At 72.3% G+C, this 56,033-nt stretch carries 48 protein-coding genes; 32 read left to right on the top strand and 16 right to left on the bottom strand.

All coding sequences use genetic code 11. The annotated features are described in order from the left end of the window. Positions 1–490 (top strand): hypothetical protein (locus ACIRD3_RS37690; protein ID WP_402225901.1); only part of this gene is annotated, 490 nt, incomplete at its 5' end. Positions 491–636: 146 nt separating this feature from the next. Here ACIRD3_RS37690 and ACIRD3_RS37685 read toward each other — a convergent pair. Both ACIRD3_RS37685 and ACIRD3_RS37680 read right to left on the bottom strand, forming a co-directional pair. Next, positions 637–1,452 carry a relaxase/mobilization nuclease domain-containing protein gene (locus tag ACIRD3_RS37685; RefSeq protein WP_402225898.1) on the bottom strand — a complete coding sequence of 272 codons (816 nt, stop codon included), beginning with the start codon at positions 1,450–1,452 and terminating at the stop codon, positions 637–639. Then, entirely contained in the window at positions 1,449–1,787 is a 339-nt protein-coding gene (locus ACIRD3_RS37680) for a hypothetical protein (RefSeq protein ID WP_402225897.1), read from the bottom strand. The genes ACIRD3_RS37685 and ACIRD3_RS37680 overlap by 4 nt, the downstream gene beginning before the upstream one ends. A 935-nt stretch (positions 1,788–2,722) precedes the next feature. Between ACIRD3_RS37680 and tap the strand changes: the two genes are divergently transcribed. The 6 genes from tap to ACIRD3_RS37650 all read left to right on the top strand — a co-directional run bounded on the left by tap (position 2,723) and on the right by ACIRD3_RS37650 (position 10,815). Then, the gene (gene tap, locus ACIRD3_RS37675; RefSeq protein ID WP_402225894.1) at positions 2,723–5,155 is read left to right on the top strand and encodes a telomere-associated protein Tap; all 2,433 of its coding nucleotides are present in this window, start codon (positions 2,723–2,725) and stop codon (positions 5,153–5,155) included. 77 nt (positions 5,156–5,232) lie between these two features. Then, the gene (tpg, locus tag ACIRD3_RS37670; protein ID WP_402225891.1) at positions 5,233–5,778 is read left to right on the top strand and encodes a telomere-protecting terminal protein Tpg; all 546 of its coding nucleotides are present in this window, start codon (positions 5,233–5,235) and stop codon (positions 5,776–5,778) included. 97 nt (positions 5,779–5,875) lie between these two features. Next, the gene (locus ACIRD3_RS37665) at positions 5,876–6,088 is read left to right on the top strand and encodes a hypothetical protein (RefSeq protein WP_402225890.1); all 213 of its coding nucleotides are present in this window, start codon (positions 5,876–5,878) and stop codon (positions 6,086–6,088) included. A 201-nt stretch (positions 6,089–6,289) separates the two neighbouring features. After that, on the top strand, positions 6,290–7,735 hold the full coding sequence (locus ACIRD3_RS37660) for a zinc ribbon domain-containing protein (protein WP_402225888.1): 1,446 nt from the start codon (positions 6,290–6,292) through the stop codon (positions 7,733–7,735). Between the two features lie 98 nt (positions 7,736–7,833). Further along, on the top strand, positions 7,834–8,757 hold the full coding sequence (locus ACIRD3_RS37655; RefSeq protein ID WP_402225886.1) for a hypothetical protein: 924 nt from the start codon (positions 7,834–7,836) through the stop codon (positions 8,755–8,757). 36 nt (positions 8,758–8,793) lie between these two features. Then, positions 8,794–10,815: a hypothetical protein gene (locus tag ACIRD3_RS37650; protein WP_402225883.1), complete on the top strand. Its 2,022-nt coding sequence runs from the start codon at positions 8,794–8,796 to the stop codon at positions 10,813–10,815. Positions 10,816–10,880: 65 nt separating this feature from the next. Here the strand turns inward: ACIRD3_RS37650 and ACIRD3_RS37645 are convergent, their stop codons facing one another. Genes ACIRD3_RS37645 through ACIRD3_RS37615 form a run of 7 tightly spaced genes read right to left on the bottom strand, consistent with a single transcriptional unit; the run spans position 10,881 to position 18,594 of the window. Then, the gene (locus tag ACIRD3_RS37645; RefSeq protein ID WP_402225881.1) at positions 10,881–11,330 is read right to left on the bottom strand and encodes a DUF4913 domain-containing protein; all 450 of its coding nucleotides are present in this window, start codon (positions 11,328–11,330) and stop codon (positions 10,881–10,883) included. Beyond that, positions 11,327–13,063, bottom strand: coding sequence for a type IV secretory system conjugative DNA transfer family protein (locus tag ACIRD3_RS37640; RefSeq protein WP_402225878.1), 1,737 nt, complete (start codon positions 13,061–13,063; stop codon positions 11,327–11,329). The genes ACIRD3_RS37645 and ACIRD3_RS37640 overlap by 4 nt, the downstream gene beginning before the upstream one ends. Continuing rightward, complete coding sequence (locus tag ACIRD3_RS37635) at positions 13,060–14,529, bottom strand: ATP/GTP-binding protein (protein WP_402225877.1); 1,470 nt, start codon at positions 14,527–14,529, stop codon at positions 13,060–13,062. The genes ACIRD3_RS37640 and ACIRD3_RS37635 overlap by 4 nt, the downstream gene beginning before the upstream one ends. Then, positions 14,526–16,025 carry an SCO6880 family protein gene (locus ACIRD3_RS37630; protein WP_402225874.1) on the bottom strand — a complete coding sequence of 500 codons (1,500 nt, stop codon included), beginning with the start codon at positions 16,023–16,025 and terminating at the stop codon, positions 14,526–14,528. Before ACIRD3_RS37630 ends, ACIRD3_RS37635 begins: the two co-directional genes overlap by 4 nt. Beyond that, the gene (locus ACIRD3_RS37625; RefSeq protein WP_402225871.1) at positions 16,012–17,391 is read right to left on the bottom strand and encodes a hypothetical protein; all 1,380 of its coding nucleotides are present in this window, start codon (positions 17,389–17,391) and stop codon (positions 16,012–16,014) included. The genes ACIRD3_RS37630 and ACIRD3_RS37625 overlap by 14 nt, the downstream gene beginning before the upstream one ends. A 1-nt stretch (position 17,392) precedes the next feature. Then, complete coding sequence (locus ACIRD3_RS37620) at positions 17,393–18,217, bottom strand: hypothetical protein (protein ID WP_402225868.1); 825 nt, start codon at positions 18,215–18,217, stop codon at positions 17,393–17,395. A gap of 38 nt (positions 18,218–18,255) precedes the next feature. Continuing rightward, entirely contained in the window at positions 18,256–18,594 is a 339-nt protein-coding gene (locus ACIRD3_RS37615; RefSeq protein WP_402225866.1) for a hypothetical protein, read from the bottom strand. 419 nt (positions 18,595–19,013) lie between these two features. Between ACIRD3_RS37615 and ACIRD3_RS37610 the strand changes: the two genes are divergently transcribed. The 19 genes from ACIRD3_RS37610 (at position 19,014) to ACIRD3_RS37520 (ending at position 37,294) form a co-directional block, all read left to right on the top strand. Next, positions 19,014–19,838 carry an NlpC/P60 family protein gene (locus tag ACIRD3_RS37610; protein ID WP_402225864.1) on the top strand — a complete coding sequence of 275 codons (825 nt, stop codon included), beginning with the start codon at positions 19,014–19,016 and terminating at the stop codon, positions 19,836–19,838. Further along, entirely contained in the window at positions 19,835–20,437 is a 603-nt protein-coding gene (locus ACIRD3_RS37605; protein ID WP_402225862.1) for a hypothetical protein, read from the top strand. The genes ACIRD3_RS37610 and ACIRD3_RS37605 overlap by 4 nt, the downstream gene beginning before the upstream one ends. A 22-nt stretch (positions 20,438–20,459) precedes the next feature. Next, the gene (locus tag ACIRD3_RS37600; RefSeq protein ID WP_402225860.1) at positions 20,460–21,314 is read left to right on the top strand and encodes a hypothetical protein; all 855 of its coding nucleotides are present in this window, start codon (positions 20,460–20,462) and stop codon (positions 21,312–21,314) included. A 133-nt stretch (positions 21,315–21,447) separates the two neighbouring features. Then, positions 21,448–22,662, top strand: coding sequence for a hypothetical protein (locus ACIRD3_RS37595; RefSeq protein WP_402225857.1), 1,215 nt, complete (start codon positions 21,448–21,450; stop codon positions 22,660–22,662). A 652-nt stretch (positions 22,663–23,314) separates the two neighbouring features. Further along, the gene (locus tag ACIRD3_RS37590; protein WP_402225854.1) at positions 23,315–23,815 is read left to right on the top strand and encodes a hypothetical protein; all 501 of its coding nucleotides are present in this window, start codon (positions 23,315–23,317) and stop codon (positions 23,813–23,815) included. Further along, the gene (locus ACIRD3_RS37585; protein WP_402225852.1) at positions 23,809–24,717 is read left to right on the top strand and encodes a hypothetical protein; all 909 of its coding nucleotides are present in this window, start codon (positions 23,809–23,811) and stop codon (positions 24,715–24,717) included. The genes ACIRD3_RS37590 and ACIRD3_RS37585 overlap by 7 nt, the downstream gene beginning before the upstream one ends. 100 nt (positions 24,718–24,817) lie before the next feature. Continuing rightward, positions 24,818–25,528 (top strand): SAF domain-containing protein, encoded by a 711-nt coding sequence (locus ACIRD3_RS37580; protein ID WP_402225850.1) that lies wholly within the window; start codon positions 24,818–24,820, stop codon positions 25,526–25,528. After that, complete coding sequence (locus ACIRD3_RS37575; RefSeq protein ID WP_402225847.1) at positions 25,528–26,364, top strand: hypothetical protein; 837 nt, start codon at positions 25,528–25,530, stop codon at positions 26,362–26,364. Before ACIRD3_RS37580 ends, ACIRD3_RS37575 begins: the two co-directional genes overlap by 1 nt. Positions 26,365–26,386: 22 nt before the next feature. Then, positions 26,387–27,991, top strand: a complete 1,605-nt coding sequence (locus ACIRD3_RS37570) for a CpaF family protein (protein WP_402225845.1) — start codon at positions 26,387–26,389, stop codon at positions 27,989–27,991. Continuing rightward, entirely contained in the window at positions 27,988–28,932 is a 945-nt protein-coding gene (locus ACIRD3_RS37565) for a type II secretion system F family protein (RefSeq protein ID WP_402225842.1), read from the top strand. The genes ACIRD3_RS37570 and ACIRD3_RS37565 overlap by 4 nt, the downstream gene beginning before the upstream one ends. Continuing rightward, the gene (locus tag ACIRD3_RS37560) at positions 28,929–29,813 is read left to right on the top strand and encodes a type II secretion system F family protein (protein ID WP_402225839.1); all 885 of its coding nucleotides are present in this window, start codon (positions 28,929–28,931) and stop codon (positions 29,811–29,813) included. The genes ACIRD3_RS37565 and ACIRD3_RS37560 overlap by 4 nt, the downstream gene beginning before the upstream one ends. A gap of 52 nt (positions 29,814–29,865) precedes the next feature. Then, complete coding sequence (locus ACIRD3_RS37555) at positions 29,866–30,117, top strand: hypothetical protein (protein ID WP_402225837.1); 252 nt, start codon at positions 29,866–29,868, stop codon at positions 30,115–30,117. Further along, positions 30,114–30,566 carry a TadE/TadG family type IV pilus assembly protein gene (locus ACIRD3_RS37550; RefSeq protein ID WP_402225834.1) on the top strand — a complete coding sequence of 151 codons (453 nt, stop codon included), beginning with the start codon at positions 30,114–30,116 and terminating at the stop codon, positions 30,564–30,566. The genes ACIRD3_RS37555 and ACIRD3_RS37550 overlap by 4 nt, the downstream gene beginning before the upstream one ends. Next, entirely contained in the window at positions 30,563–30,997 is a 435-nt protein-coding gene (locus ACIRD3_RS37545; protein WP_402225832.1) for a TadE family protein, read from the top strand. Before ACIRD3_RS37550 ends, ACIRD3_RS37545 begins: the two co-directional genes overlap by 4 nt. Continuing rightward, on the top strand, positions 30,997–31,470 hold the full coding sequence (locus ACIRD3_RS37540) for a pilus assembly protein TadG-related protein (protein ID WP_402225829.1): 474 nt from the start codon (positions 30,997–30,999) through the stop codon (positions 31,468–31,470). Before ACIRD3_RS37545 ends, ACIRD3_RS37540 begins: the two co-directional genes overlap by 1 nt. Beyond that, complete coding sequence (locus ACIRD3_RS37535; protein ID WP_402225827.1) at positions 31,470–34,964, top strand: LysM peptidoglycan-binding domain-containing protein; 3,495 nt, start codon at positions 31,470–31,472, stop codon at positions 34,962–34,964. The genes ACIRD3_RS37540 and ACIRD3_RS37535 overlap by 1 nt, the downstream gene beginning before the upstream one ends. Continuing rightward, on the top strand, positions 34,961–35,560 hold the full coding sequence (locus ACIRD3_RS37530; protein WP_402225826.1) for a prepilin peptidase: 600 nt from the start codon (positions 34,961–34,963) through the stop codon (positions 35,558–35,560). The genes ACIRD3_RS37535 and ACIRD3_RS37530 overlap by 4 nt, the downstream gene beginning before the upstream one ends. Before the next feature lie 181 nt (positions 35,561–35,741). Further along, the gene (locus ACIRD3_RS37525) at positions 35,742–36,338 is read left to right on the top strand and encodes a hypothetical protein (RefSeq protein ID WP_402225824.1); all 597 of its coding nucleotides are present in this window, start codon (positions 35,742–35,744) and stop codon (positions 36,336–36,338) included. Beyond that, a complete protein-coding gene (locus ACIRD3_RS37520) occupies positions 36,332–37,294 on the top strand; it encodes an ATP/GTP-binding protein (RefSeq protein ID WP_402225822.1) in 963 nt (320 codons plus the stop codon). Before ACIRD3_RS37525 ends, ACIRD3_RS37520 begins: the two co-directional genes overlap by 7 nt. A gap of 57 nt (positions 37,295–37,351) precedes the next feature. Here the strand turns inward: ACIRD3_RS37520 and cas6e are convergent, their stop codons facing one another. The 4 genes from cas6e to casA all read right to left on the bottom strand — a co-directional run bounded on the left by cas6e (position 37,352) and on the right by casA (position 42,269). Next, entirely contained in the window at positions 37,352–38,125 is a 774-nt protein-coding gene (gene cas6e / locus ACIRD3_RS37515) for a type I-E CRISPR-associated protein Cas6/Cse3/CasE (protein ID WP_402225820.1), read from the bottom strand. A gap of 4 nt (positions 38,126–38,129) precedes the next feature. Continuing rightward, positions 38,130–38,987, bottom strand: coding sequence for a type I-E CRISPR-associated protein Cas5/CasD (cas5e, locus tag ACIRD3_RS37510; RefSeq protein WP_402225819.1), 858 nt, complete (start codon positions 38,985–38,987; stop codon positions 38,130–38,132). Continuing rightward, entirely contained in the window at positions 38,987–40,126 is a 1,140-nt protein-coding gene (gene cas7e / locus ACIRD3_RS37505) for a type I-E CRISPR-associated protein Cas7/Cse4/CasC (protein ID WP_402225816.1), read from the bottom strand. Before cas7e ends, cas5e begins: the two co-directional genes overlap by 1 nt. A 61-nt stretch (positions 40,127–40,187) precedes the next feature. Further along, on the bottom strand, positions 40,188–42,269 hold the full coding sequence (gene casA / locus ACIRD3_RS37500) for a type I-E CRISPR-associated protein Cse1/CasA (RefSeq protein ID WP_402225814.1): 2,082 nt from the start codon (positions 42,267–42,269) through the stop codon (positions 40,188–40,190). A 588-nt stretch (positions 42,270–42,857) separates the two neighbouring features. Here casA and ACIRD3_RS37495 point away from each other — a divergent pair. From ACIRD3_RS37495 to ACIRD3_RS37485, 3 genes are all read left to right on the top strand, one after another. Further along, positions 42,858–43,406, top strand: coding sequence for a hypothetical protein (locus tag ACIRD3_RS37495; protein ID WP_402225813.1), 549 nt, complete (start codon positions 42,858–42,860; stop codon positions 43,404–43,406). Positions 43,407–44,698: 1,292 nt separating this feature from the next. Then, positions 44,699–45,208 carry a MarR family transcriptional regulator gene (locus tag ACIRD3_RS37490; RefSeq protein ID WP_402225811.1) on the top strand — a complete coding sequence of 170 codons (510 nt, stop codon included), beginning with the start codon at positions 44,699–44,701 and terminating at the stop codon, positions 45,206–45,208. An 11-nt stretch (positions 45,209–45,219) separates the two neighbouring features. Beyond that, positions 45,220–45,627 (top strand): hypothetical protein, encoded by a 408-nt coding sequence (locus ACIRD3_RS37485; RefSeq protein WP_380347683.1) that lies wholly within the window; start codon positions 45,220–45,222, stop codon positions 45,625–45,627. A gap of 250 nt (positions 45,628–45,877) precedes the next feature. Here the strand turns inward: ACIRD3_RS37485 and ACIRD3_RS37480 are convergent, their stop codons facing one another. Beyond that, positions 45,878–47,104 (bottom strand): ParB/RepB/Spo0J family partition protein, encoded by a 1,227-nt coding sequence (locus tag ACIRD3_RS37480; protein ID WP_402225809.1) that lies wholly within the window; start codon positions 47,102–47,104, stop codon positions 45,878–45,880. Then, positions 47,101–48,300, bottom strand: coding sequence for a ParA family protein (locus ACIRD3_RS37475; protein WP_402225806.1), 1,200 nt, complete (start codon positions 48,298–48,300; stop codon positions 47,101–47,103). Before ACIRD3_RS37475 ends, ACIRD3_RS37480 begins: the two co-directional genes overlap by 4 nt. 1,678 nt (positions 48,301–49,978) lie before the next feature. Between ACIRD3_RS37475 and ACIRD3_RS37470 the strand changes: the two genes are divergently transcribed. From ACIRD3_RS37470 to ACIRD3_RS37460, 3 genes are all read left to right on the top strand, one after another. Further along, positions 49,979–50,566 (top strand): MarR family transcriptional regulator, encoded by a 588-nt coding sequence (locus tag ACIRD3_RS37470; protein WP_402225803.1) that lies wholly within the window; start codon positions 49,979–49,981, stop codon positions 50,564–50,566. Then, a complete protein-coding gene (locus ACIRD3_RS37465) occupies positions 50,563–50,994 on the top strand; it encodes a MarR family transcriptional regulator (protein ID WP_402225801.1) in 432 nt (143 codons plus the stop codon). Before ACIRD3_RS37470 ends, ACIRD3_RS37465 begins: the two co-directional genes overlap by 4 nt. Positions 50,995–51,528: 534 nt before the next feature. Further along, positions 51,529–52,557 (top strand): hypothetical protein, encoded by a 1,029-nt coding sequence (locus ACIRD3_RS37460; protein WP_402225799.1) that lies wholly within the window; start codon positions 51,529–51,531, stop codon positions 52,555–52,557. 313 nt (positions 52,558–52,870) lie between these two features. Here the strand turns inward: ACIRD3_RS37460 and ACIRD3_RS37455 are convergent, their stop codons facing one another. Then, entirely contained in the window at positions 52,871–55,426 is a 2,556-nt protein-coding gene (locus tag ACIRD3_RS37455) for a Helicase associated domain protein (protein WP_402225796.1), read from the bottom strand. Positions 55,427–56,033: the final 607 nt, after the last annotated feature.

Raw genomic sequence — 56,033 nt, 5'->3', positions numbered from 1 at the left:
TCGGAAGGGGGCGGCAGACCCCCGGACGACACCAGCCGAATCCCTTTCAGGAGGAAACACCATGAAGCGTTCCGCAGCCGAGAACCTGGTTGACGGCTTCAAGCTGTGCTCGATGAGCGGTCTGATCACCGGCATCTCGGAGGGCACCCGCGCGGACGGGAGCGTCTGGGTCCGCGTCGCGGTTGATGTCACCCGGTTCCTGCCGGGCTACCAGGTGACCGGGAACGTGCGGCACACCTACCTCACGGTGTGGGCGGACGACGTCACGGCCGAGGAGCTGAAGGACCTTCCGCGCAACCGGACGATGCTTCAGAAGCTCGTGCCGCTGAAGCGCATGGTCACCGTGGATGTCGCCGACATCCGGGGCGGGTCGTACGAGAACAAGGAGGGGAAGCGCATCCACACGATCGAAGTCACCCCCGTGCACCTGACCCTGAACCCGCCCGCCGAGAACTACACGGTCACCCTCGACGCCGGTACCGAGATCTGACAGCCGCCGGGGGCGGGGAACTCGCAAGAGCCCCGCCCCCGGCACACCCGCCCGAAGGGCAGGGGCCCGCCCGAAGGGCAGGGGCCCGCCCGAAGGGCAGGGGCCCGCCCGAAGGGCAGGGGCCCGCCCGAAGGGCAGGGGCCCGCCTACAACTGCCCCGCCACTTCCCGGGCGGGGGGTTCTTCCTCCAGGTCCCCCCGCAGTTCGTTCCAGCTCAGGTCCTTAGCGACCTTGGAGGCCGCCACCCAGATCTGTGCGCCCACCGCGTCCAGCCATCCGGCGACACTGAAGGAGTAGCCCCGCATCTCGCCGGCAGGGGTGGTGTGCGCCCGCCAGAGGACTCCGGCCTCCTCCAGCGCCTGCTCGAACGCGGGCCGCCCGCCAGCTGCCGCGGTGTCGCGGGCGACCCGCACCAGGTACCGGACCCGTTCGCGCTCCGGCTGCGTGCTGCCGCGCCGTTCGCTGGCGGTGCGTTCCTGCATGGTGATCTGAGGGGCGATCCGGTCGCTCCGCAGCTCCGCGTTGACGAGCCGGTGCCGGCGTTCGATGCCGCGGACGATCGGACGGGATTTCCTGTAGTCGAAGCCGTCCGGGATCAGGGTGCCGTTCCAGGCGAGCCGGCTGATGGTCAGGTGGATGTGGTCCTCACCGTGGCGTACCGCCACCCACGGGCAGCGCCCGTAGCCCATCGCCTGGACGTAGTGCTCGGCGATCCGCCCCCACTCGGCGTCGTCCATGATCCGGTCTTCGGGGGCGGTCCGAAGGGCGCATCGCCAGATGGGCTTGGCCAGGCCCTGGCGGTAGGCGGTGTGGCGGTCGATCATGTCCGCGACCTGGCTGGCCGTGCCAGGCACGTTGCCTGCCACCAGGCGGGGGTCGACGTGTTCCTCCCGCCGACCCGGACCGAAGTCGTAGCGCAGGGCCGCTGTGGCCCGGCGCCCCTTGGTGATCTTCGCGATCACTTGGCCCCCTGACGGGGCTTCCGCCCGGCAGGCTCCATGCCGCGAACCGCCATGGCGGCGTCCCCTATACCGGCGATCGCCTGCTCGATGTCCGCTCCGGCATGGCCGCCAGCACGCAGAAGCCGCATCAGCTCATTGAGCTGAGCAGCCGCCTGCACCAGTTGCTCGTACGCGGCCTCATTGACCTCCGGAACCCTGGGCACATCACCCGGGACCCCGGGGTGGCCCTGCAGGGCCTCCTCCACGACCGCCCGCGTCCACGCCCCCAGCTCCTTCCGCTCGGTCGCATCACGCGCCGCCTCCCAGCGCTTCAGTTCCTCCTCGTTGAGACGCACACTCACGCAGTGCTTGCGGGCACGACCAGGTGTCCCCCGAACCACTTCCGGTCCTTCCTCTCAGGCAAGACGGCGCCACCTCGCGCACTCGTCGGCGGCACGGGACGGCCCTGCCGCAGACGCGGCCGCCAACCAGCCTACGGACACACAGAACCGGACCACAGGTCAGAGTGAGGGACCCTCAGAAACCCATAAGCGAAGCGCATTGACATAGCTCGCTCTTTTTTGGTCGTACAGGGGGCGGGTCCGGGCGGGCCAGCCGGGGCCGGGCGGAGGTCGCCACGCACGGGCGGCCCGTATGGCCAGCGTCCGGCCTGGCAGCCGCTGGCGGGGCGTCACGGGCACCCCTGCCCATCTCCGCCGGCTCCGGGAAGCCGGGTGGCCGGTGCCAGCGGGTCTGTGCCGGTGACCGGCGCGCTCGGGCGGCTTATGCAGGAGGGCAGCCTTTCGTTTCAGACTGCGCTCCCAGACGAGCCGGCGCCCGGCAGGAGTGGGTGAGAGCGGCTTGCCCGGCCCCGGCCGACGGCCCGTCCGCAGTCCGGGCGGCGCTGAGTCCCGCGCGATTCGTGCCGTCGGGCAGCACCGAGGAACCGGCCGCTGCGGACGCTCGGACTGCTGTCCCAGGAGTCGTTCACCTTTCTCCTGTCCTGTGCCGGCCTGGCTTGTCCCGCACTCAGGCACATGCCTGGAACGGCCGCGCCGGGCCGGGTCACCGCAAGCTCTTCACGGCCCAGCTCCACGGGGAAGACCGGCCTCGAGCAGACCGCCTGGAACTCCGGCCCGGTGAGAGTGGCCCTGCCTGCCAGCGCGGCCGTCCTGCCGCGCTGGCATGGCGTCCGGCGCTGCGCCCGCCTGGGGCGACTCGGCTACACCCCTAGCGATGTGCGTTCCAGAAGTGACTTTCAGGCTAGGGTGTGTGCCGTGGAGGTGTGGTCGTGAGTGATGACCTGTTCTCGGCGATCGACGCGCTGCTGGAGCGTCCGCGGCCGGTGGAAGACCTGCCTGTGCCGGCGGAGCGGGAGCGGCTGCGCAAGCTCGGCGAGTACACGCAGGAGGAGCTGGCGGCCGCGCTGAAGACCCGCCGGGAGACGATCGTGCGCTGGGAGGCCGGGGCGACGGAGCCGCGGCCTCCCAAGCGTGAGGTCTACATCCGGTTCCTGGCGACGCTCGCGCTGCGGCACGGCACGGTGGAGCCCACCGAGTGGCTGCTGCGGGCGCAGGCCGCCGGCCTCGTCCCATCGGCCTCTGCGGCTGAGCCCACGCCCCCGTCCGCGCCGACGGCGGCCGTGCCTGTCCAGGCGGCCGTCTCCCCCGCAGTCCCGCCGGCGTTCGGCGGTCAGCAGGACCAGGCCGTTGAGCTCGACCGGACCCCCGTCGGGGACCTCGTCTCCGGGGCCCCGGAGCCGTGCGTGCGGTGCGGGCGCCCGACCCCGTACCGCGCCGGCGGCCGTCCGGTGCACATGGGCGGGTGGTGCGCGAACGCTTCGGCGCCTGCGGCGTCCTCCCCCGCTGTCTCCCAGCCCGCTCCGCCCGGCCCGGCAGCCCTGCCCGCCGGTGCGGCCCGCCAGGATGCTCCAACGGCCGCGCCGCGACCCACCGCGGCATCACCCCAGCCCGCGGCCCCACGGGCCCGTAAGGCCGCGGCGAAGAAGAGCGCCCCTGCGGCGGGCCCGGCCGACTGGGAAGCGGCGGCCGCGGCGCGCTTCCCGTCCGGGCCGCTCGCGGTCGTGGACGCCTCCCCGGACGGCCGGGGCCTGGCCGCGTACCTGGCCGACGGCAGCCCGGCGCCCACCGCGCCGGGCGGACGCACGCTCGCCGACGTGGTCGAGTGGGCGCTGGAGACCAGGCTCGGCCAGGCACGGCTGCACCGGCACGGCAAGGACGGCGACGCCCTGGTCGTGCTGACCGACGCCGCACTCGCCGAGCTCGGCCTGCCGCCGATGGGCCGGGACGAGAAGACCGAGTTCGTGCCGCGCCTGGGCCGCCTGCCCGACGCCCACAAGCAGGTCAAAGCCCTGGCGAAGGCCGGCTGGCTGCTCACCCAGCGCGGTCTGGGCCCCTGGGCCCGCGTCTACCGCGCCCCCGAGGACGGCAAGCGCGTCTGCGTCCAGCTGTGCGTCCCCGCCTGGGGCGCCCTCGCCTCCGGCGGCTGGCAGATCCCCGACGGCCTCGGCGCGCCGGACCTGGCCCGCCTGCTCGGCACCTACGCCACCCGCGTCCTCACCCCTCGCGGCTCCACCGCCGTCTGCGGCCTGGAGCTGGTCACCGCGCTACGCCCGCCCACGAAGGCGGTGCGCAGCGAGGCCGGCTGGTCGTCCGGCGCTGTGGAGGGTTCACGGCCCAGGGAGGCGTTCGACCCGGCGCCGCCGGAGGTCCCGGACGTCCATCCGCTGGCCGAAGGGCGCGAGGCCGGCGGGGAGCTCGTCACGGAGGCGTGGGACTGGCACCGCCCCCTCGGTGAGGAGGAGCGGGTGGCTCAGTTTGCGGTCGGCCTGGATGTGAACATGGCTTTCCTCGCGGCCGCGGGCCGGCTGACGCTCCCCCTCGGCGGGCCGGTGCACGAGCTCCGGCCGGTCTTCGACAAGAAGATCCCCGGCAGCTGGCTGGTCGACCTGTCGCATGTGGAGACCGATCCGCTGCTTCCGAGCCCGTTCACGCCGGACGGCTCCCGGCCGACCGCGCCCGCCTGGTACTCGACGGTGAAGGTCGCCTACGCCGTCGAGCTCGGCGCCGACGTGCGGCCCGTGGAGGGCTGGCTTCGCCGCGAGTGCGGCCCCTACCTCGACCCGTGGCACAAGCGTCTGCGGCAGGCCTATCTGGACACCATGGCCGGCCTCGGCGTCCCACTCGACCTCGCCGGGCAGGATCCGTTCGCCTTCCTGGACGCCATGGCCCGGCTCGGGCAGGGCGATGCGGCGGAGCTGGCGGTGCTCCATGCGGTCAAGCAGACCGCCAAGGGCACGATCGGCAAGTTCCGCGAACGTCCCCGCGGCCACGGCTACAAGCCCGGCCAGCGCTGGGCCGCCCTGGAGCGCCCGACCTGGGACCCCCTGATGCGGGCCCTGGTCATCGACACCGCCACCGTCAACTTCCACCGCAAGCTGCGCAAGATGGCCGCCGAGACCGGCCTGCACGCCTTCGCCGTACTCTCCGACTGCGCCGTCTTCGCCTCCTCCGGCCCGGACGCCCTGGACGTCCTCGCCCGCCCCGACGGCACCCTCACCACCGCGCTGCGCCTGGGCGTGTCGCCCGGGCACGTGAAGTTCGAGGGCTCCCGGCCGATGCCGGAAGTCCTGGAGCTGCTCGCGGACGGGGTCAATCCCGGTCGGCACATCAAGAGCGGTGGCCGGGTCTCCCACGACGAGTAGCCGGACCGGCGAGCGGGCCCGCACCATGACCATCAGCCAGCAGGAGCCGCCGCTTCGGCGGCCGGGAAGGAAGCAGCGTGAGCCGGGAGATCGACGAGGGTCTGGAGCGCGCCGAGCGGACCCGTCCGATCCCGCAGTCCGTCCAGGCCCGGATGCGGTTCCTCCTCAGAGGGGCCAAGGGCTCGACCAAGCGGCTCGCGACCGACCTGGGTGTCTCCCAGCGCACCGTGCAGCGCTGGCTCAAAGGGCAGGCGGTCCCGAAGCCGGCTGCCGCCGAGGCCATCGAGAGAAAGGTCCGGGCGGCGTGGCAGCCGCGAGTGAGGCAGCGTGTGCGGCGTGCGGCCGAGCAGCGGGGATTCATGCTGCACATCTCCGCGACGTTCGGTTTCAGCGCGGCCGGGGGCTCCACGGACGACCCCCGTCCCCGGGTGATCACGCAGCAGATGCCCGGTGAGGTGGCACGCCGTCTCTACGCGGCGCGGGATGCCGGGGCGCCGCAGGCGGAGCAGGAGGCGTTGCTCGCGGACGCCTTGCGGGAGCACTACTTCGGGGACGGCGGGCGTCGCGCCGCCGGGCTCGACGTCGAGCTGAACGACATCGCTTGGATGGACGTGGAGCTGTAGGGCTGCGGGGTCGTGTCGCGGGGCCCCGGCCGAGCGGTTCCGTCGGATGTTGGGCGGTCCGGCGGCGGACGGTGCGGGAGCTGGGAGACTGGCGGCCATGAGTTCTGGCCGGCGCCCGTTGTGGCTGCCCTCCTCCGAGCAAGCCGACGTCACGACCGTTCCGGCGGACGGCCAGGCCCGTCGGCTCGCGGTCGAACGTGCCCCGGTCATCGAGCGGCCCGTCGTCGAGCGGCCCGCCGTGCCCGCTTCGCGCCGTCGTCTCGGGCCCGGCGGTCTGGCCGCCTGGGCGGTACCGGACGACCGGGACTGACCCGTCGAACCCGTACCCGGGCGTCCGCGGGTTCGGTCTCGGTCTGTCTCCGCGCGTGCTGGGTGCGCGTCTCTTCGCGGCCGTGCCGTCCTGGACGAACTGCCGGACGAACCGCGCTCTCCGGACGGGCCGACGGTGTGTCAGGGCGGGGTCGTCAAAGCGGTCGTGGCCTGTCGGGGCAGACGGCTACGATCCCCGACCATGGAACAGAGTTTCGACTCGCGCGGAATCGGCTCCATCGGGGGAATCGACGCACGGGGCTCCGGCCCCTCAGACGCAATCGACGCGCGGGGCTCCGGCCCCTCACGCGAAATCGACGCGCGCGGAATCGACACCTCCGAGGAAAAGGACGCGCGGGCAATCGCCCCCGCCGGCCCCGGGCCGTCGTGCCCGGAGTGCGGCAGCCCGTTGCGGGCCACAGGCCCCGGCCGCCGGCCCGTCTACTGCGGCCGCTCCTGCTCTTCGAAGGCCTACCGCCGACGTCGTGCCGAAGGGCAGCGCAACGCCGTCGCGGAAGCCCTCATTTCGTCGCGCGTCGAAATTCCGGACCCGGCGGAGGCCGGCGACCGGGAGCTGCTGGGCTTGGCCGACGGCATACGGCGCAGCGTGGCCCGCTATCTGGAGCGGCTCGATGAGGCCGGCCGGGGTGGGCCGGACGCGAGTGGCGAGCGGGCGCTGGGCCTGTTGGAGAGCAGTGTCACCAGCGCGACGCAGGCCTTGGTGCGCAGGGCTCACGTGCTGCGCCACGAGATGGTGGCCGCCCGCGTGGAGGGCGCCGCCGGGGAGGACTCCGCGGGCCCGGCGGCCGGCGGTGAGGGCGCTCCGATGGAATCGACGCGCGTCGGATCGGCTGGTGTCGCGGCCCGCGGCGACGGCCTCCTGGAATCGGCTCGCGTCGATTCGAGCCGCGCTCCGGCCGCGGCCGCCCCGTCTCCCGCGCCCGCCGGAGCCGGCGAGTCGGTGCCGGAGGAGGCCGACCCCGTCTCCATCCCGGACCTCGCCGCCGCGACCAGCGTCGACGAGGTCCCACCGGAATCGACGCACGTCGATTCCGGTGGCCCCGTGGCCCGGGTTACCCCCACCCCCGCGCAGGCGGCGGGCGACGCGTCGGCACCACCGGCCTCCACTGCCCGGACGGCGCCGGCGGGTGCGTCCGGTGGGATCGCGGTAGCCCCGGGCGGCTCCGCCCCGGAATCGACGCGCGTCGGATCTGAGGTCGATTCAGGAGGCGCCTCGACCGCCGCCGACACCCCTTCCGATTCGACGCGCGTCGGATCGGCTGGAGTGTCTGTCGCGCGGACGGACACCGCCGGTTCCCCGGAGCGGCTGCGCCTGGCACTCGCCACCGAGAGGACGTCGACCGCTCCGGTCCTACGCGGCCTGGGTGCCCCGACCGCCACCTGGAGCGCGCAGAACGGCGCGTTCCTGATCGAGGGCTGGGACGACCGCACCGTGTTCGCCGTGCGCAGGCGGGACCGGCAGCTGGCCGGATGGGTCGAGACGTCCGGCGCAGGCTGGGCGTCGTTCATCGACGGCCGGGCGGTCATCGACTCCGACGACGGCCTGCCCTGGCTCGCCGAGGACGAGACCTACGCGGTCTCCTTGCTGGCGATGGCACTCGACCAGCACGGGGACCGGCCGGCTTGAGCGGAACGGGCCGTACCCACTGATGCGGCGCCCCGGAGCGGGACGCTGATGCGCCGTCACCATACGCTGGCCAGTGAGGATCACCGGAAGGAACCGTTGTGACAGATGCCAGGATCGAACCCCCGATAGACCGGCCCGGTACCGACGGGTCCGTCGCCGCCGAGGTACCGGAGGCGGTGTCCGCACCGGAGGCGGCGGACGAGCCGGGCGCCACGGACGAGCCGACCTCCGCCTTCGGCGACCTCGTCTACGACGACCTGCACAGCTCCTTCGGCGCGTTCCGGCTGTACCTCTCCGAACGCCTGTCACCCGACGCAGCCGACCTCGTGGCCCGGGAGTTCGACGCCCACATGGCTGCCCTCGCGAAGACCCGGGCCGCCCTGGGCCTCGACGACGACGTCCCGGCCCCGTCCGAGCCGTCCCAGCCGTTCCAGCCGCCGGTGCCCGAACGGACGGACCTCGCGCGGGCGGACAAGGTGTTCCCCGAACTGGCCCGCCGGTACAAGGGCGCGTTCAGCCAGGCACAGCAGCAGATGGCGCAGCACTACGCCAGGTCCGAGCCCGGGCGGGCCTGGCAGGACCTGAGGAAGGCCGTGAAGGGCCCCGACCGGATCAGGGAGGTCGTGCAGAAGGTCGCCGGGGACCACTACCCGGAGATCTCCAAGGACAGGCGCTGGCGGGAGTTCTTCGGATCCGTGCTGCGGGACACCGCCGACACGGTGTCCAGGGCGACGGATCGGCTGGCGCAGACCTTCGAAGCCGACCGGGTGACCCAGCGGCTGCTGACCAGGTTCGCGACCGCGGCCCGCGAATTCGCCGCAGGGCGTCAGGACGGCGCGGCGGAGCGGTCCGCTCCGGCCGCGGCTGCCGAGCCGGCCGCGGGCCGTGCCCAGGCCGACCTCGCCTCCGTGGGGGTGAAGCCGGTGGCCGGTGTGGCCGCGCCCGCGGCGGTGCCGCCCGATCCGGCCCGGCCCGCGCCGACGGCCGCCGGGCCCGCCCGGGGCAGCGGTGCGGAGATCTGACGCCGGCACACCGAGGGGACGAGGGAGGGGATTGACGTGATCGACCCGTACGAGCGGGTGCACAGCGGCGAGGTCGAGATGGCCGTCGCCAACAGCGCCGACGCGATGGTCAAGCTGGTCCTGACACTGGCCACCATGGCCGCCGAGAACGCCGCCCGGGCGCGCCGCGAGCGATGGGAGCGAGAGCGGGAGGCGGCCGCCGAGAAGCACTGGCGCGAGCGCGCCGCCGCGGAGCCGTGGCTGCGGGCGCCCTACGACGAACGGTTCTGGGACGAACTGGAACCGACTCCCGAGGGGATGCGCCCGCTCGGCCAGGCCTGGCAGACGGCCTACGAGTGGGGCGGCTCCGATCCGCAGGCCGCCGCCGCGCTGCACCACATGCGGGCCAGGATCCAGGAGAAGTTCGGGCTGCTCGTCCCGGACGAGATGCTGCCGGTGCAGGACCTCTCCCGCGCCATCGCCCTGTCGGACCCGAACCTGCACGAGAGGGCCCGGGCCGGCCGGGAGGAAGCCGCCGAGATCGGTCAGACCAGCTATCTGTACGTCATCGAGGACCCGGCGTCGGACACCCAGCTGGCCACCGGCGAGGTCCGCGGGCACGACTGGGAGGCTCCCGACCTCGTCGCCGCCCACGCCCACGAGCAGTGGGCCGCCGGATCGGACGCGCCGCTCGGCGACGGCGTGGTGATCCGCGTTTACGAGAACACGGGCGGTCCCGTCGGCGGCCGGGACCCGCTCGCCGTGGTGGAGGCGCGGCGGGTTCCGGAGCTCCTCGACGCCGAGAGGGAGCGCCAACGCCGGGTGGTCGCGGGCACGCAGGAGGCCGGCGCCGCGGAGGTCCTGCACGCGGTCGGCGCCGAGCACCGGCGGGCCGGTGAGCGGGCGGACAGGTGGCAGGAGGCGCGGGACCGCCTGGCGGACACGGATCCGGCCGAGCTGCCGGAGGGGGAGCACGCCCGGCAGGTCGACGCCCTCCAACGGGAGGTCGTTCGCGAGCGTCTGCACCAGGCGCGGCTGAGCCTGCACGGGCAGGCCGTGGCGGCCGAGCAGCGGGGTGAGGACCCGGACCTGGTCTACGCCGGCGCAGCGCTGCGCGCCCGGCTGGACCAGGGCTGGATGGCCGAGGCGAGCCCGGCCGAGGCCGCCGGGGTGTGGAGCGAGGTCAACGGCTGGCAGCCCGGGGCGGCCCGGGACCAGGCGCTCGACGCGGTGAACGGACAGCTCGTCAACCACTACGGCATCGAGCTGCACGGGGACGTCGACCGGGCCGAGGCGGCGCGCGCGTTGGAGAGCATGGCCGACGTCGAGGACAGGGGCGAGCCGGACCACGTGCGCCGGCAGGCGCTGGAGCTCCATCGTCGGGCACTGGAGAAGAACGAGCAGGCGCTGCGGAACGAGGACAGGATCGCGCAGATCAAGTCGGGACCGCCGCCCTTGACTCCGGAGGCCGCCGCCCGGCAGGAGGCGAGGATCGACGGCCTGGCCAAGGGTGCCGACCAGTTGCGGGCTTCGGCGGACATCGACAGCCGCGCCGCCGTCGTCGTCGAAGCCCAGGCCGACCGCCTGGCGGCGAGCGATTCGAGCGACCCGAGCGCCCTGCCACCGGGCGTGACCAGGGAACAGGTGGCCGAGGCGCACCAGAGCGCCTGGGGCGACGACCCGGTGTGGGCCGGGTACTCTACCACACCGCCGACCGCGGGCACCGCCGCCGGCGCCGGGAGCGCGCCGCCCGCCCCGGAGGGGCCGGCCACCCCCGCGCCTGCCCCCGCACCGGCTCCGGCCCAGGCGGCCCCGGTGGGCCCGGCGCAGGCCCGGGCCGCATCGGCACCCGGGCGCCGCCGGGGTTCCCAGAAGGCCCTCGAAGCCAAAGCCGGACGGGCAACACCGAAACTGTCCCCGCAGGCACGGAACGCGCTCGGTCCGACGAGCAAGGAAGCCAGAAGTCGCATCGACCAGTCCTTCGGACGGACCCCGGCGGCGTCCCCGGCTCCCCCGGGCCCCGCGGCTCCCGGGGCGCACCGCGGCACGGCCAAGGGCAAGGGCAACGGCCTCGGGTAGAGGGACGGACGGCGGCGGGTGCCGGGACCTCGTGGTCCCGGCACCCGCCGCCGTCAGAGGTGCCGTCAGTCCTCGGGGATCCGCTCGGCGGCCGCCGTGGTGCTGAAGGCCGTACCGAGCCACATCCGCGGGTCCGCCGGGTTGGTCGGCAGCGGCTGCGGCGGGTGCTCGGAGTGGCCCTCGATCGGGGAGCACGCGCTGAACGGGCCGTTGTCCGGGTCCATCAGGACATGGAGTTGCGGGTCCGCGTGGTGGATCCACCAGGTGGACATCCCGAGCGCCGGGTCCAGGCGGAGGTTCTCCCAGGCCCGCCACATCGCGTTCAGCCGGGAGATCGCCTCCGCGTGCAGCCACCAGTCCGGGCACCAGGTGAGCGTCACGCCGTTGAGGCGCCGGGCCACCATCGGGGCGAGATAGTCGACGACGAACTCCTCGACGGTCCCGAACACCGGCTCCGGCGGCGCCTCCTCGTCGGTGTCCTCGTCGTCCCACAGGTCGAAGTCGTCGTCGCTCACGGCCGCGCCCCCGGGTCGTACTTGGCCAGCGAGGCCTTGACCGCCTCGGCGTGCCTGGTCTCCCACCAGGGCACGGTCTCCACCAGCGCGGGCGGCGCGCCCGAGGCGAGGAGCAGCGCACGGCCCGGTGGCATCGCCGCGAGGTCGGAGACGTCGAGCACCCGCTCGCGCCGGGTGCTGTGGCTGGTGGAGCGGCCGCCGAACAGTCCGCCGCCCTGGTTGGCGCCGTAGGACGCGGAGTACGTGTCGACCTCGTACTCGCCGGCCAGCGTGCTGAGGTCCCCGAGGAACTTGGCGTCGGAGACGCCGCCTCCGTAGACGCGGCGGTTCGCGCTGGACCAGAGCTTGCCCATGCCCTTCTCGCCCCAGACCTCCACGCCCTGGTCCCAGGACTGGAGGATCGTCATGAGGATGATGCCGCGCGAGCCGTAGTGCGAGTACAGGTCGGGCAGGTCGGCCCACCGGCAGACGTTGGCGGCCTCGTCCAGCACTCCGACGATGGGCACGGACAGGCGCCCGCCCGGCATGGTCGTGGCGGCCTCCTCTGCCGCCTCGACGACGGCGACGGTGAGGGCGGTCACCAGCGGGCCCGCGCTGTCCTTGCCCTCGCGGGAGAGCGAGTACAGGGTGTCGGTGCTGACCGCGAAGTCCGCCGGGCTGAATTCGGGCCGGGCCGGGCCGCGCCCGGGGGTGATCCAGGGGTGGACCGCCGGGTTCACCAGGCAGGAGGCCATCTGCATGGCGGTTCCGTAGATGCCGCCGCGCTGCTTCTCCGGGGCGGTGATCACGCCGTTCAGCGAGTCGGCCGGCAGGTGGTGGCCGGCCTGACGCAGGATCCGCTCCGGGGTGTCGTCCTTGGGCCGGGTCAGCCAGGTGTAGACCTGGGTGATCGGCTTGCCGTCGACCGCGGCGGCGAGCATCAGGTACGCGAGCAGGTCCTGGCCGGCGGGGGTGAAGTAGGCGTCGGTCTTCGCGCCGGCGTCGGAGGAGCCGCTGGCGAAGTGGGCCGCCATCTTCCGCGCGTTCGCCACGGAGGTGACGTAGCTGAGGGGGTTCCACCACCAGGTGGGGCTCTCGCCCGCGCGGTTCTGCGGGTCGAACACCCAGGTGCGGCCCGTGGTCTCGCGCACGCCCCGGGTGGCGTCGACGATGTCGCGCTTGTTGGAGGTCGCCAGCACCGCGCCGGGCGCGTCGCAGATCGCGGGGATCGCGCGTCGGGTGGTCTTGCCGGTGCGAGGCCCCCAGATGTCGACGTGCATGTCCTCCCAGCTGCCGAACAACTGCTGGCCACCGGGGATCGACCGGCCGATGAAGACGCCGGGCAGGTCCGACTTGGTGCCGAGCCGGGCCGCCGTCGCGGCCGCGCCGCGGCGGTTGACGGGGGCCAGGTCGTTGCCCCGTCCCAGGTGCCGTCCGGCCCGGTCGACCTTCGGCCGCTTGCGCTGACGGGTCGCCTGCCGCAGGACGAGCACCGCGACCAGGACGACCACGGCGCCCGCTCCGGCCGCGATCGCGGTCGCGTAGCCGCCCGGCCACCGGTAGGAGCCGTCGATCAGGGCGATGACGAAGGCGAACGGGTTGGCCGGCGGGCCGGGTACGCCCGCCAGTCGCGCCCCGAGGAGGGCGGCCAGCCACGCTCCGACCGCGCTCACCACGACCAGCAGCAGGCCCCCGAGCGCGATGAACGGCCCGGCCTCGGAGACCGGGCCCCGGCGCCCTTCGGTGGCCGTCATCGCACGTCCGCCCAGCGCCGGTTGGTGTCGTTGATGGCCAGCTCCGCCTGGGTGAGCTCCACGGAGACCGGGATGCCCGGCCGACCGCCGACCTTGACCAGGAACTTCCCGCGCCCGGGAGGGGCCGCCTCGGAGTTCGTCGAGGAGTCCCAGGCCGGCGGACTGGACCAGCCCACGACCAGCTCCTGCTCGGCGCGGCTCATCCCCACCACCTGGGTCAGCTGCGGCATCTCCGCCTCCGGCAGACCACCGGTGATGACCATGCCGGCCCGTTCCACGAAGCCCTTGGCCTTCATCCGGTCCTCCTCCGTCGGCAGGGCGAGCAGGTCACTCATGGTGTGGGTGATCATCGCGGTGCCGACACCGCGCTGCCGGTTGAGGCGGGTCAGGGCGTCGACGCGGTCGACCAGGCCGCGCCCGGCGCGCAGGACCCGCCACAGCTCGTCCATGATCACGAAGTAGTGGCGCTGGGGGGCGAGGCCGGCGTCGGCCAGCGCCTGCACCGCGGAGATGGTGCCGAAGCCGTAGCTCCAGCACGTCAGCAGCGCGGCGGCCTGCAGCAGCGCCTCGCTGTCGTCGATCGCCGAGACGTCGAACACGACCGGCCGGTCGACCTCCATGGGCACGCTCGTGGGCCGCGCGAACATGTCGCCCAGCCGCCCGCCTCCCAACAGGGCGGTCAGCGACGACTCCAGGCCCTCGGTGATGTCCCGGTAGCGGCCGAGGTTGCCGCGGTCCAGCGCCAGGTGGCGCAGCGCGTCCGGGGCGTCCTTGACCACCTGGAGCAGGTCCGCGAGCACCGGCACGCCCTCGTGCCGCTCGTCGAGGACCGTGAGCGCGCCCGAGACCAGCGTCTCCTCGCGGTCCGTCGGCGGCTCGCCGCGAAGGATCGTCAGCAGCGCGGACACCGTGTTCAGCCGTCGCCCGTGGATGTCGGCCAGCACCGCGCGGCGCCGGTCACCGGTCAGTCGCTGGGCGGCCGCCTGGGCGGCGCCGGGGTCGAGCGCGTTGAGGTAGCCGCGCCCGCGCCCGAGGCTGATGACCTGGCCTCCCAGCGCCTCGATCAGGTCGACGTAGTCCGGCTTGAGGTCCCCGAAGACCATCGGGTGCGTGCCGAACGCCGCCAGGCCGAGCGCCTGGCGGCGCACGATGGTGCTCTTGCCCAGGCCGGGGCGCCCCAGGACGAACTCGCTGGGGTTGAGGATCAGGTTGGCCCGGGTGAACCAGCTGATCGGGTCGCAGCACAGCGAGGCGCCGGTGATGGTGTTGCGTCCGATCGGCACGCCGACCATCGGGGTGCCCGACCCGGCCACGAACGGCCACAGTCCGCAGACCTGCACCGTGGTGCCGCGCCATTCGGCCGGCGCTTCGACGTAGCCGACCGAGCCGGCGCCCCAGCCGGACCAGCCGCGCATCCCTGGCCGGCGGGGCCTGGGCGGTGCGGGCGTCTTCCCCTTCTTGCTCACATCGCCTCCCGGACCGCCTGCGGCACGCGCAGGTGGTTGGGCAGGACGATGCCGATCGGCAGCCCCGCCGCGAAGGCGGAGGCCTGGGAGCCGAGCGCCGGGCGCAGCCGGATGCGCGAGGGGGTGGAGAGGTTCTCCACGACCGCGTCCGCCTTGGCCAGGTCGTCGCGCTCCATGACGGTCGCGGTGACGATCATGCCGAAACGGACCAGGCCGGCACCGGTCGCCTCCTCCTGGGCGGCCTGGTCGGCGGCGCGGACCGCGACGGAGTCGCGGGCGGCGGCGACGGCCGCCTGCTGCGCCTGGAACAGCGCGTCCTTGCGGTCGTTCTCGACGATCCGCGCGGCGGACGCCGGGTCGTGGGGGCGGTACAGCAGCGTCACCCGCTTGCGCGTGACGTCGGGGTGCGGGAGCAGGAGCGAGGCGAGCACGTTGGAGAACACCTCGCCCCGGGGGGCCTCACCCATGAACCAGGTCTTCGACCAGGCGCCGTCGTGCCGGTAGTGCGACCAGAACTCCTCCGTCGCGACCGGGCCGGCGTCGTCCCAGGTGATGCCGGTGCCGCCCGCGGCCCGGCCTTCGGCGACCAGGGTCGCCACGCTCGGGTCGTAGGCGACCCGGACGGTCTCGGCGAGGTCGCCGGCGGTCATCGGGCGGGCCGCGCCGGCACCCGTCATGGCCAGGCCGGCGGTCAGGCCGGGCAGTCGCGCGCCGATCTCGTCGGCCATCTGGTCGACGTCCCGGCGCGGCGCGCTGCCGCGGGCCGCGCCCGAGAAGGTCAGCGCGATCTGCGTGGTGAGCAGCGCCGACCCGGCCGGGTAGGAGTCGACGATCTGTTCCAGCACCTGCCGGGCCAGCGGCGGGGCCTGCGGGTGGAGGTGGCCGTGGACCTCGGCGCTGAGACGGCTGCCGGGGTCGGGAGCGGCTTCCACCGTCACCGACGCGGCCACCAGGCCGGGCTCGTGGGCCAGCGAGGACAGCCACTGGCCCCAGTGCGCCACCCAGGTGTCGACCTGGTCGGAGTCGACCAGCGAGGCGCCGTCGGCGTCACAGCTGATCACCACCGAGTGGTGGTTCAGGCTCGGCAGGCTCACCATGGCGAACGGGCGGTTGTGCGCGTCCTGGAACTGCGCCAGGCTGGAGGCCGCGGCCAGCCCGGGCAGCTGGCAAGTCCCGTACGGAGTACGGCCGATGATGCCCGACCGGTAGATGCGCTTCCCGGCACTCTTCCCACGCCACCACGCCACGCGCGCAGTCCCCCTCTGCAGGCCGTTGCGGCCGAACTTGTCCTTGATCAACAGCGGTAGCAGGCTGAGCCCCACGAGGACGCCGGCTCCGATGGCCAGGAAGAAGTCGATGGCCATGAAGATGACCACGAGGATCATCCCGGCCATCATGACCATCGTTCCGGCCAGGCCCAGGCCGCCGATACCGGGGGACCTGGGCTTGCGCCAGTTGCCGTAGGTCCTGGGGCGGCCTATGTCAAGCGCTGCCACTGGGTCCCCCGTTGTTTCCCGCGTTCGCCGTGTTCTCGGTGGTCTGCTTGATGGCGGAGTGCGCCTGCTGGGCGGCCTGGGCCGCGGCGACCGCAGGGTGGGCCTTCGCCGCACCCGCCGCCCCCGCCTGCGTGGCGCCCTGCGTGGCCGCTCCCTGCGCGGCCGCGCCCTGGGAGGCCGCGCCCTGGGACGCGCCTTGCTGGGCGGCGCCCTGCTGGCCCTGGGACGCGCCTTGCTGGGCGGCGCCCTGCTGGCCCTGGGCCGCGCCCTCGGCGGCCTGCCGGGCCGCGCCCTGGGCGGGTGCCTGCGCTCCCTGGGAGGAGCCACCCTGAGCGGGAACCGGCCTGGAGCCGCTGGGGTTGGATCCGCCCCCACCCGATCCCCGCCCGGAACGGGCGGATCCGCCGCCGCCCCCGCCGGAACCGCTCCTGCTGCCGCCGACGGACTTCGCCCCGCTGGCGAGCGCCCCCATCGCGGCCGCGCCGCCACCGCCGCCGCCACCGCCGCCGGCGGCGCCGACCACCGGGGTGATGAAGCGCATGAGCGCCGGAAGGGCGACCACGGACAGGAGCATCAGCACGATGCCGGCCACCGAGGTGACCAGCCCCCCGGAGTCGGGGTCCGTCTTGAGCGAGGCGATCATGCGGAAGGCGGTCGCGTAGATGATCGCGGCGACCGGCTTGTACAGCAGGAACGCGATCAGCCAGGAGACGGTCTTCTGGAAGGTCTGGCGGCCGGACGGCGTACTCGAGGCGGCTGCGGTCAGGGGCAGCGTGCCGCACAGCAGGATGAGCATGGCCGTGCGGACGAGCATCAGCGCGACCTGGGCCAGGCAGGCCAGGGTGGCGAGCAGGGCGAGGATCAGGGCGAGGATCGGGCCGCCCTGGTTCTCCGAGGCGACGGTGAGCCAGCCCACCACGGCCCTGCCGAAGTCCTGGTCCGTGGCCTGGTTGACGATCCATGAGGAGAACTGGTCACCGGCCTCGGTGAGCATGCCGATCGCCCCGAGGGCCATGCTCGTCGTCACGGTCATGGTGAAGAGGCCCTTGGCGACGTCCACGGCCGGCTCCGCACGGCGCTGGATCGCCAGCCGGCCGGCCGCGAAGAGGATGGACATCACCGCGATCCAGGTCGTGATCCACAGGGTGTGCGCCCACACCCACTGGATCGGACCGTTGTCCTGGTTGGACTGCACGATGTTGCCGGTGGGCACCTTGATCCACCAGGTGGTGACGGCCGCGGCGACCTTTCCCGCCATGTCGATACACCAGTCGATGATGCTCTGCACGACGCTCATGCCCATGTCGCCCGCGGCGTCGCTCAGGCAGTCGCCCCAGTTCATGGGGTTGATGCAGCTTCCGGACACGTCAGTTCCCCACCGCGAACGGGACCATGTCGGTGACGGTCTTCTGCTGGCCGAACGAGGAGCTCTGCTGGCCGTTGGGCGTCATCTTCTGCTTCCAGTCGCCGCCGTCCCACACCGCGGTGAGCACGACGGTGCGGTAGGCGCCGCCCATGGGGAACTTGATCGCGAAGGTCACCACGGCAGTGTCGGCCGTGTACGAGTTGACCTGGTAGGCGGCGTACTGGCCGATGGTCGAGAACGCCGGGCTCGGCCTGGACGGGTTGACCCGGTCGGCCGTGACGAACTGCAGGTAGGACTCGCGCTCCGGCCCGGGGGCGACCTGCTGGTCGATGACGGGGCGCCAGTTGTCGGCGCTGGAGCTGCGGATCGAGGTCTGGGCCAGGGCCAGCACCGCGCCACGGGGAGTGTGGGCGTAGCAGCGGGCCACCTCGCCGGAGCGTACGGCGGGCCCGGAGGACGGCGACTCGGGCAGCTGGTAGCCGTGGAAGTCCTTCCAGGCGAGCTCGCCCGCAGCGAAGGTGTTGCCGATGTTCAGCGGAGCCTGGTTCGTATCGGAAAGCTGGGGGCAGGGGGCACCGGTGCCCGAACCCACCGTCGGGGTCCCGGCGCTCGTTCCCGGGGGGTTCCCGCCCGGTGTCCCGGCGGGAACCCCGGCAGGTGCCGTCGCGGAGCTGCCGACGGCCTTGCCGTTGTCTCCGCCGCTCAGGGCCACCCAGGTCCCCAGCAGGGCGACGGACCCGAGGAAGGCTCCGGAGGCGACGAACCATTTGTTCGTGAAGGGGCTGCGCGGGCCGTCCGGCCCGTTCAAGGAAGTCTGATCGGACATGACGGTCTCCCCGTGAGTCTGCCGGCCGTGCTGTCAGCTCAGACGAGCATCCCGACGAGGCCGGACGCCGCGCCGCCGAGGATGCAGGCGCCGAGCACCCAGGCCAGCGAGGAGGCGTGTTCGCCGCCCTGGCCGCGGCTGTGGGAGACGGCCATCTTCCCGGCGGTCAGCAGGATGCCGCAGACGCACAGGGCGAAGACGACCCAGGCGACCCACTGAAGGACGGTCTTCAGCTTGTCGGCGCCCGGCGGCTCCTTGCCGGTGCCCGGGTCGATGGAGAACTTCGGCGCCGGGGTGTTGTCCGCCAAGATGTGCCCGGCGCCGTGGGCGACGTGCTGGACGCTGTCCGCGCCGGCTTGCAGAAGGTCGAACATCATCTCGGTTCCCCCAGGGTCTCGATGGGCGGACCGGGGCACCCCCCGGTGAGCAGCGCAGAGCGCATCCGGCAGATCATATGTTGATTTCAGCCGTTCAGCCGACAGGCTTTCAGCACGCACTTCGCTGCTGACGGCCCGCTTGACGCCAGCTCACTTGATGCGCACTGGTGTCCGAATGTCCTAGGGTGGCGAATCTCCGTCATGCGACCTCGGGGGGAAGACGCAGCGTGAGCGGGAGTCTCGGCAGGGTGGTCGCGGCCGTCTTCATCGGCTGCGCGACCTGTGTCGGCATGTTCGGATTCCTCGTGGTGGCCGCTTTCGGAGGAGGGAATCTGCCGGGGGCGGGCGGCGGTGCGGGGGGCAACCTCGACACCACGAGGGTCCCCCCGCAGTACCTCGCGTGGGTCATGAAGGCCGGTGTGTGCAACGACGTTCCCGGCGCGCTGAGCCCGGCGGTCATCGCCGCGCAGATCGAGGCCGAGTCCAACTGGGATCCCACAGCGGTCAGCAAGGGGGTCGGTGCGCAGGGGATCAGCCAGTTCATGCCCGATACGTGGAAGACCTGGGGGAAGGACGAGAACAACAACGGCGACGGCGGCTCCCCCTTCGACCCGCCGGACGCGATCATGGCTCAAGGGCGGTACGACTGCTTCCTGGCGGGCGAGGTCCAGAAGTACGTCAAGGCCGGCCAGGCCAGCGGCGACATCACCGACCTCATGTTGGCCGCCTACAACGCGGGCCCCCTAGCGGTGAAGGACAAACACGGCGTCCCGCCGTACACCGAGACCCTGGGATACGTGCAGAAGATCCGGGGCCTGATCAGCAAGTACAGCCTCCCGCCCGCCGGCGGCGGCCCCTTCGGGGAGGCCGTCATCTCGGCCGCGCGCGCCAAGCTCGACCTCCCCTACGTCTGGGGCGGCGGGAACGTGAACGGCCCGACCGGCGGCGGCTACGACTGCTCGGGGCTGGTGCTGTACGCCGTCTACCAGGCCTCCAAGGGCCAGATCGAGCTGCCCCACAGCAGCGAGATCCAGGTGACGATGGGCAGCCCGGTCGAGCGCAACGCCATGCAGCCCGGCGACATCATCGGCTTCGACCTCCACAACAACGGCGACTACGACCACATCGGCATCTACATCGGCAACCACCAGATGATCCACGCCCCGCACACCGGCGACGTGGTCAAGGTCGCCACCCTCGACTGGTACGAGAAGTACCCCTGGAAGGTCAGGCGATTCGGATGACCCCGCCGCCTCTGAAGCGCGCGGCCGCGGCCGTCCTCCTGGCCGCCCTCGTCAGCGGGTGCTCCCTCGGCAGCCCGCTGCGCCCCCGGCCGACGCCGTCCTCCTCCACCGCCACGGCCCCGGTCGCCGCGCCGCTGCCCCCCGGCCGCGGCGGGACCCCGGCGGCCGGCCTGCCCGATTTCGGCAAGGTCGACGGCGGCGACCCGGCGGCCGTGGCCAAGGCCGCCCTCACCGCGATGTGGACGGTGGACACCGACATCGACGCGTCCCCGATGGACGCGGAGAGACGGGCCGTCCCCATGTTCACGGCGCGGCGGGCGGAGGGCGCCGCGTCGATGACCCCGCGCGCCCAGCCCGGCAACACGTGGGTCACCTGGGCCTCGCACCACGCCTTCACCACCGTCCAGGCCCAGCAGTCCCACGAGGACGGCGGGCCGGCCGACGGCCCCACGACCGCCTTCCAGCGGTGGGTGGTCACCGTCACGCCCAAGGGCCGCGACGGCTGGACCGGCCCGCCCGAGATCCACATAGCCCTCGTCGTCCTGCTCCGCGACGACACCGCGCAGCCCTGGCGGCTGGACACCCTCACCCTCAGATAGCCCGCTGGAGGAACGGAAGACCGTGGGAAGCGACCTGCAGGTGCCCGGCTGGCCACTGGTCACCATCGTGCTCAGTGCCGACGGCGGCGCCCACGTGGACGGGAAACCGGTCACGGTGCCACCCGGCGAACAGGCGCGCCCGGCGGCCTTCGCCCACGCCGTCGCCACGGCCGCGCGCGTCGGCAGGCCGGTCCGGGTCAAGCTGACCGACACCGACGGCGGGGACTGGATCCTGGCCGCGCACCCCGACGGCGCCGAGACGACACTGGAGAAGCCGCCGTCGCGGCGCCGCGGCGGCAGGCAGAAGAAGGCGCCCAAGCCCCCGAAGCCGCCGAAGCCCGGCAAGGCGCCCCAAGCCGCGGACGCCACCCCGCCCCCGGCTCCCCAGGGGCCCGCTCAAGCCGGCCGGGACGCCGACGCGCCCACCACCGTCGGACCCCAGGCGCGGACGAACGCCCTCACGCCGCCGGTCCCGGCCTCCGAGCCCGCACCGGCGAACGCCCTCACGGCGGCCGTCGAGGCCGGTGACTGGATCACGGCGGCCGCCCAGCTGAAGCTGCTCAAGGCCGATCCGCGCCAGGCCGACCGGGTGGCCGAGGCCGAGGCCCAACTCGCCGCCGTACGGGGTGACCTGGTGGCGGCGACCGTCCAGTACACCGCCTTGGCCCTGGCCCGGACCCAGTCCGTGGGGACGGACCATCCGAGCACCCACCACGCCGCCGACCGCGCCCAGGACCTGTGGGGCCGCATCACCGACCCCGGGCAAGCCCTCCAGGCCGGTCGCGCCCTCCTCCAGCTGCGCCGGATCGTCCCCCCGGCGGACCCCGCCTCCATGGTCCAGCTCCGTCTGCGCCTGGCCCGCCTGCACGTCACCTGATACCGCGTCGGGGAAATCCGGCGGCCCGGACCGTCGGCGTCCGCGCGCCCCGTGCCCGTTCGGCATCACGCTCCGCGCGCGAATGGTGTCTGGTAGCGTCCGGCTGGTTGCTGTGACGAGGGGCGGGAGACCCATGCGCTGGCGTGCGCGGAACTACGGCGGAGCCGCGGTCGCGGCCGCGATAGCCCTGGCGGTCACCGGCTGCGGTGGTGGCGGCGCGGCGAGCGGTTCCCAGGACGGCGGCTCCCCCTCCGGCACGCCTGGGAGTCCGACGAGCGCTCCCGTCAAGGCGATCGGCACGCCGGGCACCGTCACCGTGTCGTGGTGCGACGTGAAACCGGGAACCGCGGGCGCCCCGAACGCCCAGCAGCTGACGCTCGCCTCGTACTCCGTGACGGACGGCCAGGAGGTCGCCCGCACCGTGTCCGCGCTCCCTCCCGGCGCGGACACCGGCATCCTCTGCGACCCCAACGCCCACGACAGCGTTCCGAGCGCCCTGCGCCAGGCGTTCAACAAGGACTTCACGATGGTCGCGGGCCTGATGCCGTCCCCCCAGCAGTCCTCGGGCGGCTCGGACGGCGCGGCCGTCGCCTTCTCGCTCGCCCCCCAGGGCGCACCGGTCGGAGCCCCGTCCGCCGATCCGTTCACGGTCGGCGCCAAGGACCGCGTGCCCGCGTTCCAGAGCGGCACGTCGACGCTGTGGTACGAGAACCGGGACCGGCACGTGCTGAGCCGCGACCTCGACCGGCAGGGCGCCGGCACCACCGACCACGGGCCCTCGCACGGACCGGTCTTCGCGCTCGCGGGGGACCAGCCCTGGTCGCGCCTGCCCCTCGGCAACACCGTCGACAGCGTGACCGTCAATCCGGCGGGCACGGCCGCGGCAGCCGGGGGCGGCCACGGCAGCGGGATCTGGCTCAAGGACGCCGCCGCGGCCGGGTACGGCGACGAGTACGTCGAGCCGGCCCGGTTCGGCCCCGACGCCTCCGGCTCGGGTTCCACGGGGCTGCCCGGAGGCGGCACCGTCCCCCGGTGCGCCCCGAAGTCCTGGACCGACGACCACGCCCTCCTCTGCGTCGGCAAGGGCATCTCCCGGGTCGTGTTCTCGGACACGTTCGACTCCGTGCTGAAGGTCGAGCCGCTGCTGCCCGAGAACGACCGCGACAACACCGCCGTGGCTCCCTCCCCCGACCTGAAGTCGGTGGTGTTCCTGTCCCGGCAGGGCCAGGACGTCGCCGAGCTGTACCGCCTCGACCTCACTCCCGGCTCCACCCCGCGCAAGCTCGCCTCCATCGCGCCGAACAGTCCCCGGGTGAAGTCCGAGCTGCGCCTGGTCGGGTGGCAGTAGTCGAGACGATCCGCTTGACCAGGGGGCCGGTGCCGCGCACCGGCCCCCTGGCCGTTCCCGTCGGCCGCCCGGGCCCCGGAGGGTGAGATCCGCGTCACAAGCGTCCCGGAGGACCACCCGCGGAAGGGCGCCGGGCACGACTCCCGCCGCCGATGGCCGGGGGCGCGCCGGAACCGGCTCCGGCCCCACGCCGGAGGAACTGCGGGCACACCCCGCGCGTCCGGATGGTCGGGAACGTTTCGTTCGGCAGCATGGTTTGACTGTGCGTCATTCCGGAAGCACCGCGTCGCCCGGTCCCGGAACTTCACGGGCCCGGTGATCGAGTCGGACGCGGGCGTCCCGGTTTCCCGGTCGGCCGTGTTCGGAATTTCATGGTCATGTCGACAAACCGTGATTCCAGAGGCCTCGCCCCCGCAAAGGGACTGGCGTTCACCAGGGGGAACGAGCCAGAATCACCGTCGCAGGGTGATGATCTAATGGAAAGTCAATAGTCACTCGATAAGCGTGGGGGGACGCATTGCGCGACAGGACCGGTCGGCTCTCGGCAAAAGCGATCAAGCCGTCACACCACGCCACCACGTGGGTTCCCGCTGTCGTGGGCGCCCTGGCGTTGACGGCCGCCGGCTGCGCCGGCGGATCCGACAAACCCGCCGTGACAGCGACGAGCGCACCGGCGAGTCCGACGTCCGCGGCCGCCGCGCCGACCCCGCCCCCGACCCCGACGGCGGATCCGACGGCCAAGGCGGGCACCGACGTCCTCGCCGTGTACAAGGCCTTCACGGACTACAAGGTGACGGCGTTGAGGTCCGGCCACGCCGACGTCGCCAAGCAGTCGGCGGTCTCCACCGGCGACGCGTACAAGTCGCTCGCCTCGACGATCTTCGAGTCCCAGCAGAGCGGGGTCGTCTTCAAGGGCGACCTGGTCAGCAAGCCCACGGTGGAGGCGGTCGACCTGGCCTCCTCCCCGGGCAGGGCCACGCTGGCCGACTGCCTCGACGTCTCCCACTGGGAGCCGGTGTACTCCAGCAGCGGGAAGAGCGCCGCCGCCCCCTCGCAGGCGACCCGTTTCGTCGTGAGCGTCGGCGCCCAGCAGATGCCCGACGGCACCTGGCGGATCTCCCAGTACACGACCGACAAGGCGCGGACATGCTGAGACGGGGCATAGCCGCCCTCGTGGCGGCCGCGGTCGTCGTCCTCGGCCTCGCGGCACCGGCGAGCGCGGACGGCTGCCCGCCCGACAAGGACGTCTGCATCATCGTCAAGGACCCGGGGACCCCGGGAGGCGGCGACGGGGGTGGCACCGGAGGCGGCGGAGGCGGCGGAGGCGCCACCTGCACCTGGCAGACCCAGACCGTCCCGTGCAACTCGCCCGACTTCGGCTGGTACAACGCCCAGGACGGCTGCTACTACAACCTGATGAATCCGCAGCCGGATCCCACCAACTGGGTGTGGATGGGCCACCAGCCCGGGGACGGCGCCGTCTACGGCCGTACCTGCCCCTTCGGATACGAGGGCGACTCGGCTCCCAACGGCCCCGTGTGGCTGCAGAATCCTCCCCCGGGCTTCGGGGGCGGTCCGACTCCGGCTCAGCTGGCGCGAGAGATCTTCGCGGCGATGTCGTTCGACGTGCCGGACATCGGTACCGCGCCGGACCGGGGTGGCAAGGGTGTGATCGGGATGCCGGTGTGGCTGTGGGCGAAGGCGTCCAAGACGAGCTGGGGCCCGTGGGTGGAGTCGAAGTCCGCCGGCGGACTGTCCGTGTCGGTCACCGCGAAGGTGACACGCATCGACTGGTCGATGGGCGACGGCGGGACACGCTCCTGCACCACGCCCGGGACGCCCTACTCCCCGGACCTGGGCGCCGCGACGTCCCCGGACTGCGGCTACCGCTACACCACCACCAGCGCCGGCAAACCCGGCGGCAAGTTCCCGGTCAGCGCCACCACCACCTGGACCGTCCACTGGGAAGGCGGAGGCCAGCAAGGCGACCTCCCCGCCATCACCAAGACCTCCACCACCGAACTCACCATCGGCGAAGTCCAAATCCTCAACTGAAACGGACCCTCGGACAGAGGTCCGCTCAGTCCGCGGTCCGGGCCGTTCCTCGGCCCGCCCCGGATTCTCCTACTCGTTTTCTCCTCGGGGGATGTAGCTCTTGAGCAGCACCGTTACCGGGTCCCACGGCGCGGGCGCGCCGACCGGCCCTTCCGCTGTGGCTCCGGCGGCCCCGCCGCGCGCGTTGACGGCCCGGCGCCGCCGCCCCGCGCTGATCGGCCTGTCCGTGGCACTGATCGCGGCAGGCGGTCTCCTCGGCGCTTTCGCCGTGCTGACGACCGGACAGCACAAGGCGGTCGTGGCGTTGGCGAAGCCGGTGGCCGAGGGCGAGGTGATCACCGACGCGGACCTGACCGAGGCCTCGATCACGCTGGACCCGGCCGCGCTCAAGCCGATCCTCGCCGTCGACCGCGGCACAGTGGTCGGCAAGCGGGCCGCGAACAGCCTGCACGCGGGTGCCCTGGTGACCAAGGAGGACCTGACCGACGCGCCGCTGATCGCCGCCGGACAGCAACTGGTGGGTGTCCTGCTCAAGCCCGGACAGCTGCCGTCGACGCCGCTGACCCCGGGACTGGCGGTCCTGGTGGTGTCCACCCCCGGTGAGGACTCCGCCGCGGGCGCCGCGGCGAACGCCGCGAACGCCGCGCCGCCGGCGACGATGAAGGCCAAGGTGGTGCGGGTCGGAGACCCGGAGACCACCGGGAGCAGGACGGTCGACCTCGCGGTGGCCGGCACCGACGGGCCGGCGCTGGCCGCCCGCGCGGCGACGGGTCGTATCGCGGTCATCGTCGCCGCCAAGGGCACGGGCTGATGGCGGTCGTCACGGTCTCCGGCTGCACGGGTTCGCCCGGCGCCACGACCACCGCGCTGGCGCTGCTGCTGTCGTGGCCGCTGGAGCCCGGACGCCGGGCGATCCTGGCGGAGTGCGACCCGGACGGCGGCTCGGTGGTGCTGGGGGCGCTGTCCGGGCGCACCCCCGGTTCGTACGGGCTGCGCAACCTCGCGGTGGCCGACCGTCAGGGGCAGCTGGGCGAGGCGTTCTGGCGCCAGCTGGTCGACCTGTCGGACGGCGGCACGGACCGGCTCCTGCTGCCCGGGATCACGGATCCGGCGCAGGCGGCCGGCCTGGCGTACACGTGGGAGCGGCTGGCCGGGCTGTTCACGTCGATCGAGAGGGTTCAGCCCAGCCATGACGTGATCGTCGACCTCGGCCGGTCGGGCGCGTACGGCCTGGCGTCCCCGCTGGTACGCAAGGCGGATCTCCAGCTGATCGTGGTACGCGGCACCCTGCGGGGCGTGCAGTCCGCGCAGGTCCGGGTGCGCGCGATGCGCGACGACCTGGACGCCAACTCGCCGGGCTCGGACGGCCTGGGCGCCGTCCTGGTCGAATCGGGCCCCTACGGCGCGGACGAGGTGTCGCGCGAGCTGGGCGTGCCGGTCGTCATGACGCTGCCGCACTCGCCGAAGGCGGCGGCCGTGCTGTCGGACGGCGCGGACGGCGGACGCGGGTTCAAGCGCTCGGACCTCATGCGCGCGGCGCGGTCGGGGGCCGAGCGGGTCTTCTCCCTGGTCGCGCAGCGCCGTGCGCGCCTGGCCCCCGTTCCCCGTCACGACGCCGCGGGAGGACAGCCGAATGCTCAGCGGTAAGCCCCTTCACCCCGATCCGAGCGTGCGACCGACCGTCCAGGAGGACGGGGCGGGCGGCCCGTCGGCGCTGCCCGCGGGGCTGCGCTTCGGTCCCGTGGCACCCGCCCCCGCGGCGGCGGCCGCCACCGTGGCCCTGCGTGCCGTCGAAGACCCGGCCGCCGTCGCCCGGCCCGGTTCGCCCACGCCGGCCCCGACGCCACCGGTCGCCGTCCGGCGTTCCTCACGGCCCGCCGCCCGGACGGACCAGGCGGTACCGGCCGACGACATCGACCACGCCGTCGCGGCCCAGCTCAAGCGGCAGGTCGCCGACCGGCTCTCCCGCGAGCTGGAACGCGACCCGTCGATGGACCAGGCCACCCAGATGCAGCGCGGCCGCGCGCTGATCAACGAGGCCGTCGCCGTGTGGGCGACGGCCGCGGCGGTCGACAGCGGCCTGCCCGTGCCGCCGGAGACCGCCCGGCGGATGTCGGGCGCGATCTACGACCTGCTGTTCCGCGCCGGACGCCTCCAGCAGTACCTGGACGACGACCGGGTGGAGAACATCCTCGTCAACGGCCACGACCGGGTCTACATCGACTACGGCGACTCCCGGCGCGTCAAGGTGCCACCGGTGGCCGAGAGCGAGGAGGACCTGCGGGAGCTCCTGCGGGACCTCGCGCGCCGCAGCGGCTCCGGTGAGCGCACGCTCTCCACCGCCAACCCGTTCCTGGCCCTGCGCCTGGAGGACGGCTCCCGCATGCAGGTGATCAGCGAGGTCACCCCGCGCACCTACGTGACGATCCGCCGCCACCGCGTGCGGGACATGGACCTGAACGGAATGGTCGAGCTGGGGTCGATCGACACCACCCTCGCGGCGTTCCTGGCCGCCCTGATCCGGGCGAAGAAGAACGTCATGGTGGTCGGGACCCAAGGTGTGGGCAAGACGAGCCTGCTGCGGGCGATGGCCCGCGAGATCCCCCCGGAGGAGCGGATCGGCACGCTGGAGACCGAGTTCGAGCTGTTCCTCCACGAAGACGACGGGCAGGAGCGCCAGATCGTCCCGATGGAAGCCCGCGAGGGCAACGGCGAACGGGTCAACGGCCGCGCCGCAGGCGAGATCACGGTCGGCGACCTGATCTACCCGGCGCTGCGGATGAGCCTGCGCCGCATGGTCGTCGGAGAGGTCCGCGGCGCCGAGGTCGTGCCGATGCTGCGGGTGATGACCAACGGCGAGGGCGGCTCGCTGTGCACGCTGCACGCCCGCGAGCCGCACATGACCTTCGACCGCATCGCCGAGCTGTTCCTCGAGTACGGGCACGGCATGACCGAGGCCCTGGCCTACCGTCAGTGCGCCAACGGCCTGGACTTCGTGGTCTTCGTGAAGATGATCGACGAGACCGGCATCGGCGGACGGCGCCACCGCTTCGTCAGCCATGTGCTGGAGGTCACGGGCATGGGCGAGAACGGCCGTCCGTCCACCAACACGATCTTCGGCCCGCGGCCCGAGGTGGGTGAGGAGCGCGCCGTGCCGATCATGCACCCCAGCTGCCTGGGCGACCTGATGCGCGTCGGCCTTCCCGCCGCTCTGCTGGACAACCCGGCGGGGACCTGGGGCCGACCGCTCGACCTGATGGTGAGGACGGCGTGACGCGACTCCTGATCGGTCTGGTCGCCGGCATGCTCGTCGTCGGCGGCCTCGTGGGCGCCGTCGTCGGGCTCGTCGGCACCACGGCCCCGCCCGCCCCCGGCCCCGCCTCGCGCCTGCGGACCGCCCTGACGTCCGGTGAGCACGACGTCCGCGCCCGCGCCCGGGCCCGCACCCGCCTGCTCGCCTCGGTGGTGGCCGGCGTGCTGCTGTGGGTCGTCACCGGCTGGTTCATCCTCGGCCTGGTCCTCGTCCTGGTGGTGGCCGGTCTGCCCTGGCTGCTCGCGTCCACGGGGAACACCAAGACCCGGATCGAGCAGCTGGACGCGCTCGCCGAGTGGACCAGGCGGCTGTCCGACGTGCTGATGCTCGGCATGGGCCTGGAACAGGCGATCATCTCCAGCCGCAAGACCGCGCCGGTCGTGCTGCAGGAACCGGTGGGCGAGCTGGCCGCCCGGCTGCTGTCCGGCTGGCGGCCCGCCGACGCCCTGCGGGCGTTCGGCAACACCCTCGGCGACGCCACGGCCGACAAGGTCGTCTCCGCGCTCATCCTCAAGGTGAGCGACCGGGGACCCGGTCTGGCCCAGGCGCTCAACGACCTCGCCGACAGCATCCGCGAGGAGGTCCGCCAGCGCCGCGACGTGGAGGCCGACCGGGCCAAGCCCCGCACCACCGTGCGGTGGCTGACCTGGATGACCGTGGGCATCCTCGTCCTGGGCAGCTTCGCCACCGACTACATCGAGCCCTACAAGACCTTCCTCGGTCAGATGGTCCTGGCGGTCATCCTGCTCGGCTTCGTCGGCGTGCTGAGCTGGATGCGCTCGCTCGCCTCCTACAAGCCGACCCCGCGCTTCCTCGCCGCGGACGCGCGTTCCAGTGTCAAGCTGCAGCAGCCCACGGCCCCGGCCGTTCCCGGCCCCGCCCAGGAGGTGACCGCGCGATGATGATCAGTCCGATCGCCGTGATCGGCGGCGCGCTCGTCGGCGGCGGCGTGGCCGTGTTCGTCCGCGCCCTCGTCCGTCCGCAGCCCAACCTGGCCGCCACGCTGGAGGCCGTCAACAATCCACGGACCGTCGACACGGCCGGGATGACCCAGGACGAGCGCGTCGGCGCGTGGCTGGAGACGCACCTGCAGCAGGTCCCGGGAGTGAGCATCCCCCGAACCCGCCTGGCACTGGTCGGCCAGAACCCCGGTCGCTTCCTGCTGACCAAGGCGGCGATGGCCTTCATGGGGCTGCTCGTGCCGTCCTTCGTGTGCGCCATGTGGGCGCTCGCGGGGCTGACCATGCCGATACCGGTACCGGTCGTGGTGTCGCTGGCGCTGGCCGCCGTGCTGTGGTTCGTCCCGGACCTGGCGCTGCGCGACCAGGCCAAGCGGGCCCGGCAGGAGTTCTCCCACGCGATCGCGGCCTACCTGGAGCTGGTGGCGCTGGAGCGGGCCGGCGACGCCGGGCCGGCCGAAGCCCTGGAGAAGGCGGCCGCGGTCGGCGAGAGCTGGGCCTTCGTGCGCCTGCAGCAGGCGCTCACCCGTGCCCGGGTCGACAAGATCGCCCCCTGGGAGAGCCTGCGACAGCTCGCCACCGAGCTGGACCTGCCGGTCCTCGCCGACGTGGCCGACATCATGCGCCTGTCCGCGAACGACGGCGCCGCCGTCTACACCACCCTTCGGAGCAGGGCGAAGAGCCTGCGCACCGAACTGATGGCGCAACAGACGGAGGAGGCCAACGCGGCTTCCGAAGCGATGACCGCGCCGGGCGCCCTCATGGCCGTACTGGTGATGGCGCTCATCGCCTTCCCGTCCATCATCCGCATCATGACCGGCTGACCGGCCCCGTGCCGCAGACGGGACACGCACCACACTCAACGGGAGGAACCCCATGAACGACTTCGGTACCAAGATCCGCTCGATAGTGTCGGCGGACCCGGAGAACCTGCCGGCCCTGGCGGTGATCGACGTCCTGTCCGCCCGGATCCGGGCCCTGCGCGAGGAGGACGCCGAGCGCGGCGACATCAGCATCACGACGGTCATCGTCTGGGTGGCCGTCATCGCCTGCGCCATCGGGATCGCCGGTGCCATCGCGGTGCTCGCGTCCAAGTACAAGGGCAAGATCGAGAACTCGGACAAGTGACCACCCGGCGAACCGCGGACGCGGGCGAGGGCGAGGGCGAGGGGAGGGGCCGCCGCCGGTGGCGACGGCCCCGTCTCACGGACGACCGCGGGGACGTCTCCCTCGAAATGGCCATCGTCTTCCCACTGGTCATCGTTCTGACCATGCTGGTCGTCCAGGTGGGCCTGTGGTACTACGCCCGGGAGATCGCCCTGTCCGCGGCCCGTTCGGGCGTCGCGGCCGGGCGCGGCCACCAGGACTCGCCGGGCAAGGGCGCCGCGCGGGCGAGGGAGGTCCTCGACCGGACCGCGGGCAGTTCGCTGCTGCAGGCGGACGCGAGTGTCTCCTCGACCGCCGACCGGATCACCATCCGGGTGACCGGGCGCGCTCCGAGCCTGCTCCCGTTCCTGTCCGGCCCCTCCGTCGATCAGAGCGCGTCCGCGCCCCGAGAGCACTGGACCGGTCATTGACCCTCCATAACCTTGCCCCGCGCCGGGACGAGGGCAGCGCCTCCATCGAGGCCGCGATCCTCGTCCCGGTCCTCATGCTGTTCATCGCCCTGGCGTTCATGGCCGGACGGATCGCCCTCGCGAGCCAGGCCGTCGACTCCGCCGTCGAGGACGCCGCCCGCGACGCCTCCATCGCCCGCAGCCCGGCCGCGGCCGCGTCGGCCGCTTCGGCCGCCGCGGGCCAGACCCTCGCCCGGCAGGGCCTGCACTGCCAGGGCTCGCCGCGGGTGACCGTCGCCGTCAGTGTCGGCGGCACGGGGACGGGCGGCACCGTCACCGCCACGGTGGTCTGCGACGTCGCGCTCGGTGACCTCGCCTTCCCGGGCATGCCCGGGACCCACACCATCCGCAGCACGTTCACCTCTGCCATCGACCGGTTCGTGGAGCGCTGATGACCGACCACACGACGGCCACTCGAGGGCGACCGGGCGACCGGTGCGCGGGTGGCCGCGACTCCGGAAGCATCGGTCTGTGGGCCGCGATCCTGGTGCCCTCCCTCCTGCTGATCATCGGGCTGACCATCGACGGCGGCGGCAAGATCCGCGCCGACGAACGGGCGGAGCGCATCGCCCAGGAGGCCGCCCGCACCGGAGGCCAGCAGCTCGACGCCGGCAAGGCCATTCCGGGCAAGGCCATCGCCGTCGACCCGGACAAGGCCGTCGCCGCCGCGCAGGCCTACCTCCACGCCAACGGCGCCATCGGCACCGCCCAGCCGGCGGACGGCAACCGGAAGCTGGTCGTGACCGTCAACGGCCCCGCCTACAAGACCAAGTTCTTCTCGCTGATAGGCGTCCACGAACTCGCCGTCCACGGCGAGGCGAGCGCCACCCTCGTCTACGGAGTGACCGGACCGGAGGCTCCCTGATGTCCCGACGCCCCGCCGCCCGCCGCAACCTGCTCGCCGACCTGCTGCGGATGCTCGCCTCGCTGATCGCGCTGGCGGCCCTGCTGGTCGCGCTGCCGATCGGCCTCTACGTGGCGACCCGGGCCCTGCTGCCGCTCGGCCTGACCGGTCTCGGCTCGCTCGACGACCTGCTCACCAAGCAGGACACCGGTGGGCTCGCCCTTCTGGTCCTCGCCGCCATCGGCTGGATCGGCTGGGCCCAGTTCGCGGTGTCCGTGCTGCTGGAGGTGCCCGCGCAGCTGCGCGGGCGCAAGGCTCCCAGGCTCCGCGGGTTCGGCCTGAGCCAGCGCGCGGCCGCCGGCCTGGTCGGCGGGATCCTGATCCTGCTGCCCACCGCGGGCGGCGCGTTCGCCGCCACGGCCGCACCCGGGATGCCCGCTCCCGCGCAGGCCAAGGTGGCGGTGACGGCGTCCGCCGCGGGGCAACAGGCCCAGGCGGGCCCGGCGGCCGGCCAGGTCCGCGGCGGCGCGGTCCAGGCCGCGTCGGACCAGCGCGTCTACACCGTCCAGGACACCAGCCCGGCCGACAGCCTCTGGAGCATCGCCGAGCACGAGCTCGGCGACGGCGCCCGCTGGCACGAGATCGCCGCCCTCAACGAGGGCCGGGCGATGCCCGGCGGAGCCGTGTTCCACGCCTCGGGCGACATCCAGCCCGGTTGGCAGCTCCTCCTGCCGGGAACCGGCGGCGCGGGCGCGTCCGCGCAGACGGCGGGCGCGCCGACGACGGTGACCGTGCACGCCGGTGACACCCTGTCGGCCATCGCCGAGCGGGAGCTGGGCGACGCCGACCGCTACCCGGAGCTCGCCGAGGCCAACATCGGGCACACCATGCCGGACGGGCGGCAGATGACGGCGGCCGACGACATCTTCCCGGGCTGGACCATCACCATCCCGCAGTCGGCCAAGCCGGCCTCCCCGGCCGCCGCCTCGCCCTCCGGCCAGGGCTCCGTGGCACAGCCGCCTGCGGCACAGCCGCCCGTCACGCAGCCGTCCCAGAGCCCGGCGCCCTCGGCGTCCGCTCCGACGGCCCCGGCGCCGACGGCGCAGCCGCCCGTCACGCAGCAGCCGGCTGCGTCCGTACCGTCGGCGGCACCGAGCACCGCACCCGCGCCGACCACGGCACCGTCGACGGAGCCGGCGGCCTCCCCCTCGGCCGCAGCCCAGGCTCCCACCACCGCGCCGGCCCCGGCTCAGAGCCCCGCGCAGCAGCCCTCGGCTGCGCCGACGGCGCAGGCCTCCCCCTCGGCCGCCGACTCCTCCGCCCCGTCCGCCGGCGCGGAGGCCGCCCAGCCCGCCGGGCCCACCACCGCCGCGCCGACGTCCGAGGCCCCGGAGGCGACCCCGGCGGAACTGACCCGGAGCAGTTCCGCCGTCGACATCGCGGCCATCGCCACCTGGGGCGGACTGGTCGCGGCGGGCATCGTGTCCGCGCTGGGCCTCAAGCGCATGCTCCAGCAGCGCGGCCGCCGCCGGGGCGAGCGGATCCGCATGCCCGGGCCGGCCACGGCCGCACCCGCGCGGTCCGCGCCCGTCGACCCCGTCGCGCAGGCCTCCCACCGGCTCGCGGACCTGGAACTGCGCCTGCGTGCCAGCGAGGACCCGACCGGTGCGGACCTCGTCGACCGTGCCCTGCGCACGCTGGCGGCCCGGCTCGCCGAGCAGGGGCGCCAGCTGCCGCGAGTGGCGGCCGTGCTGCTCGGCCCCACCGCGCTCGACCTGGTGCTCCTGGAGGACCCCGGGCAGCCCGTCGCGCCGTTCACCCCGACCGCGGACCCGACGCGGTGGACGTGCCCCGCCGCCGGCGCCGACCTGCTCGACGCGGAGAGCGCCCGCCACGTCGTGGCCCCTTACCCTGCCCTGGCCACGCTCGGCCGCGACGGTGACGACCTCGTCCTGGTGGACCTGGAGACGCTCGGCGTCCTGCTGCTCGACGTGAACGACGCGCGGCCGTTCGTCCGCGCCCTCGCCGTGGAGCTCGCCTCCGCGCCGTGGCGGGACGACCTCGGTGTCCTCCTGACCGGCCTCGACGAGGGCCTCGCGCAACTGGACACCGGCTACGGGCGGCTGCAGCCGGTCGCCACCCTGGCCGAGGCCCTCGCCGATCTGTCGGGCTGGAACCAGGTCATCCGTCAGGCCCTCACCGACGCCGGGATCCCGAGTGTCCGGCACGCCCGGACGACGTCGGCCACGCCTGATTCGTGGACCCCGCGCATCGCCGTCAGCGCCGTCCCACTCACGGCCGCGGACGCGGCGGACGCCGGACGGCTGCACACCGACCCGGTCTGCGGGGCATTGATCGCCCCGGCCGACCACGACGTCCTGCCCCAGGTGGTACGGCTGCCCGGGCTCTCCGGCGGCCCGCTCACCATCGCGGGTCTCACCCTCGGCCACCTGGTGCCGCAACGCATCACGGACGAGGACTTCGACGCCCTGATGGAGCTGTTCGGCCTCACCGGCGAACCCAGCCGGGCCCCGGAGTCTGAAGAGGTCCCGGTGACGGAACCGTCTGAGACCGTGGTGGTTCCCACCGCCACGGTGGTCGACCAGAGCCCGGGTCCCGTGGTCCCCACCGCCACGGTGGTCGACTGCGGCCCCACTCCCGTGATCCCCACCGCCGAGTCCGCAGAGGAGGCGGAGGAGGTCACCGCGGCCTTCCCCGAGTCGGCGGACACGGCCGTTCCGCCCGCCGACGGTTCGGGGCTCCCGGATCTCCCCGACGCCACCGGCCCCCTGGTCAACATCCTCGGCCCCGCGCACCTGACCGGCGTCGACACCGGTTCGATCCAGCCGACCGCCGCCACCCGCCTGACCGAGGTGGCCGCGTGGATCGCCCTGCACCCCGGTGGCTCCCTGCAGCAGCTCACCGTCGACCTGAACCCGTCCGCCCCCAACACGGTCTCCTCGGCCGGACTCGTCTCCGCGCTGCGGCGCTGGCTCGGCAACGCCGAGGACGACACCCCGCACCTGCCCCAGGACACCGGTGCGGGCCTGCGCTTCGGCCCTCACGTGAGCTCCGACTGGAACCGCTTCCTCCAGCTCACCACCCGCGGTACGCACCGCGCCCGGCAGCAGGCCCTCGACCTCGTCGCCGACCGGCCGTTCGCCGGTGTTCCCCCGCGCCGCTACATCTGGGCCGAGGGCTACCGGCAGCAGATCATCGCCGCGGTCGTGGACACGGCCGCGCAGGTGGCCGAACACTGCCTGGAGGTGCGTGACCACCTCGGGGCCCTCAAGGCGGCCGACACGGGGATCCGGGTCGAGGCCGCGGCCGAGCCCCTGTACCGCCTGGCCATGCGGGCGGCTCACCTGGCGGGCGACCGCGAAGGGGTGGAGCGCTACGCGGACAGGCTCGAAGCCGTTCTCGACCAGCTCGGTACCGAGATGGAGCCGGCCACCTCCGAACTGCTGCGCACCATGCTGAGCGCCGACCCGCGCCTGGCCGGGTGGCCGTCGTGACGCAGTCCTCCCGTCCCCCGGCGCCTGCCGGGGGACGGCTGAGGCTCGATGCCCCGAGCGCGGACGTCCTGCGCGGACACGCCCTCGCGGTCGGCGCCACCGCGGCCGTCACGGGGGCGGCGCTCGCCTGGCGCCTCGGCTCCTCCCCGCTGTTGCCTGGCTGTCTGGCCCTCGCGGTCCTCGCCAGTGTCCTGGGCGCGATCGACCTCGCCCTGCACCGCCTTCCCGACGCCCTCACCCTGCCCGCCTACCCGGTGTTCGCGCTGCTCCTGGCCTATCCGGCCGCGCAGTCACCCGAGACGGCGCTGCGGGCCCTCCTCGCCGCCGTGGCCCTTCCGGCGTTCTACTTGGCGGCCGCGCTCCTGCCCGGCGGTCCGGGCCTCGGCGACGTGAAGGCGGCAGGACCGGTGGGAGCCCTGCTCGGCTGGGTCGGCTGGCACGCCGTCATCACCGGCACGTTCCTCGCCTTCCTCCTCACCGCGCTCGCCGGTATCGCGCGGCTCGTCGCCCGCCGGGCGAGCGGGCGCACCCGGCTCGCCTTCGGACCGTCCCTGTACGCGGGCGCGGTGCTGGCGCTGCTGCTGTTCGGCCGCTGACCGCTCACGACGTCCGCCCGTGTGCCGCGCGGCCCCCGCGAATGCCGGGAAGACGCTGGCGCCGCCGGTGGGATCTGACGAGAATTGCGGGACGCATGGGCAAGCCTGATGGTCCATCGGTCGCCATTGACGCGCACAACGGGGGGCGGAATTGTACGAGGGAACCAGCCCAGGCAGTCCGGTGGTGCTCCGCAAGGGGCCGGGCACCGTCCGACGGCCGCTCGCCGCCGCGCTGGTCGTCGGGATCGCCCTGACGATGAGCGCCTGCTCCGGCAAGGACCATGAGCCCGCTGCCCCGGCATCCCCGTCCGTCCCGGCGACACCGTCCCCGTCCGCCGCCACGTCGACCGCCGGCCCCGCGGGCAAGGACACGGCGGACGTCCTGGCGGCGTACCAGGCCTACACCGAGGCCAAGATCACCGCGATGACCACGGGCCAGGCGGACCCGGACAAGCTGCTCCGGGTCGCCACGGGCAGCGCCTACGACGGCCTGGCCGGCGACATCACCCGGGCCCAGCAGGCCGGCATCCTCTACAAGGGGACCGAGGTGACCCACCCGCAGGTGACGGCCGTGAACCTGTCCGATTCGCCGCACAAGGCGACCCTGACGGACTGCGTCGACGTCTCGAACTGGACGGCGGTGTTCTCCGCGTCCGGGAAGAACGCGGCGGCCACCGGGACGCCCGGCCGTCTGTACGTCGACGTCGAGGCGGTCCAGGCCGCCGGCGGCGCGTGGCTGATCAGCGCGTACTCCCCGGACCGGAGCCGCACGTGCTGAGGCGCCGGGCGGCGCTGCCGGTGGCCGCCGCTGTGGCCGTGGCCGCCGCCGTACTCCCCGCGTCCCCGGCCTCCGCCGACGCCGGACAGTGCCCGCCCGGCAGCGTGCTGACGGCGGACGTCTGCATCTCCGTCACCGACAACGGAGGCGGTGGATCGGGAGGCACGGGCTCCAGCGGAGGCACCGGCAACGGCGGCTCTGGCGGGAGCGGCACGCCTCAACCCTGCATCTTCAACGGGGTCACCGTCCCCTGCTCGAACGGGTGGGGCTGGTACAACTCGGAGGACGGCTGCTACTACCGGCTGCTCCAACCCCAGCCACCGGCGGGCGACCCGCTCTGGGAAGGCCATCAGCCGGGTGACGGCGCCGTCTACGGCCGTAGCTGCTACCTCGCGGCCGCCGGCGGTGGGATCGCCCAGGGGCCCTCGGGCGGAATCGGCTGGCGGGCGACTCCCCCGCCGGGCTTCGGAGGAGGCATCACACCGGCCACCCTGGCCCAGACGATCTTCGCGGCGATGTCGTTCGATGTGCCGGACATCGGTACCGCGCCGGACCGGGGTGGCAAGGGTGTGATCGGGATGCCGGTGTGGCTGTGGGCGAAGGCGTCCAAGACGAGCTGGGGCCCGTGGGTGGAGTCGAAGTCCGCCGGCGGACTGTCCGTGTCGGTCACCGCGAAGGTGACACGCATCGACTGGTCGATGGGCGACGGCGGGACACGCTCCTGCACCACGCCCGGGACGCCCTACTCCCCGGACCTGGGCGCCGCGACGTCCCCGGACTGCGGCTACCGCTACACCACCACCAGCGCCGGCAAACCCGGCGGCAAGTTCCCGGTCAGCGCCACCACCACCTGGACCGTCCACTGGGAAGGCGGAGGCCAGCAAGGCGACCTCCCCGCCATCACCAAGACCTCCACCACCGAACTCACCATCGGCGAAGTCCAAATCCTCAACTGAAACGGACCCTCGGACCGACGACCGGGTCCGGCCGGGCCGATGGCCGCCGGCCATCGGTCAGCTTGCCCCAGCCCGAAGCGGGGCGAGGGTGAGCAGGCCGCAGCCGTAGGCCTTGGAGGGGCCGACGCCGCCGAGGAGCACGGCTTGCAGGAGGCCGGGGTCGGTGATGCGCAGGCGGCCTTCGAAGGTGGCGGTGGTGAGGGTGACGGGGGTGCGGGTGCCGGGCTTGGTGAAGGTGCTGCGGCTGCGGTCGGTGATCCTCACCTCGCGGGCGGGTGGCGCGCCGGCCGGGGTGTGCGAGGCGGATGGTTCGAGGCCCGGTGCGGGGGTGTCGGTGTGTGCCTCGGGGACGGTGAAGCCCCAGCGGGTGGTGCGGTCCAGGAACCAGGTGAGCTGGTGGGCGGCGGTGCGGTGGGCCATGCGGTAGGAGCGGTGGCGCCGTTCGGCTTCGGTCCTGGTGCGGTGCGCGCCGGGCTTGTCGGGCGTGGAGGTGTTCTGGACGGGGCTGGCCTTGAGCCGGAAGGCGAACTCGCGGCCGGCGGCGAGCTGGGCGAGCAGGGGACTGTAGTCGCGGATCGCGTAGTGCTCGCCGTCGGCGTCGGGCCATCCGGCCTGTTCGACGAGGTGGGTCCAGTCGGGCTTGGAGGGGGTGAGGACCAGCAGCACGGGGCGGCGCGGGTGGTCGGCGTCCAGGCGCCACAGGACCCGGTCTCCGGGGGCGGTGTCGGGGATGCCGGCCAGGACGGCGCCGTGCAGAGCGCGGGGGTTGGCGAGCAGATTGCGGCTGGCCGCGCGCAGGGGGTTGATGCGGATGCGGGAGAGGTAGGTCATCGGGTCACCAGCCCAGCAGGGCGAACGGGTCGTGGCCGCCGGCCGCCGTGGCCGGCTGCCCGGTCCGGACTGACGGGGGCAGGCCGGTGGGGACGTTGAGCCAGGTGTGGCGGATCCGCCGGGTGGAGAAGCCGCGGTCGCGGGGGGCGAAGGAACGCGGGACGTCCTGCAGGGTGTCCTCACCGGAAGGGTCGTCGAAGGTCGCGGCCAGGTCGATCCGGTGCGGGGAGAAGGGCTCCGGGCCTCGCTGGGCCCGCCGCCGGTAGGCGTTCACGGTGGCGACGCCGGCTTGCCAGGGCTCGCCGGCCAGGACGTCCTCCAGCGGGGCGTGCCGCACCGCGCCGAGGGCGATCGGCTGGGTGGGGACGCAGGAGCGCCGGCCGAGGGCGAGCGGGAAGGCCGGGCGGCGGACGGCTTCGGCGAGTGTCGCGACGAGGCCGGCCGGGCCCTGGAGGGCGGCGAGGAACACCGCGTCCTGGAGGTAGTAGCGGTGGGTGACGTGGGTGTCCTTGGCCGGGGAGGTCGGCTTCTGCAGGCCCTTGGCGTTCACGCCGGCCTGCGGCAGCGGCCGGCCCCGGTAGTCGCTGACGGTGTGGTAGTCGCGCAGCAGGGTTCCGGGCTGGTCGACGCGCACGCCCAGGCGCAGGGCGACCAGGTCGGCGATGTCCGCTTCGCGCGGGCGGCCGGCGGCGGCCGCCAGCAGGCCGACGACGCCGGACTTGGTCGGCTGGGGCCGGGTGTCGCGGCGGTTGAAGGCGCTGCGGTCGCCCCAGGACTGGAGCGGGCCGGCCAGGCGCAGGACGAGGACCGCCTGCTCCTCATCCTGGTTCGGGGTCGGTGCGGGGGTGGGGTCGGCGGGCATCAGTTGTCGTTCACCCGCTCGGTGAGGGCGGTGCGCAGTCCGTCGCGCAGCTCGGCGAAGGTGCGGTTCGCGCCGAACGCCTCCGTCAGCTTCCGCCCGGTCTCCTCGGGGCCGGCGTCGAGGGTGTGGCAGATGCCGACGTGGATCGGGGTGTCGCCCCACTGCTCGGTGGCGGTGGCGAACTCGGCGGCGAGGCGGCGCGCGGACTCGGCGACGATGCCCTGGCTCGCCGGGACGGGGTTCTCGTAGGCGGAGACGAGGTTCACGGGCTGGTCGGCGCGGACGACGACGGCGACCAGACTGGGGCGGGTGCGGTGGGCGAAGGAGTTGCCGTAGCCCGTCGGGATGGAGCGGGTGAAGGAGTCGACGAACAGGTTGACGGCGTCGACCGCGGCCTTGTCGTCGCCGAGGTTGTCGCGCAGCTGGTGCAGGCCCACGGTGGCGTAGCGGTAGAGGGTGGCGGAGTTGAAGCCGATGGTGCCGATCATCCCGGCGCCGGTCTCATCGGTGGTGTTCTCGTCGTCGACCGCCGTGTAGTAGTCGAACTCGAGCTCGGCGGCGTGGGTGGAGATGGCGTGGGCGACCTGCGTCGCGGCGTCGACGTTCAGGCCCGGGACGTCGGCGACCATCCGCCCGAAGAGCGCGACGTCGGCCGGATGGCCGGTCTGCAGCCGCTCCTTGACCGGCAGGGCCTTGACCGCCTCCTCCAAAGCCTTCGCCTCGAGGGCGGCGAGGTCGGCGGCCGTACCGGCGACCAGGTCGACGATGCCGTCCAGCTGGCGGCGACCGTAGAACAGGAGGTAGGCGGTGTCGCCCTCCTTCTTGCCGGCGGAGATCCCGGTCGACTTGATCAGCGCGCCGGCGATCCGCTGCGCGTCCTCGGCCGCGATGCCGCCGCGCTCGGCGATGCCCTTGGCGAGCTGCGCGCCGATCCGCTTGGTGCGGGTGGCCAGGGTCTGCGGGTCGCGGCTCTCGGCGAAGTGGATGCGGGTGGCGCGCTTCCAGGCCTGCGACGAGACCCGGGAACGACGCTTGCCACCGAAGTAGGCCTCCTTGGGGTTGCCGTTGTCGTCCCGGTTGAGATTGGCCGGCGGGACGGTCTGCAGGATGTGCACGTCTATGAAAAGGCGATCGGTCATGCGCTTCTCCTCGAAGGGACGGTGGTCCGGTGGTGATGGGGGATGCCGGGGCTCCGGCCGCTCACCGAAGGTCGTCGCCCGCGGGCGTCCGGCCGTTCCACACCTGGTAGTCGAGGGCCCACCTGAGGCGGACCTGGGGACGCCGGTCCGTGTGGTGCCAGGCCTGGATGTCGGCCGCCAGGTGGTCGTGGTCCAGGGGCTGACCGGCGGTGCGGAGCTGGGTGACCAGGCCACGCAGGTGGACCAGTAGCGCGGACACGCTGGTCGCGCCGGCGAGCTGGGCGACCCGGGTGTCGAGGGCTTCCACGCTGACCTCGCCGCTGCGGCGCAGGGCCAGCAGGGCTTCGCCGAGCCTCACGCCGGGTCGGTGCATCGGCTCGGACCGGCCCCGCTGGTGGAGGTCGTGGAGGGCCTGCGTCGAGGGGTCGGCTTTCTGTCCGTCGGAGACCCCGTCGTGTCGCGCGAGGACGTCGTCGGCCTCGACGGTGAAGAGCGGCCACACCCCGGGGTGGTCCATGGCGGGACGGGGGAGGATGCCGTCGAGCCGACGCCGGAAGGCCGCCCCCGCGGTGCCGAGTTTGTAGGTCTGCGGTCTGCCGGACTTGTCGGCAGGGATGACGGTGCGGCCCGCGAAGGTGGTGGCGGGCGCGTCCAGCAGGAGTCCGTTCGCCGTGTCCCAGGCGTGGCGGTACGCCAGGTGCTCCCAGGCGAGCCTGCCGCGCTCCAGGACGTCGTCGTCGGTGCCGGCCGCACGGACGCCGGCGAGCAGGCGGCGCACCAGGGGGTCGAGGGTGTGCAGGAGGACTTCGCCGGGGCGTTGGCCCTTGTCCCAGGGGATGGGTTCCGCGCCGGCGGCCCGGCGCAGATCGGCGGAGAGGTTGTTGACGGCCTGGGCGAGCTGTTCTGCCTGTTCGGCCACGTCCAGGAGGAGTTGGTGGGCTTCGCTGTCCCGGTGGAGGGCGAGCAGGGGCAGCGGGATCGCGTCGTGGACGACGTCCTCGACGACGGAGGACTGGGTGCCGTAGACCACGCCGAAGGTCTCGATCCGCAGCGGGTAGTCGGCGGGCAGCTTGCCGATCTCCTGGAGAGCGCCGGCCTCGTCCAGGAGGGTGCTGGTCTCGAAGGAGCCGCCCGTGCTCTGGCGGGTGGACGCGAGGAGTGCGTCCAGGCCGCGCCAGACGGCCTTGCCCTGGGTGTGGCGGCGCGGTCTTCGCTCGTGCGGGGCCGAGGCGGACTTCTGGGCGGGTGCCGCGTAGGTCCAGGTGGTGTGCGGTTCCAGCGCGGGCGTCCGCGTGAGCCGGTCTCCGGCGCCGATGACCACCCGGGCGACCCGCAGGCGGCCGGCCTCGTCCTGATGCGGGACGAGGCGGATCCGCCGTGCCTGCCACGTCCACAGGTCGAGGAGGCCCTCGGCCTCACGGAGCTCCCATGCGGGGCCGTGCGGCCCGCGCTTCCACTGCGGCACGCCGAGGGCCTCGGGCTGCGTGACCGGGAGGTTCAGCAGGAGGGTCTCGTACAGGGTTCGCCCGGTGGGGATGACGACGCCGAGCTGGCCGAGCGGGCCGGTCGGGTTTCCGGTCGTCTTGCCCGCTTTGACGAGGGGATCGCCGACGACGCCGGTCTTGATCGCCGCCGTGTCCCAGCAGTGGGCGTGCACGAGCCAGTGCGCGGCCTGGGCCGGCGTCAGGTCGAGCGGGTCCGCGTCCGACCGGCTGGCGAACAGCGGGACGTTGTTGCCGCTCGCCGCGGTCGCCACGAGAGTGGCGGAACCCTTCGTCTCGCCCTTGGCCGTGCGCAGTCCCGCGACCTGCCCGAACGGTGCGACGGGATCGAAGAGGTCGAACTCCGCGCGGTGCGTCCCGAGATAGGCCCGGAGGCTGTCCAGTTCGGCCTCCGTGAACCGTCCTCGGCTGAGTCGGGCGCCTTTCTCCCGCGGTGTCCGGGGTACGCCGGTGGCGTCGGCGACGACAGGTAGCAGAACCTGGCGCAGGACGGCCGGCAGCTGGGTGGGGAACTCCACGGTCAGACCCTCGAGTTCGTGGGCCCCGGCGAGGGCCTCGGCGATCCCCACCGTCGTGGGGGAGCCGCCACCGACCGGCCGGACCGTCAGCCACGGTTCCTCGACAAGGCCGTACCCGGGCACCCGCCGTCCCTCCCCACTAGCCGTGTCGACTGATCCCACCTGATCGTGGCATCCCCGAGATCGGATCCGTCGCTCGGCCCCGGGTCCATGCCGTCCATGCCCCGGCCCTGCGGTTCGGGAAGTCCTGGAATCGAAAATTTGAACTGATCTGACGTACTCTGAGGTGCATCATCGCAGGTCGGGAAGTGACGTCCCAGATGTGCGGGATCTTCCAGTGGCCACGGCATGCCGAGTCCACGAGTCGTCGTCGGCCCCGCGTACGCGGGGATCGCCCCCCTCTACGAACGTCACAGCCTTCTCCCGTCCTGTCGGCCCCGCCTAGGCGGGGATGGTCCGACCGACCACTGGGCTGGCTGCAACGCAACAGTGTCGGCCCCGCCTACGCGGGGAGTGCCCCCATGAGGCCGGGCAGTGGGCCGTAGAGGTGTCGTCCCCACGCAGGTGGGGACGACCACCGGCCTCGGGCCGGGCTCCGGCATCCTGGCCCACGGCCCGGTGTCAGCACGCGGTGGTAGCCATGGATCCGTGGATACTACGGAATCGTTCCCGCCGTCCGTCGAGGTCGCGTTCAGACGTGGGTGCCAGGCCATGGCCGACATGGAGTGGGAACACGCCCGGCACCTGTTCGAGCAGGCGGTTGGCGGTTCGGGCTCGCAGATGCTGTGGCGGGTGGTCGAGGCATGCGGAGCGACCGCCGAAGCCGCTTTCTGGATGTGCCGAGCCGTTGCCTCGGAAAGCGATCCGGAGGGCATCAGCGTCGATCCGGGCGTGCTGTGCATCGAGAGCAACGGTCCCGGATCCGCCTTCCACCAAGACTTCACGATCGCCGTCGAGTCGGAGGACCCCGCTAGCGCGGTTGCCGCACTCACCGCTGCCGAGCCCCGACTGATGTGCGTGTTCGAGGACGGACGCGAACTCTCACCGGAAGAGGCCGAGGACGTCTGGGACGATGACCGTCCTCCCTACAGCCCCAGCTACGCCGCGGTCGACACCGAGGTCCCCTGCGTCCGCTTGGACTGCAAAGGCGGGGTCTACCCGCAGATGGCCCGCACCGCGCTACGCGTCGTGGCGGACGAACTGCGAAAGGCGGGAGTACAGCAGGCCCGTCTCTTCAGTCCGAACCGGTCGAACGACTAGGGCCACGACCGCCTGATCAGGGCACCGGTCAGGTCATCCTCCGCGATCGACCGCCAGGGCGGTACCAGGGCCTGGCCCTGGTACCGCCGCCAATATCCTCAGCATCGGCCCGATCTTCTTCGACGTCGTCCCCTTGACCGTCGCGTGAGCAAGCAGAGGCGGAACGCCTCACCTCGATCGCTTCCGTGGGCCGGGTACGGGTGGCAACTACCACGACGTTGCGGGCGACAGCAGACCGGGTGGTTGGTCGCGGCGCGCTCCGCTACCGCACCCTGGCCAGCGCCCGGATGCGCTGGACCATCCTTCGCTGCCGCCTGCCCTGCGCCGTCGGCCCGTCGTCAGGGCCGTGGCCGGCCCGGCCGTCGGCCCGTCGCCGCACCGGCCGGACCGTGGACGGTCCGGCCTGGGCAGTTGCCATGATCCAGACAGTTCCTCATAGCCCTGTGCAACCGACGGAATACGGCGTGGGGAGCAGGATCATCTGCTGCCGAGGCACCACGAGTGCTGAGCTTTGGGAGCTTCCGTCCTGTGCCTCGGCTACCGGGTACTACTCGTGGTCAGTGACGTCATGTCAGAGCATGGGTCGGCCAGGGCTGAGGGCACTTCCTGGTGCAGGACGTCGAGACAGAGACCCCGGTAGTGACCAAAGGCCACAGGAGCGGACGGTCACCTCTTTAGTAAGAGGGCGCGGGCCGAATATCCCCTCTGACCTGCTGGTTTGCAAATGCTTCTGTCTGTGTATAGCCGACACTTCAAGGATCGATCTGCCCCGTAGGCCCGGACACTAGCGGTCGAAACTTGCGCTTTCCTCGAAGATTCTAGCCGTGGAGGCGAAGTGGCGTTGTCGCGGAATGAGTCGAAAATGTCGTGAACCTGGGACAGTTCTGCCGATTATGTCGCCAACTCACGACAGAAACTTGCGCCTATCTCGAACTTTGCTTGTCGTCGACGAGAAGATTCCCATCGGGCCGCCCACCAGAGCGGCACGGCTGAGACTTCGAGGAAAACGCAAGTCTCGCCGGATGTGTCTTCCGAAGGTTCGAGCCGCCAACCCGGCGAATCGACACTCACGCTCCTGGATCCGCCGGTCCAGGGCTCGCCAAGTGACGCGTTCAGCGAACAGGACTTGCGATCCGCCGCACAAAAAGTTCGAGATACCCGCAAGTTAATGTAGTGTCAGCTCACCGACCCGAACGGAGGTACGCGTGAGAGCAGAACGACGGACCGCTCTTCCCAAGGCGACACCGGGGTACCGGACGGTCCGTTCTGCGGGAGAGCCCGAACTCATCAGCATGCTCGACCGGTTCGGCGAGCAACTGGCCATCGACATCGCGACGCAGCCGACCGTGGCCGCAGTCGAAGAAGTGACCGTCAAGTTCCGCCCACGGCGGGTGTCACACGACATGGCCGGTTCGATGGGCTACTCCCTGACGAGCAACTGGTTCCTGGCCAAGGTCCTCGCGCGGTGCATCGTGGCCCACCGGCTCAGCCCTGTGGAGGTCGCGGTCCTGCTCCACATGATGGGTTCCCAGAACCGCGGCACCATCGTTCAGACCCAGGTCGAGATGGCCTCCGAACTGGGGGTGGCACGCAGCAGCGTGAACAGCGCGATCGCCCGGCTCTGCGAGCTGAACTACATCCGCCGGCACAAGAGGCGCGGTCACTACGACGTGAACCCCCGGCTGTGCTTCCGCGGCAACGGCGACGAACAGAACGGCGTCCTCGCGCTTGTCCGAGCGGAAAAACTCGCCAGCGAGTTCCCCGATACCATCGGGCCTGACGACTTCGCCCGAGAGAGCTGAGGAGGACCACTATGGAGATCACCCCCTCCGGCGTGCTCGGCATGATCCCCCGACTCAAGCTGACCCCTTCCGCGATCGCGGTCCTGGGCATCATGTCCGACCTCCAGCTGCCCGGCGGCGAGGTCAACCACAGCCAGGTCGAGATGGCACAACGTCTCGGGATGCTCGAGTCGGCCGTCAGCCGCGGTATGAAGTGCCTCGTGGACCGGCACCTCGTCATCCGTAGCGGCGAGGGCCGGGGACACAGCTACCGGCTGCACCCGTTCATCGCCAAGTACAGCTCCGAGGCCGAGATGGAGGCCTCGTTGCGGGCCGCGGCGGTAGAGGTCCGGGAGGGTCGGCTGCCGGACATCGCCGCGCCCCTGTACCGCAAGCAGCCTCCGCGCGCCTCCGGACGCCCCAAGCTGGTCGCCGTCTGAAGCCGGTGTCCGGCCGGCCCGGCACACCCGGGGTGTAAACGCCGTTTACAAGGCCCCGGTCCTCCTCACACTGGGCCTCCACGCAAGGGAGGCGGTGTAGCTCCGGGCGCCGACTGCCACCCGGCGGCCGCGAACGGCCCCCACCACCCAGTCGAGGCAACCGTGCTCGGGCAATGGATCCACGACCTGCGACCCGACGGCCTGAGCATCCGGCGCGGTGCCCAGGCCGTCGGGTCGCAGGTCGTGCCGATCAGCTGCCGGGCACCCGCTCCGGCGCGTACTCCTCCAGCCGGTCCAGCACCTTGGTGACGACGACCCTCAGCTCATCGGGCTGAAGGAAATGACAGAGCCAGGTCGTCACTCCCTCCAGATCACGCCAGTCAGGCACCCCGGCCCCGCCCGGCGAAACCGTTGCCCCGTCGACCTTCTGGGGCTGGCGCACCGGATCCGCCGAGAGTTCCGCTGTCGAAGACGTGACTCGGTCGCGCTCATCGGAGCCGACGACCCGCTGGTCCGGCAGACCGGTGGTGTAAACGCCGTTTACACCCAGAGGCTGTTCCTGCGAAGCACCGGCCGACAGCTGAACCCCGGCCGCCGTGTAAACGGCGTTTACACCACCACCGGCGCCAGCGGTCCCGGCAGCCGGTGCCGAGGCACGATCGGCCGGCTTTTCCCCCGACGGACGCTCCGCGCGCTCCGCGCGCTCGGCCGCCCGCGCCCCCTTCGCGGCCTGCCTGTCCGCAGCCCTCTGCTTCGCGGCCTCGGCCCGTTCGAGCTGCTGCGCCGGGGTGATCTTCCCCGACCGCGCTTCGGCACCGATCCTGCGCGCATCCTCGACGGCCAGCTCTCCGGCCCCCGTCTGCTCCTGAAGCTCGGGGGAGAGATGAAGCAGGGCCAGCCGCTGTCCCACCCAGGCACGGGACTTGCCCAGCGCCCGCGCGACGGCGGCCTGATTGCCCGCGTAGACCGTGTCCAGCAGCTGCTCGATCGCCTGGGCCTCCTCGAACGGCGACACGTCCTCGCGGTGCGCGTTGGCGATCAGAGCTGCCTCGACCATGTCCGAGGCACGCGAGACCAGGTCATCGTTGAGGTCCACACGCAAGGTTTCGAGCCCGGCCCGCTGAGCGGCCCTCAGACGGCGATTACCGTCGAGCGCGACGAAGTCCGCTCCCCCGATCGCTTCCGCCTGATCGGGGTGCGCGTCGAGGAACGCCCCACGGCTCACCACGGTGACGGGGACGACCTGCCGACGCGTCAGGCTCTCCGCGAGCTCATCGATCGACTCGCTGTCGACGGTCTTCCGCGGGTTGAGCGGATTGAAGACGATCGAGGACACAGGCGCCGATGACGCACGCCGTACCCGGCCAGTGGCGTCCAGGGCCTCGCTGCGCGCCCGTACCTCGTCTCCCCGCGACACGCCCTGAGCGATCGCCCCGAAGGAACCGCCGCCACCCTGCAGCTTCTTGGCGATGCTCACGCCAGCCTCCGACGGATCTCGCGCATGCGCTGCGCCTGGATGGATGTGGGTGCGTACATGAGCAGAGGCTGCTTGAGGTGCACGGCCTCGCGCTGCTCCTTGAGATCGGGAACGACGGAGAGGACGGGCGGCGTGCCCAGGGACTGCCAGTTGCCGAGTGAGTGCGTGGCGACGTAGCCCTTGCGCTTGTCGAACTTGTTGACGACGAGGCCGAGCCGGTCGATGTCGACCTCGTAGTCCAGGCTGACGGTGCGGATCTGGCTGTCGAGCATGGCGTAGGCGTCGGCAGAGGAGTCCTCTGCCTCCACCGGGATGAGGACGCCGGACGTGCCGGCGGCCTCGTTCTTGCGACGGTGTCCGTAGTAGAGGCCGGCGTCCATCGCGAGGCCCAGGTTCGGCGGGGCGTCGATCACGATGACGTCGAAATGCTCTTCAAGCGGGGCGAGGGCACGCTGGAGGCTGGTCTCGCGGGGGCCGCGGACGGACCCGAGACGGGAGTCGAGCAGAAACGCGTCGAAACTCGAGGGCAGCAGGCTGAGACGTCCTTCGAAGTGGTCCGGCTCGATCTCCACCACCTGGTCCAGCAGGGAGCCGGCCACGCGGTCCCGGTCGACCATGTGCGTCACCAGGCTCTCCTCGCCCGGCGGGATCTGCTTGAAACCGAGCTGCGAGGTCAGGTGGCCCTGCGGGTCGTAGTCGACGAGCAAGGTACGCAGTCCCGGAAGCGCGGGCAGCTTCGACGCGCCCGTGCTGGCGGGCAGACCGAGCGCTATGGCCTGGCCCGTTCCGGCGGTGAGGGTGGTCTTGCCGACGCCGCCCTTCTGGTTGCAGACGACGATCCGCCGCGTGTACCGAGGGATCGCCAGCTCGGTGAGGGGGACGTTGTGCGAGTCGATCCAGACGCGAATGGCCTGGGCCAGGCCTTGCACGAAGGAGATCCCACGATCGGCGCAGTCGTCCTTGAACCCGTCGTACAGCCCAGTGGGCAGCCACGTGTTCCAGCTGTCCGCCCCGGCCGTGTCGACGGTCGGGTTGTCCACGGCCGGCCGGACACGCCACTGCTCGACGGCTTGGGCGACAGCGTCCTGCATGTCGATTCCGAGCTGTGCTGCCCGGGTCTTGAGTTCCTGGCGGAGGGCCACCGGCAGCTTCGACGCCACCTTTTCCCGACCGCCTCCAGGATTGTGAGACGTCATGGCGTCACCATAGTGGCGCCAGCGCGATTTAGGCACATCACGTGGCCGCATGTCCTCGGTCTTCGTCGTGCGCTCTCGTGTAAACGCCGTTTACACGAGAACCAGGGCGAAGCCCGCGACGCAACCGTTCGTATGCTCGCCCGTGCATCCGCCCGCTCACAGCGGCGTGCTGGCGTGTGGATGGTTGGTCATGCAGCGCTCCGCTACCGCACCCTGGCCAGCGCCTGGATACGCCGGACCATCCTTCGCTGCCGCCTGGACTGCGCCGTCGGCCCGTCGCCGCACCGGCCGGACCGCGACCGGCTCGGCCTGTCCAGTTGTCATTAAGAAAAGCGGTCGGTTCCCACGTTGGGCGGAGCCACCGATTAGGTCGACGCCACGCGACATCTCCCGAGGTGTGTCCATCTGATCATCCGGCCTGGCCCCCTGATTCCGGCTCACTGCGGGCCCGAGCACGCCGCGACACGTGTTTCGCACTCGCGCGCAACGTTCTTCGCACTGCTGCGAAGAACGTTGCGCGTGCTGTCGAGACCGGCAAAGGACCACGGTCTTGGGGCAGGCAGAGCGCGACAGCACCCGCGGGCAGGCGCCCCAGCGCCCCACCAGCGGAGATCGGGGTGGTGCCGGGTAGAGAGCACCCGCCCGGAGTGGGCCGGGCGGGCCCCAGGGGCGGCAGCAGCCGGTGTCGCGGTGGCAGTCGGTGATGCGGGCGGTGGCGACCACCATCAGTGTCAGAAGTTCAACCTTGCATGTGCGAGGGCCGGCCCGGGCCCGTCAGGAGCGACACTGCACCTGTCGGTCTGGCTCCACTGAAAGGGCCTACAGCCGACTTCTGGGCTGACCCCTCGATCTCCCCGCGTCGTCGGTGATCTACGTGCCTTGCCACCGCAGCCGGGCCCGGGCGGCAACCACGCCACGTTGCGGTCGACAGGAGCCGGATGGCGGGCCGCGGCGCGCTCCGCTACCGCACCCTGGCCAGCGCCCGGATGCGCTGGACCATCCTTCGCTGCCGCCTGGACTGCGCCGCCGGATCCGCCGTCAGGGCCGTGGCCGGCCCCGCCGTCGGCCCGTCGCCGCACCGGCCGGACCGTGGACGGTCCGGCCTGTCCAGTTGCCATAGAGGAGTCGGTGTGCCTGTACCGGGCGGAGCTACCTCCCGATCCGCCCCGCGCCGGTACCGGATTTGCCAGCCGCCTGAGCGGTTGCTGACGTCACCACCCACCTGACGACTTTGTTGACCAGGCGCGCGACCAGACACGAGGACGATGTTCCCGGAATGCGAATCGACCGGGGGTCCGGAAGCACAACGGAGGGTTCCCTGGGCCCCGGCCCCTGTTGCAGCCGGACCAGGACCCGGCTCGTAGGGAGGATCGAGGGGGAAGGGCCTCGGTTAGATGCGCACCCCGGTCACCGACCCCGGGTGAAGGCCCGCAGGACCGCCTGCCTTTACTACCTAAGAAAGGACATAGGCCCTGACCTGCAGTTTTACCGTTGCTAACGGCTGGTTTTCCAGACGTTGCCGCCAGAAAACCGGACGTTACGGCAGGGGCCTGAGAGAGAGCCGCTGCTCGACACGTTGCCGTGTGCCTGCGTTTTTCAGATCATGTCCAGTAGATTCATGCCTCTAAGGTCTGGTTTTCCGGAGCTAACGTCTGAAAAATCAGCCCTTAGGAACCTGATGGCGGACCGGTCGTTGAACTGGTTCCTGGACCGCGACGGCATGGTGAGGAGCAGCATGGCTCGCAGGGGCAACATCGCCCTGGTGAACCTGGACACGGGTGCGGTGCTGCCGGCGCCGAAGGCCCGGACTCCGCACACCATGGACGGGGGGTCCTACACCCTCAACGCTTACACGGACGATGCGCCGCTGTATTCCCTGGCGTTGTCGGGGGCGGAGTGGGCGACGATCGACTGGGTACGCTCGAACGGCGGGGCTGGCGCGGCGGTGAAGGTGACCGCCGCAGCGGTAGCGGAGGCGATCCTGGCGACGGAGACGACTGCGAAGACGGCGCTCGCCCGCCTGGTGAAGCTCAACGTGCTGCTCAAGACGAGCCCCCGGAGCCAGACCTACCAGCTGAACCCGCGCCGCTTCTGGGAAGGGTCAGGTGACGCTCAGGTGCAGGCGTGCCGGCGGCTGGACCCGCCGCCGATCACGCCCGATGCCAAGGCGATCGCCGCCGCGAAGAAGGCTGCCGAGAAGGCCGCCGCCAAGACGCCCGGACCACGCCGCACTGCTACGAGCGCGAAGAACGGAGGCACCCGATGAGCGCCGCCACCCACAGCCACCACGGCTTCGACCCGGACAGCCTCGGCATGCCGCCCGTCTACACGCTCAACCTGAGCGCCAGCCAGCGCAGCGTCCTGGAATGGCTCACCAGCCACGGTGCCGTGTTCGCTCCGATCACCGCAGACGTCGAGGAGATCGCCCACGACTGCGGGACCTCGACCTCCACCGCCTACGAGGCCCTGGCCCGGCTGGAAGCGCTTCAGCTGGTCGAGCACCCGGACCCAGGTAGCTACCGGGTCAACCCCCGCTTCTTCTTCGCCTCCAACCCTGAGATCCGCCGCCTGGTCGGCGAAGCGCTGGAGGCTCCGGAGATTACCCTCGATGCCCGAGCCGAAGGTCCCCGGAAGGTCGGCAACGTCGATGCCCGTCGTCGCCGCACTATCAAGGCGGTCCCTGACCAGGAGTAGGACCGACTGAGATCGTCACTGTCAGAGGCCCCTCGAAGGCGCCGCCTACCTGGAGGAGTTCGCTGCTCTCGCCCGCCGCTGGGCCGATCGGGAGCCGCAGCCCGAGGACCCGGAGCGGATCCGCCGCCTGGCTGTGGTGATCCAGGAGTTCACTTCCCAAGTCCGGAAGGACCGGGGCCGCAGATCCGAGGCCTGGGCCGCGTCGTTGAGTTCGGCACGCTGGAGGGGGCGCCGGCTGACCAGACTGACCGCTGCCGGCGTCTGAGCCCAGGCCCCGTACCTGCTGCCGCCTTACGCTCAGATCGCCCGGGAGGGTAGCCGGGCAGGGCTTCCAGGGCTGCTGCCGCGGAGGCGTGTGGGAGGCGGTCCGTTGACGGGGCCAGCCAGTTCGATCTCCCAGCGCCTGGTCGGCGCCGCCGGCTACGGCACGGACGAGCAGGGCCGCGTCTTCACCGCGCACGGCTGGGTCGTTTTCTGGTTGTTGCTGGTACTGGCTGGGACACGGCTGCTGCTGCGGTGGGTACCTATCGCAGGATGTGGCATGTCGACCAGGAGACAGATCTGCTCGGTCCGCGGCCTACCGAGGCTGTGCAGCGCGCGGATTACGACGCGGCAGCAACAGCTGTGGAGGCCTGGCGGACTGCCCGTCGTACAGAGCCCGGCAACACGCAGGAGAACGCGTCGGAGCGCCTGTCCGAGGCCTCAGCCGGAGCTGTTCCGCGTATCCCGCAGGAGCCGTCCGCTCCGGAGACCACCCCGGCTGTGTCACCGGCAGCAGCCGCCCTGTCGTGGCGTCAACGGCCTCACGGCAGGCTCAACGACACCGAGCTCCGTCAGGCCCTGCAGCAGACTCTGCTGGCCGCCAGGACCGCTCAGCAGGAGGCTCAGAACGGGGACAAGACCGTCGAGGCTCTGCGTGCCGCAGCCCGCCCAGGCGGGCTCGTCGAACAGCGGGTCGACGCTCTGCACGACCAGGTCCGGGCAATCGCTGCCCTGGACATGGCCGCCACCGAGGTACGCGCCCTGGAAACCAGCCACGCAGCGGCGGTAACCGAGCGCCAGGGCCTCGAAGAAGCCCTGGCAGCCACCGGGCGCCTCGGACGCCCCGCCCTGCGCGGAACGGACCGCGAACACGCCGAACAACGCCTCCGCGACATCGGCGGGGAACTGGAAAGGACACGCCGGCAACTCACCGATACCGCTACCCGCCAGGCCCGGTACGAGGCGCTCGCCGGAGACCCGGCCGCCCGTGAGCGGGCTCTGGCCCGCTGGGAGAGACTGGGTGGGACCCGGGAGACCGTCCTGGCGCAGGCCATCCAGGCCAACGACCGGCGTATCCGGCAGGCCGAAGCGGCCTCCGAGGGCTTCCGGACAACCAGCGCCCGTTTGCGGCCTCGTATCGCCTCTCTGCGCGCCGAACAGGCCACCCGTGAGGCGATGACCCCGCAGGAACGGCGCGAGGAAGCCACCGAACGCGCCGTACGCGGCGGCCTGCGCCCGATCCCGACGACGTCCTCGCCGGAGTACCGGTCCCCCGGCCAGGAACCAGGCCAGGAACGCTGACCCGGGTCAGAAACCCCTGTTCCGGCACCACACGGCGGTGCCGGAACAGGGGCCCAAAACGGTTGTCCCACCCCTGACGCCTCCAGGGGGACCGGGAGCCGCACCGAAGACGGCCGACCATCCACCACACGAACGCGAAACCCCAGCCCGGACCAGGCAGGCAAGCCGCCACCTCTGTCCGCCGACACCTCTTCCTCGCGATGGCCTAGCCAGAGGCCCCAGCCCCAGCAGCCCACCACGTGCCATCCAGGCTGCCGGCCTGACATCCCTGGGAGGCAGCCGTTCACGTTGAAGGTTCCGGCCAAGCCCCGCGCTACGCCCACTGCACGCCGTGCTCGGCGAGCTGCCCGCGCTGCTCGGCCGACAGTTTGTCCCGGCGGGCTTTGGTGTTGTTGAGCCACGCGCCGAGCGCCAGCCCCTCACTCGTCTTGTACGGGCGTGGAACGCGGGCGTGGCCTTCCCGCTGCACGAACTGGGCGAGCGCGGCCAGGCCCTGCTGGAAGCGGTCCGCGCGGGACACCTTCGGCTTGGCCTCGGCGGCGGCTTTGGCGGCCACCAGCTCAGGGTCCTCGGCGATGCCGATCGCCGCGAGCAGGTCCCGCTGATCCGCCTCGAGCTCCGGCCAGCCGGCTCGCTGCGCCTTGACCCAGCGTCCGAGTTGCTCGCCCTCGAACACCGTGTCCGTCGGCAGCGTTGGCCAGTCGACCTGGCCGTCGGCCTCCAGCCACCACTGCCGCGCCACGCTGTACGCGCGCTGCCAGGTGATCGGCCAGACCGGGCACCACCACGGGTCGATCTCCTCCAACGCCCGCCGCCGCTCCGGGGCGAGCGCCCCCGGCTCCCCGGCCGGCACCTGGGCGGCGGCCCGCAGCTCCGCCAGCCACGTGCCGATCGCGTACCCGCCGACCGAGGCCCGCGCCGGCGCCGCCAAAGAGCCGCCGTGGCCCTTGGCCCAGACCCGGGCCCAGTCGAGGCCGGCCTCGAAGCGGGCGTCGGAGACGGACCAGATCATCCCGAGCTGGTCCAGCATCTCCACCCGGTGTCGCGCCAATTCACCAGCGGCATGTTCATTACGCCGGTCGGATAGCCATTTCCCGAGCGGGAAATTACCCTCTTCACCGGCCATCGCGGAATACGGGACGTCGAGTCCGCCGGTCTTCTCGTGCCACCGGCGGGCGTGGTTGATCCCTTCCCGCCAGAACTGGTTCTCACCGGTCAGCACGCGGGAGGCGATGAACAGCGCGAGCACGTTCTCGTCGACCGGCGTCTGGAACCGCACCGGTAGCGTGAACGCCCCCGCACCACCCGCACCGACCTCACCGGACCAGCTCCCACCAGGCCCGGGCACCGCCTCAGCGCCGCGCCCCTTGGTGCGCTTGCCGGACTTCTGCGGCACCGCGAGGGCCTCGACCACCTTGGCGTCGTGGCTGCGCAGCGCGGTCAGGACCTTGACCAGCGGGCCGTAGGAGTCGGACTCCAGGATGTCACCCGGTTCCTCGCCGGGCTTGAGGAAGACCGGCACGATCAGGCTGGCGGTCTTTCCTTCTCCGGGCTGCATGCGCAGGGCCCGGCCGATGGCCTGGACGATATCCACCATGCTGCCCCGACCCTGGAGGAGAACCGAATCCGCATTCGGCATGTCGACTCCCTCGCCCAGCACCCGGCAGTTGCTGAAGATCCGGAGCCTGAGACCGTCGTCCTCCTCGCCCTTCCCGAAGTCGCCGATGAGTTCCTTGCGGTAGTCGACATCGTGCTCGCCGGAGAGCCACTGCGCCCAGACCTCGGGCGGGTATTTCTGCGGGTTCTGGAGGTGCAGTTTCTCGGCAGTTTGGTTCAGCGTCTCGGAGAAGTAGCGGGCCTCGATCGTGCGGTTGTGGAACGTGATGCACCGCTGAAGGCCGCGCTCGGCCGCGGTCTTCAGCAGCCCGGCCTGAATGGCGGCGATCCGCTCGGCCGGCACCTCGTCCTCGCTGCCGTCCTCGGCCTCGCCGACGCCCGGCCCCCAGGGCACGCCCTGCCGCTCGGCGCCCTGGCGGTCGCCGAGGGGGTCGCGCAGTTCCAGGACCACGATCTCGAACGGCGCCAGCAACTTCCGGTCGATGGCCTCCGCCAGGCCCAGGGAGTACACGTGAGGGCCGTAGACCCGCTGGTCGTCCATGGATACCGCCAGCTCCTCCGGCAGCGGCTGATGGGCGTTCTCGCGCCGCTTCATGGCCTTGCTGGGCGGCACCCAGATCCGAGGGGTCGCGGTCATGTAGAGCCGGCGCTCCGCCGGGATCTCGCCCTGGTGGTGCACCACCGTCCAGGCCTTCTCGACACTGCCCGACGAGCGGTGCGCCTCGTCGCAGACCATCAGTGCGAGCGGGGGCAGCGGCTCGCCCTCGCGTGTCGCCCAGTACCCGTAGGCGTCGGCGACCGCGCCGACCGAGGTGTAGGTGGCGAACAGGGTGGTCGGCCGGTGGTGCTTCGCGGCGTGGGCCAGCCACATGGCGATCATCAGCGGGCTGGTGCTCGCCGTCACGCCGCGGGGCAGCTCGGAGTCGACCAGGGAGCACACCGCGTGCATGTCCCCGGATCGGCCCGTGGCCCGCCACGAACCGATCATCTGGACCAGGAGATCCAGCGTCGGCACCACGACCAGCACCACGCCCCTCGGCGCGAGCTTCTGTCCGGCCGCAGCCCCGACGTACGACTTGCCGGAGCCGGTGGCCATCTGCACGGTCACCCGCAGGCCGCTGGACGGCACCGGGTGTCCCGGACGGGGCGTCAGGCCCCGCACGATCGCCTCCAGGGCCTCCTCCTGGTGCCCGCGCAGCGAGATGCCGGAGGCGGACTGAGCGGCCATCAGGCCCGGCTTCACGACGTCCACGAAGACGTGTCTCCCCTTACCCATTCCCGAGCCCGCACCCGGGACCACGCGGGAAATGCTGACAGTGCCTTACTGATACATTCGACGAACCGGGACAGAAATCCAACGGCCGGAACACGAGCCCGATTGAAGCGGCTATCCGGCAGGACGTCAGTACCGGTCACGATTTCCCGCGAATACTCGAAATGCAGGGGCGAGCACCCCAGTCACGGCGGGTTCTCCTGACGGATGAAGACTGATACACCAAGGACCGTTGCTCACCTTTCCAGGGTAGCGCACCCCGACCCGCCGAGGGACACGAATCGTGGTCCAGACTTTGGACTAGACCAATCTGAGGGGAGTGAAGCCGACCCGCACACACCCCGGCGCGACCCCTCCCCCTAGTCAGCCCGCCTTAAAGGCCAGCCAACTTGCCTGCTCAGTGAAGTGATCAGACCTCAGCCCACCGGCACCACGGAGCGAAGCGGAGTGGCGCCGGCCCGAGCGCGAAGCGCCGGGCCCACCCGGGCGAAGCCCGGGTGCGGACACGCGGAGCGGGTCCGCCCACCGCCCGAAGGGCGGTGGCGAACGGAGGGCCGAAGGCCCGTAGGGACCCGCTCCGCGGGGG

This window comes from Kitasatospora sp. NPDC093550 (assembly GCF_044764985.1).
Classification (GTDB): Bacteria; Actinomycetota; Actinomycetes; order Streptomycetales; family Streptomycetaceae; genus Kitasatospora.
The sequence above is the reverse complement of the archived record's forward strand: the minus strand, read 5'-3'. Positions and strand labels throughout refer to the sequence as shown.

Excerpts from the sequence above, each read along its gene's own strand:
- ACIRD3_RS37665 (WP_402225890.1), top strand. The coding sequence starts at position 5,876 with ATGAGTTCTGGCCGGCGCCCGTTGTGGCTGCCCTCCTCCGAGCAAGCC.
- ACIRD3_RS37660 (WP_402225888.1), top strand. The coding sequence starts at position 6,290 with ATGGAACAGAGTTTCGACTCGCGCGGAATCGGCTCCATCGGGGGAATC.
- ACIRD3_RS37640 (WP_402225878.1), bottom strand. The coding sequence starts at position 13,063 with ATGACGGCCACCGAAGGGCGCCGGGGCCCGGTCTCCGAGGCCGGGCCG.
- ACIRD3_RS37620 (WP_402225868.1), bottom strand. The coding sequence starts at position 18,217 with ATGTCCGATCAGACTTCCTTGAACGGGCCGGACGGCCCGCGCAGCCCC.
- ACIRD3_RS37615 (WP_402225866.1), bottom strand. The coding sequence starts at position 18,594 with ATGATGTTCGACCTTCTGCAAGCCGGCGCGGACAGCGTCCAGCACGTC.
- ACIRD3_RS37605 (WP_402225862.1), top strand. The coding sequence starts at position 19,835 with ATGACCCCGCCGCCTCTGAAGCGCGCGGCCGCGGCCGTCCTCCTGGCC.
- ACIRD3_RS37595 (WP_402225857.1), top strand. The coding sequence starts at position 21,448 with ATGCGCTGGCGTGCGCGGAACTACGGCGGAGCCGCGGTCGCGGCCGCG.
- ACIRD3_RS37585 (WP_402225852.1), top strand. The coding sequence starts at position 23,809 with ATGCTGAGACGGGGCATAGCCGCCCTCGTGGCGGCCGCGGTCGTCGTC.
- ACIRD3_RS37575 (WP_402225847.1), top strand. The coding sequence starts at position 25,528 with ATGGCGGTCGTCACGGTCTCCGGCTGCACGGGTTCGCCCGGCGCCACG.
- ACIRD3_RS37560 (WP_402225839.1), top strand. The coding sequence starts at position 28,929 with ATGATGATCAGTCCGATCGCCGTGATCGGCGGCGCGCTCGTCGGCGGC.
- ACIRD3_RS37555 (WP_402225837.1), top strand. The coding sequence starts at position 29,866 with ATGAACGACTTCGGTACCAAGATCCGCTCGATAGTGTCGGCGGACCCG.
- ACIRD3_RS37540 (WP_402225829.1), top strand. The coding sequence starts at position 30,997 with ATGACCGACCACACGACGGCCACTCGAGGGCGACCGGGCGACCGGTGC.
- ACIRD3_RS37535 (WP_402225827.1), top strand. The coding sequence starts at position 31,470 with ATGTCCCGACGCCCCGCCGCCCGCCGCAACCTGCTCGCCGACCTGCTG.
- cas6e (WP_402225820.1), bottom strand. The coding sequence starts at position 38,125 with ATGACCTACCTCTCCCGCATCCGCATCAACCCCCTGCGCGCGGCCAGC.
- cas5e (WP_402225819.1), bottom strand. The coding sequence starts at position 38,987 with ATGCCCGCCGACCCCACCCCCGCACCGACCCCGAACCAGGATGAGGAG.
- cas7e (WP_402225816.1), bottom strand. The coding sequence starts at position 40,126 with ATGACCGATCGCCTTTTCATAGACGTGCACATCCTGCAGACCGTCCCG.
- ACIRD3_RS37495 (WP_402225813.1), top strand. The coding sequence starts at position 42,858 with ATGGCCGACATGGAGTGGGAACACGCCCGGCACCTGTTCGAGCAGGCG.
- ACIRD3_RS37490 (WP_402225811.1), top strand. The coding sequence starts at position 44,699 with ATGCTCGACCGGTTCGGCGAGCAACTGGCCATCGACATCGCGACGCAG.
- ACIRD3_RS37485 (WP_380347683.1), top strand. The coding sequence starts at position 45,220 with ATGGAGATCACCCCCTCCGGCGTGCTCGGCATGATCCCCCGACTCAAG.
- ACIRD3_RS37475 (WP_402225806.1), bottom strand. The coding sequence starts at position 48,300 with ATGACGTCTCACAATCCTGGAGGCGGTCGGGAAAAGGTGGCGTCGAAG.
- ACIRD3_RS37470 (WP_402225803.1), top strand. The coding sequence starts at position 49,979 with ATGGCGGACCGGTCGTTGAACTGGTTCCTGGACCGCGACGGCATGGTG.
- ACIRD3_RS37465 (WP_402225801.1), top strand. The coding sequence starts at position 50,563 with ATGAGCGCCGCCACCCACAGCCACCACGGCTTCGACCCGGACAGCCTC.
- ACIRD3_RS37460 (WP_402225799.1), top strand. The coding sequence starts at position 51,529 with ATGTGGCATGTCGACCAGGAGACAGATCTGCTCGGTCCGCGGCCTACC.